This window comes from Pseudomonas sp. Je.1.5.c (genome assembly GCF_051129895.1).
Classification (GTDB): Bacteria; Pseudomonadota; Gammaproteobacteria; order Pseudomonadales; family Pseudomonadaceae; genus Aquipseudomonas; species Aquipseudomonas urmiensis.
This window is the reverse complement of the sequence record NZ_JBCPSP010000024.1, coordinates 1-55,615: the sequence shown is the minus strand read 5'-3', so window position 1 is coordinate 55,615 and position 55,615 is coordinate 1. Positions and strand designations below refer to the sequence as shown.

The window sequence follows — 55,615 nt, the reverse complement described above, 5'->3', positions numbered from 1 at the left end:
TTGATGGCATCGCCCACATCCATGCGTCTTTCAACAACACCATCGTGACCATCACCGACCGTCAGGGCAATGCTTTGTCCTGGGCGACCTCCGGTGGTTCGGGTTTCCGTGGTTCGCGCAAATCCACCCCGTTCGCAGCTCAGATCGCTGCTGAGCGTGCTGGTCAAGCTGCGCTGGAATACGGTCTGAAGAACCTCGACGTTAACGTCAAGGGTCCAGGTCCAGGTCGTGAGTCCGCCGTTCGTGCTTTGAACAGCTGCGGCTACAAGATCGCCAGCATCACCGACGTGACGCCAATCCCGCATAACGGGTGCCGTCCGCCGAAGAAGCGTCGCGTGTAATCAGGAGACAGATAAATGGCACGTTACATTGGTCCAAAATGCAAACTGTCTCGCCGTGAAGGCACTGACCTGTTCCTGAAGAGCGGCGTTCGCGCTCTGGAATCGAAGTGCAACATCGAAGCAGCCCCAGGTATCCACGGCCAGCGCCGTGGCCGTCAGTCCGACTACGGTACCCAGCTGCGCGAGAAACAAAAAGTCCGTCGTATCTACGGTGTTCTGGAGCGTCAGTTCCGCGGTTACTACCAAGCTGCTGCCTCGAAAAAAGGCGCAACTGGTGAGAACCTGCTGCAACTGCTCGAGTGCCGTCTGGATAACGTCGTTTACCGTATGGGCTTCGGCTCGACTCGTTCCGAGTCCCGTCAGCTGGTTTCGCACAAAGCGATCAGCGTCAACGGTAAGACTGTAAACATTCCATCCTACCAAGTTCGTCCGGGTGACGTGGTCTCGGTTCGTGAGAAGTCGCTGAACCAGCTGCGCATTGTTCAAGCCCTTGAACTGTGCTCTCAGCGTGGCCGCGTTGAGTGGGTAGACGTGGATGCTGCTAAAAAGTCGGGCGTTTTCAAGAACGTTCCTGCTCGCAGCGATCTGTCCGCCGACATCAACGAAAACCTGATTGTCGAGCTCTACTCCAAGTAAGGGCTAGAAAATAGGTGCATCCATGCAGATTTCGGTAAATGAGTTCCTGACGCCCCGCCACATTGATGTGCAGGTCGTCAGTCCGACCCGCGCCAAGATTACGCTCGAGCCTCTCGAGCGTGGTTTCGGCCATACCCTGGGCAACGCGCTGCGCCGCATCCTGTTGTCCTCCATGCCTGGCTGTGCAGTAGTCGAGGCCGAGATCGACGGCGTACTCCATGAGTACTCCGCGATCGAAGGTGTACAGGAAGACGTAATTGAAATCCTGTTGAACCTGAAAGGCCTGGCTATCAAGCTGCACGGTCGTGACGAAGTTACGCTGACCTTGTCGAAAAAGGGTTCGGGGGTGGTTACCGCTGCCGATATTCAGCTGGATCACGATGTCGAGATCGTCAACCCCGATCACGTAATCGCGAACTTGGCGTCCAACGGCGCCTTGAACATGAAGCTCACTGTAGCTCGTGGTCGCGGTTACGAGCCGGCCGACTCTCGTCAGACTGACGAAGATGAAAGCCGCAGCATTGGCCGTCTTCAGCTGGACGCCTCGTTCAGCCCGGTGCGTCGTATCGCCTATGTGGTCGAAAACGCCCGTGTTGAGCAGCGTACCAACCTGGACAAGCTGGTCATTGATCTGGAAACCAACGGTACTCTGGATCCTGAAGAGGCTATCCGTCGTGCCGCGACCATCCTGCAACAGCAGCTGGCCGCGTTCGTCGACCTCAAAGGTGACAGTGAGCCGGTTGTGGTCGAGCAGGAAGACGAGATCGATCCGATCCTGCTGCGTCCGGTTGACGACCTGGAACTGACTGTACGTTCGGCCAACTGCCTGAAGGCGGAGAACATCTACTACATCGGCGACCTGATTCAGCGTACCGAAGTAGAGCTGTTGAAAACTCCTAACCTCGGCAAGAAGTCCCTGACTGAAATCAAGGACGTCCTGGCTTCCCGTGGTCTGTCCCTCGGCATGCGCCTCGACAACTGGCCGCCTGCAAGTCTTAAGAAGGACGACAAGGCGACTGCCTGATCGTCGTAATCACCGAACGTAGTGTTTGGTAAGGAATGAATCATGCGTCATCGTAAAAGTGGACGTCACCTGAGCCGTACCAGCTCTCACCGCAAGGCTATGTTCCAGAACATGGCAGTGTCGTTGATCGAGCACGAGCTGATCAAAACCACCCTGCCGAAAGCCAAGGAACTGCGCCGCGTTGCCGAGCCGCTGATCACCCTGGCCAAGGAAGATAGCGTCGCCAACCGTCGTCTGGCTTTCGATCGTACCCGTTCGAAATCCGCTGTTGGCAAGCTGTTCAACGATCTGGGCAAGCGCTATGCCACCCGTCAAGGCGGCTACCTGCGTATCCTGAAGTGCGGTTTCCGCGCTGGCGACAACGCGCCTATGGCGTACGTCGAGCTGGTTGATCGTCCAGTCGGTGGTGCTGTAGAAGCTGCCGAGTAAGACGTTCTGTCTGCTACAAAGAACCGGGCCTAGTGCCCGGTTTTTTGTGTCTGTCTCTATTGTTAATTTCTATCGATCTAACTGTATCAATGAATTAGTTCTTGCAACATATCTCCCCGATACTGCTTAGCAAGCCGATTAGCCGGCCATTGAAGATCGATAAGGAGAGCCCATGAGCAAGATTCTCACCACCGCCAGCGGTGCACCTGTAGCTGATAACCAGAATTCTCGTTCGGCAGGCCCGCGTGGCCCGCTGTTGCTCGACGACTTCCACCTGATCGAGAAGCTCGCCCACTTCAACCGCGAGAACATCCCTGAGCGCCGCGTGCACGCCAAGGGCTCGGGCGCTTATGGTACCTTCACGGTCACTCGCGATATCACTCAATACACCAGTGCCAAGCTGTTCGACACAGTCGGTAAGCAGACTGAGACATTCCTGCGTTTCTCCACTGTGGGGGGCGAGCGTGGCTCAGCGGATACCGAGCGCGATCCGCGTGGCTTTGCCCTGAAGTTCTACACCGAGGAAGGCAACTGGGACATCGTCGGCAATAACACCCCGGTGTTCTTCATTCGCGATCCGCTCAAGTTCCCCGACTTTATCCACACGCAGAAACGCCATCCGCAGAGCAACCTGAAGAACGCGCAGATGATGTGGGATTTCTGGTCGCACTCACCGGAGGCGCTGCACCAGGTCACCATCCTCTTCTCCGACCGTGGCATACCTGACGGTTACCGCCACATGCATGGCTTCGGCAGCCACACTTACAGCCTGATCAACGCCAAGGGCGAGCGCACCTGGGTCAAATGGCACTACAAGACCCAACAGGGCATCAAGAATCTCTCGCCGGCTGATGCCGCACGTCTGGCAGGCACTGATCCAGATTACGCCCAGCGCGATCTGTTCGAGGCGATCGAGCGCGGTGAGTATCCACGCTGGACGGTGTGCATCCAGGTGATGAGTGAGCAAGAGGCGGCCAACCGTCAGGAGAACCCCTTCGACGTGACCAAGACCTGGTCGCAGAAGGACTATCCATTGATCGAAGTTGGCGTACTGGAGCTCAACCGCAATCCGCTCAACTACTTCGCCGAGGTCGAGCAGGCGACCTTCGGGCCAAGCAACATGGTCCCAGGTGTAGGGCTGTCGCCGGATCGCATGCTGCAAGGCCGAGTGTTCGCATATGCCGACGCTCACCGCTACCGTGTTGGCACCAATCACCAGCACTTGCCGGTGAACGCCCCTCGTAGCGCGGTCAACACCTATCAGCGTGACGGCGCCATGGCCTACGGCGCTTACGGCAGTGCGCCGAACTACGAGCCCAACAGCTATGGCGACGCACCTAAGCAATCGCCTCAGCACGCTGAGCCAGCCCTGTCACTCAACGGCGCGGCCGATCGCTACGATCATCGCGAGGACGGCGATTACTACAGCCATGCAGGTGCGCTGTTCCGTTTGATGAACGCTGAACAGCAGGCATTGTTGATCAGCAATATCGCCGGGACCATGGCGGGGGTCAGTGAGGATGTCGTGCAGCGTCAGCTGCAGCACTTCTTCAAGGCCGATCCAGCGTATGCTCAAGGCGTCGCCAAGGCATTGGGCGTGGATCTCGCCTGAGTCGGAATGATAAGTAGAACCGCCCTCATTTGGGCGGTTTTTCAATGAATATCACTACTGTTTGCCGGTTTTTTTGCATGTTATTGCGCGTTTTTCAGTGACCTCTCGACCTTCCTGGTTCACACTATGTCGTATTGATGTTTTCACAGGGAGAAGCAGGGCGATGCAAGGTCACCCGGACGTAATCGATTACCTCAACACGTTGCTGACGGGCGAACTGGCGGCGCGTGACCAATATTTCATTCACTCGCGGATGTACGAAGATTGGGGCTTGAGCAAGCTCTATGAGCGTATCAACCACGAGATGGAAGAAGAGGCGCAGCACGCTGATGCCCTGATGCGTCGGATCCTCATGCTTGAAGGCACGCCACGCATGCGTCCAGACGATCTCGATGTAGGCGCTACCGTGCCGGAGATGATCGCCGCCGACCTGCGCCTGGAGTACAAGGTACGTGCCGCCCTGTGCAAAGGCATCGAGCTGTGCGAGCTGCACAAGGACTATATCAGCCGCGATATCCTGCGCGCGCAGCTGGCCGATACCGAAGAAGATCACACCTACTGGCTGGAGAAACAGCAGGGGCTGATCAAGTCCATCGGTCTGCAGAACTACCTGCAATCGCAGATGTGAGTGTGTTCAGCTAATAAAAAACCCTGTCACTCGCGTGACAGGGTTTTTTATTGCCCGTCTTTAGGCCCGATCCCGCTCCAACAGCGGCTTGAGGTAATGCCCGGTATATGACTGCTTCATCTTCGACAGTTCTTCCGGTGTGCCCGAGGCAATGATCTGCCCCCCCTTGGAGCCACCCTCAGGCCCCAAGTCCACCAGCCAGTCAGCCGTCTTGATCACGTCCAGGTTGTGCTCGATCACCACCACGGTGTTGCCGTGGTCACGCAGGCGGTGCAGGACGTCCAGCAACTGCTGGATATCGGCAAAGTGCAGGCCGGTGGTCGGCTCATCGAGGATGTACAAGGTCTTGCCGGTATCGCGCTTGGACAGCTCGCGTGACAGCTTGACCCGCTGTGCTTCGCCACCCGAAAGGGTCGTTGCCGACTGCCCCAGCTTGATGTAGGAAAGCCCCACATCGACCAGCGTTTGCAGCTTGCGCGCCAGTGCCGGCACCGCGTCGAAGAACTCGCGGGCATCCTCGATGGTCATTTCCAGCACCTCGTGGATGTTCTTGCCCTTGTACTTGATCTCAAGGGTTTCGCGGTTGTAGCGCTTGCTCTTGCACACATCGCACGGCACATAGATGTCCGGCAGGAAGTGCATCTCGACCTTGATCAGGCCATCGCCCTGGCACGCCTCGCAGCGGCCACCCTTGACGTTGAAGGAGAAACGCCCTGGGCCATAGCCCCGCGCACGCGACTCCGGCACGCCAGCGAACAGCTCGCGCACCGGGGTGAAGATACCGGTGTAGGTTGCGGGGTTCGAGCGTGGGGTGCGGCCAATCGGGCTCTGGTCGATATCGACCACCTTGTCCAGGTGCTGCAGGCCGTCCATGCTGCTGTGCGCCGCTGCTTCATGGCTGGTCGCACCGTTGAGCGCGCTAGCCGCGAGCGGGAACAGCGTGTTGTTGATCAGCGTCGACTTGCCCGAGCCGGAAACACCGGTCACGCAGGTCAGCAGGCCAATGGGAATCTCCAAGTCGACGTTTTGCAGGTTGTTGCCACGCGCGCCCTTGAGCTTGAGCGAGAGCTTTTTGTTGCGCGGTGTGCGCTTGGCTGGGACTGCAATCTTCTTGCGGCCAGACAGATACTTGCCGGTCAGCGAGTCAGGATGGTCCATGACCTCTTGAGGCGTACCCTCGGCAACGATCTGCCCGCCATGCACGCCGGCACCCGGGCCGATGTCGACCACATAGTCGGCCAGGCGAATGGCGTCCTCGTCGTGCTCGACCACAATCACTGTGTTGCCCAGATCGCGCAGGTGATTGAGGGTGCCCAGTAGACGGTCGTTGTCGCGCTGGTGCAGGCCGATCGACGGCTCGTCGAGGATATACATCACCCCCACCAGGCCGGCGCCGATCTGGCTGGCCAGGCGGATGCGCTGGGCCTCACCGCCAGACAGGGTTTCGGCGCTGCGGTCCAGGGTCAGGTAATCCAGGCCGACGTTGACCAGGAACTGCAGGCGCTCGCAGATTTCCTTGAGGATCTTCGCCGCGATCTCCCCGCGTCGACCGGTCAGGGTCAGGTCGCTGAAATACTCACTGGCGTCACCGATCGGCAGGTTGGTAACCGCCGGCAGGGTTTTCTCGCCCACCCACACGTGCCGCGCTTCACGGCGCAGACGAGTGCCGCGGCAGTCAGGGCAGGGCTGGGTACCGAGAAACTTCGCCAGCTCCTCGCGCACAGTCGCCGACTCGGTCTCGCGGTAGCGCCGCTCAAGGTTCGGCACGATGCCTTCGAACGGGTGCGAACGCTTGACGATATCGCCACGGTCGTTGAGGTACTTGAAGTCGACGTTCTGCTTGCCGCTGCCATGCAGGATGACTTTCTGGTCGTCGGCGGACAGCTCGGCAAACGGTACTTCCAGGCTGAAGCCGTACTGCGCGGCCAGTGAACCGAGCATCTGGAAGTAGTACACGTTACGCCGGTCCCAGCCGCGGATCGCGCCCTCGGCCAGGGTCAACTCGGTGTTGACCAGGCGCTTGGTGTCGAAGTACTGCTTGACCCCCAGGCCATCGCACGTCGGGCAGGCGCCAGCCGGGTTGTTGAAGGAGAACAGCTTGGGTTCCAGCTCGCTGATGGCATGACCACAAATCGGGCAGGCAAAGCGTGCGGAGAAGATCATCTCTTCACCCGGCTCGTCGTCCATCGGCGCCACCAGGGCGATACCGTCGGCCAGCTTCAGCGCCGTCTCGAACGATTCGGCCAGGCGCTGCTGCAGGTCGCTGCGCACCTTGAAGCGGTCTACCACCACATCGATGCTGTGCTTTTTTTGCTTGTCGAGCTTGGGCAACTCATCGAGCTCGTACAGCTTGCCGTTGACCCGGGCGCGGACGAAACCCTGCGCACGCAGCTCGTCGAACACCGCCAAGTGCTCACCCTTGCGCTCGCGAATCACCGGCGCCAGCAGCATCAGCTTGCTGCCCTCTGGTTGATCGAGCACCAGGTCGACCATCTGGCTGACCGTTTGCGCCTCCAGCGGAATATCGTGATCCGGGCAGCGCGGCGTACCCACGCGGGCGTACAGCAAGCGCAGGTAGTCGTAGATTTCGGTGATGGTGCCCACCGTCGAACGCGGGTTGTGCGAGGTCGATTTCTGCTCGATGGAGATGGCCGGGGAGAGGCCCTCGATGGTGTCGACGTCAGGCTTTTCCATCATCGACAGGAATTGCCGGGCGTAAGCCGACAGCGATTCCACGTAGCGGCGCTGGCCCTCGGCGTAGAGTGTGTCGAACGCCAGGGACGACTTGCCGGAACCGGACAGGCCGGTGATCACGATCAGCTTGTCCCGAGGGAGGGTCAGGTCGATGTTCTTCAGGTTGTGGGTACGTGCCCCACGAATCAGGATCTTGTCCACTACGGCCTCGCTCGGCGGGCATAAACAAGGAAGTATACGGCGCGCTGCCATTACGCGGCAAAGCGTCGCGTATATGCCGTCAAGGCGTCGGACTGATAGAATCGCCGCCGGTTCACACGAGGTTAATCCATGCACGACACCCACAACGAGCGCATGAGTGGTAGCGAGACCCGCGCCGCCAGCGGCCTGGCCCTGGTGTTTGCCTTTCGTATGCTGGGCATGTTCATGGTCCTGCCGGTGCTTGCCACCTACGGCATGGACCTGGCCGGTGCCACGCCTGCGCTGATCGGCCTGGCCATTGGTGCCTATGGCCTGACCCAGGCGCTGCTGCAAATTCCGTTCGGGGTGATTTCCGACCGCATCGGGCGTCTTCCGGTGATCTACCTGGGGCTGGTGATCTTCGCCCTGGGCAGTGTGCTGGCCGCGCAGGCCGACTCGATCTGGGGCGTGATCGCCGGGCGGGTTCTACAAGGCGCCGGAGCGATTTCCGCGGCGGTCATGGCGCTGCTGTCCGATCTGACCCGTGAACAGCACCGGACCAAGGCCATGGCCATGATCGGCATGAGCATCGGCTTGTCGTTCGCGGTGGCCATGGTGGTCGGGCCGTTGCTGACTCGGGCATTTGGCCTGTCAGGATTGTTCCTCGCCACTGCAGGACTTGCCGTCATCGGCATCGCCCTGGTGGCCTTCGTCGTGCCTAGCGCACACAGCGCTTTGCAGCACCGCGAATCGGGCGTGGCGCGTCAGGCCCTCGGCCCGACCCTGCGCCATCCGGACCTTCTGCGCCTGGACGTAGGTATCTTCGTGCTGCACGCGATCCTCATGGCCAGCTTCGTCGCCTTGCCGCTGGCGTTCGTCGAGCGCGGCGGCTTGCCCAAGGAAGAACACTGGTGGGTGTACCTGACCGCCTTGCTGGTTTCATTTTTTGCAATGGTGCCGTTCATCATCTACGGCGAAAAAAAGCGCAAGATGAAACGCGTGTTGCTTGGCGCGGTCAGTGTCCTGCTGGTGATCGAGGTGTTCTTCTGGCAGTGGGCTGACAGTTTGCGCGGACTGGTGATCGGCACCGTGATATTCTTTACTGCCTTCAACCTGCTGGAGGCATCGTTGCCTTCGCTGGTCAGCAAGGTGTCGCCCGCCGGCGGCAAGGGAACGGCAATGGGGGTTTACTCCACCAGCCAGTTCCTCGGTGCCGCCTTGGGAGGAATCATCGGTGGCTGGTTGTTCCAGCACGGTGGCCTGGGCATGGTGTTCTTGGGCTGTGCAGTGCTGTGTGCCGTATGGCTGGTCGTTGCGTTCAGCATGAACGAGCCGCCTTATGTGACCAGCCTGCGTATGCCGCTGACGCCTGAGGCAGTCCGGGAAGCCGGGCTGACCGAGCGCCTGATGGCAGTGCCGGGTGTGACCGACGCCGTGGTGGTGGCAGAAGAAGCCGCCATCTATATCAAACTGGATACGAAAATTTTGGACCGTACGACCCTCGAGCGCCTGGTGAACCCAGCCTCTTCGGCGTGCGAAGCCTAGGAGAACGTTATGGCCCGTGGGGTTAACAAAGTCATTCTGGTCGGCACCTGCGGCCAGGATCCCGAAGTCCGCTACCTGCCCAACGGTAACGCCGTGACCAACCTGAGCCTGGCTACCAGCGAGCAGTGGACCGACAAGCAGTCCGGTCAGAAGGTCGAGCGTACCGAATGGCACCGTGTGTCGATGTTCGGCAAGGTCGCCGAGATCGCCGGCGAATACCTGCGCAAGGGTTCTCAGGTCTACATCGAGGGCAAGCTGCAGACCCGCGAGTGGGAAAAAGACGGCATCAAGCGCTACACCACTGAAATCATCGTCGACATGCAGGGCACCATGCAGCTGCTCGGCGGCCGCCCGCAGAACCAGCAGCAGGGCGGTGGTGATCAGTACAACCAAGGTGGTGGTAACAACTACAACCAAGGTGGCCAGCAGCAACAGTACAACCAGCAGGCGCCGCGTCAGCAGGCTCAACGCCCACAGCAGGCCCCGCAGCGCCCAGCGCCCCAGCAGCCCGCTCCGCAGCCGGCGGCTGACTTCGACAGCTTTGATGACGATATTCCGTTCTGAGAATCGTTGCCGTCACCGAACCCCCGCAATGCGGGGGTTTTTTGTGGGCGGCGTTCTTGGCTCGAAGAGCCCCTGACGAATATTCATGAGGGAAATGCCAGTGTTCGATGAGTTGAGCTATGGACGGTGCAATATTTCAAGAGGGAATTACATAGGTTGAGGAGGTAGTGTTGCGTGGTGTAGGACTTCAGGCGGGAGTATTGTCTGAAAGTTCCTACAGTGTTCTTTTGGTACTTGCTCTTATTTCAACGGCACTAACTAATCCGTTAATTACCTTTTTGGGTGGGCGCGCGCGCAAGACTAAGGCTGGCTATAGGGCGTCGCCCCATGCAGATGTTTGATTTTTGACATAATCCCTATTACTGTCTAGGGCGATACAGGGACCAGTCATAATAAGGAACATTACTGTGGATGTATTGATGGGGTTGCTGGCGGCGGTGTTCTGGGGGGCGACGGACTTTCTGGTCGGCGTCAACGCACGAGCGGTTGGCGTTAAGCGGGCGGTTTTTTTCGGGCAATTGCTGGGGGTTTTGTTAATGACAGTAATTATTGTCATTTCAGCCAGCCAGTGGGAAAAGTTCATATCTGCGCCTTGGGTCGCGGTTGGGCTAGGGGTAATAGCTTCCCTGTGTACCGTGGTTGGGGCATTGGCGCTTTCGAAGGCTTTTGCTGTCGGAAAAACTGCAGTTGTGGCGCCCTTAGTCACCTCGTATGGCGTATTTACCACGCTGTTGGCGTGGCTGGGTGGTGATGTCCTGTCAGCGTGGCAGGTAAGTGGCATTCTCGTTTGCTTCTTTGGCGTTCTACTGGCCAGTCGCAGTGATCATCGAGGTGACTTTGATCGCAAGGCCACCAACACGGTATCTGTAGGGTTTGCGTTGCTGGCGGCCATGCTGTACGGCATCAGCTTCTGGATCCAGGGCAAGTTCGCCTTGCCGGCGCTGGGGCCGGTGAACATGTTGGCGCTGGGTTATGCTGTGGGGGTCATGTTCCTCATTCCTGAGGCCTTCAGGTTGCTGCGGGACCACGCGACGATCAGCTTGAAGACCTTTGGCTCCCTATGCAGCGCCAGTCTTTTCAACCTGGGCGGATTCTCCGCGTTTTCCTGGGGCGCGCTCAATGGTTCGGTGTCCGTCGTTACCGTCATCAGCACCCTGTCGGGCGGCATTGCCGCGATCCTGGGGTACTTCTTTTATCGCGAGCGGCTGTCGGTCATTCAGATTGGTGGGGTCAGTCTGGTGTTGTTAGGGGCTGTGCTTCTGCATCTTTACGGGTGACGTTTTCTCGGCAATACAAACGTACAAGTATCCAAGCTTGAAAGTGCATTAGCGATTCGATTGCTGGAGCGCAGTACTCGGCAGTTGAAAGCCAATGCCGAGGGAGCTCAGGCCTATTCGCACTGCAAAGAGTTGCTTGAGTCTTCGGCCAATGTATTCAGGTTCAAAGAGCGCCTTCTCCAAAACCCGCAAGCACTTATCCGCATCGCGGTGCCCTGTTAATTGTATGGAGCGTAGCATCAACTAACTCCCGAGTTTTTCGAGTGCTACCGGGATGTCAATGTGCAACTCACTTCGAATGAGGGAGGTTTGGACTTCATCGCGGAGCATCGATATCGGTATCAGAATTACCGATGCCCCGCCCTTGGGGCTGGTAGCGCGTAAGTTGTTCTTTTTGGACTTTGTGGACTTTGTGGTCTGTGCTGCAGACAGCTACGATCCGGCACGGGGTGATCCGGAACATGGTATCGAGCCGGGTACGGCATTCAAAGACATTCCGCAGCAGTGGCGCTGTCCTGATTGCGGCCTGGGCAAGGAGGTTTTCATTCCCCAGGAGCGGTGAACGCTCGGCAGTCAAACACGGGTTACCCATTCCCTGACTTGGGGCATCGCACTTTCAGGATTCTTCGCTAGTCTTGATGATTGGCGGTCTCTGTTTGCCGCTACCGTGAAGTCTAGAGGCGCCGACTCCACAACAGGCGCCCGAACCCTGATCAGGAGTGCACGATGGATCTCAACCGTCGGCAGTTCTTCAAGGTCGCCGCCGTCGGCCTTGGAGGCTCGAGCCTCGCGGCGTTGGGCATGGCCCCAACACCGGCGTTCGCCGAGCAGGTGCGTCACTTCAAGCTGGCGCACACCAAAGAGACGCGCAATACCTGCCCCTACTGCTCGGTCGGCTGCGGCCTGATCCTGTACAGCCAGGGTGACGCAGGCAAGAACGTCAAACAGAACATCATCCACATCGAGGGCGACGCCGATCATCCGGTCAACCGCGGCACCCTGTGCCCGAAAGGCGCTGGGTTGCTGGACTTTATCCACAGCCCCAACCGCCTGAAGTATCCCGAGGTGCGCAAGCCGGGCAGTAATGAATGGACGCGGGTCAGCTGGGACGAAGCGCTCGATCGGGTGGCGGGGCTGATGAAGGCTGACCGTGACGCTAATTTCATCGAGAAGAACGCCCAGGGCCAGACCGTCAACCGCTGGCTCACCACGGGTTTTCTCGCCGCTTCCGCTGCCTCCAGCGAAGCCGGCTACCTGACCCACAAGGTCGTTCGCTCACTGGGCATGCTGGGGTTCGATAACCAAGCGCGTGTCTGACATGGCCCGACGGTGGCAAGTCTTGCCCCGACGTACGGCCGTGGCGCCATGACCAACCATTGGTCGGATATCGCCAACGCGAATCTGATCCTGGTAATGGGCGGCAACGCAGCAGAAGCCCACCCTTGTGGCTTCAAATGGGTGACCGAAGCCAAGGCGCACAACCAGGCCCGGCTGATCGTGGTCGACCCACGGTTTACCCGTACCGCCTCGGTAGCCGATTACTACGCGCCGATCCGCACCGGTAGCGATATCGCTTTCATGGGCGGGCTGATCAACTACCTGCTGAGTAACGACAAGATCCAGCACGAGTACGTGCGCAACTACACCGATGTGTCGTTCATCGTCAAAGCCAACTATGGCTTCGAGGATGGCCTGTTCAGCGGTTACGACCCCGAAAAACGGGTGTACGCCGACAAGTCCGGCTGGGGCTATGAGCTCGGCGCGGATGGCTTTGCCGTGGTCGATCCGACCCTGCAGCACCCACGTTGCGTGTACCAGCTGATGAAGCAGCACTACAGCCGCTATACCCCGGAGCTGGCCAGCATGACCTGCGGCATGCCGCAGGAGGCGATGATGAAGATCTGGGAAGAGATCGCCACCTGCTCGGTGCCGGGCAAGACCATGACCATCCTCTACGCGCTCGGCTGGACTCAGCATTCGATCGGCGCGCAGATCATCCGCAGTGCGGCCATGGTGCAGTTGCTGCTGGGCAACGTCGGCATGCCCGGTGGTGGGGTCAATGCCTTGCGCGGCCACTCCAATATCCAGGGCCTGACCGACCTGGGGCTGTTGTCCAACTCGCTGCCGGGCTACCTGACACTGGCCGGCGATGCCGAGCAGGACTACGCCGCCTTCATCGACAAACGAGCGATGAAACCGCTGCGTCCGGGGCAGTTGTCGTACTGGCAGAACTACGGCAAGTTCCACGTCAGCCTGATGAAAGCCTGGTATGGCGCCAACGCCACGCTGGAAAACAACTGGGGCTACGACTGGCTGCCCAAGCTCGACGTGGGCTCTTACGACGTGCTGCGCATGTTCGAGATGATGAGCCAGGGCAAGGTCAACGGCTACCTGTGCCAGGGCTTCAACCCGATCGCCGCGCTGCCGGACAAGAACCGCGTTACAGCCGCCTTGGCCAAGCTCAAGTGGCTGGTGATCATGGACCCGTTGGCCACCGAGACCTCGGAGTTCTGGCGCAACGCCGGGCCGTTCAACGATGTCGACACGGCCAACATCCAGACTGAGGTGATCCGCCTGCCGACCACCTGCTTTGCTGAGGAAGATGGCTCGCTGGTCAACAGTAGTCGCTGGCTGCAGTGGCACTGGAAGGGCGCCGATGGCCCTGGCGAGACGCGCACGGACGTGCAGATCATGAGCGAGCTGTTCCTGCGTCTGCGTCAGCGTTACCAGAGCGAGGGCGGCGCCTATCCTGATCCACTGCTGAACATCAGTTGGCCGTACAAGATCGCCGACGAGCCTTCGCCTGAGGAGCTGGCCAAGGAGATGAACGGCTGGGCAATCACCGATCAGACCGACGCGACCGGTACCCTGGTCAAGGCAGGCCAGCAGTTGGCCGGGTTTGGCCTGCTCAAGGATGATGGCAGCACCGCTTCTGGTTGCTGGATCTTCAGCGGTAGCTGGACCGAGCAGGGCAACCAGATGGCTCGGCGCGACAACAGTGATCCGTTCGGCATGCACCAGGCGCAAGGCTGGGCCTGGGCTTGGCCGGCCAACCGGCGGATTCTCTACAACCGCGCCTCCAGCGACCCGCAAGGCAAACCGTGGGATCCAGAGAAAAAACGCCTGGTGTGGTGGAACGGTAGTGCTTGGACTGGCACCGATGTGCCGGACTTCGCAGTCGCCTCGCCTCCAGAGGCCGGGATGAACCCGTTCATCATGAACCCTGAAGGGGTGGCGCGTTTCTTTGCCATCGACAAGATGGCCGAAGGGCCATTCCCCGAGCACTACGAACCGTTCGAGACGCCAATTGGCATCAATCCGCTGCACCCGCAAAACAAGAAGGCCACCAGCAACCCGGCCGGGCGCATCTTCGATTCGGTGTGGGACACCCTGGGTACTCATCAGGAGTTCCCGTATGCGGCGACCACCTACCGGCTGACCGAGCACTTCCACTTCTGGAGCAAGCACTGTCGGCTCAACGCCATTGCCCAGCCCGAGCAATTCGTCGAGATCGGCGAGGTGCTGGCCAATGAGAAGGGCATCAAGGCTGGCGATCGGGTGAGGGTGTCGAGCAAGCGTGGGCATATCGAGGCGGTGGCGGTGGTGACCAAGCGGATTCGTCCGCTCAAGGTCAACAACCAGACCGTGCACCAGATCGGCATCCCGTTGCACTGGGGCTTCACCGGCATCACCCGCCACGGCTACCTGACCAACACCCTGGTGCCGTTCCTCGGTGATGGCAACACCCAGACGCCGGAGTCCAAGTCGTTCCTCGTCAACGTGGAGAAAGTCTGATGGCCAGCCAAGACATCATCGCCCGCTCGGCCACCACCACCGCGCCGTCTTCGATTCGCCAGCTGGAAGAAGTCGCCAAGCTGATCGACACCACCAAGTGCATCGGCTGCAAGGCTTGCCAGGTGGCGTGTTCGGAGTGGAACGAACTGCGTGACGAGGTCGGCCACAACCACGGCACCTACGACAACCCACAAGACCTGAGCGCTGAAACCTGGACCCTGATGCGCTTCACCGAGCACGAGCGTGACGACGGCAACCTGGAGTGGCTGATCCGCAAGGATGGCTGCATGCACTGCGCCGATCCCGGCTGCCTGAAGGCCTGCCCCAGCCCGGGGGCGATCATCAAGCACGCCAACGGCATCGTCGACTTCAACCAGGAGCACTGCATCGGCTGCGGCTATTGCATCACCGGCTGCCCGTTCAACATCCCGCGCATTTCGCAGAAAGACCACAAGGCCTACAAGTGCACCTTGTGCTCGGACCGCGTCAGCGTGGGCCTCGAGCCGGCCTGTGTGAAGACCTGTCCGACTGGAGCGATCGTGTTTGGCAGCAAGGATGAGATGAAGGTGCATGCCGCCGAGCGCATCGTCGACCTCAAGTCACGTGGCTTCGACAATGCTGGGTTGTACGACCCCGATGGCGTCGGTGGCACCCATGTGATGTACGTGCTGCACCACGCCGACACGCCACGGTTGTATGCCGGCTTGCCGGACCAGCCAGTGATCAGCCCGCTGGTCGGGCTGTGGAAGGGCATCAGCAAGCCGCTGGCGCTGCTGGCCATGGGCGCGGCAGTGCTGGCGGGCTTCTTCCACTACGTGCGGGTCGGCCCGCAGCGGGTCGAGGAGGATGAACATCCTGCGCCTGTGGATAACAGCGTCCACCAGGTAGACCCGGCGGTACACGTGTATGACCCGACCAATCCCGGCGGACCAGGGGAGCAGCGGCCATGAACCAGCGTGAGCACAAACCAATCCTGCGCTACAACGCCAACGAACGGACCAACCACTGGATCGTCGCGATCCTGTTCTTCATGGCTGGGCTGTCGGGGCTGGCGCTGTTTCATCCGGCGCTGTTCTGGCTCAGTCATCTGTTCGGTGGCGGGCCGTGGACACGCATCCTGCACCCGTTCCTGGGCGTGGCGATGTTCGTGTTCTTCCTCGGCCTGGTGGTGCGCTTCTGGCGCGCTAACTTCATCACCGCCAATGACCGCCTGTGGCTGCGGCGTATCGACCGGGTGATGCTCAACAAAGAAGAAGGGGTGCCACCGATTGGCAAGTACAACGCCGGGCAGAAGCTGCTGTTCTGGACCTTGCTGCTGTGCATGCTGGTATTGCTGCTCAGTGGCGTGGTGATCTGGCGTGCGTACTTCAGCCATTTCTTCGACATTGGTGCGATTCGCCTGGCGAGCCTGGCCCATGCCTTTGCCGGTTTTGTGCTGATACTCAGCATCATCGTGCACATCTACGCCGGCATCTGGATCAAGGGCTCGGTCGGCGCCATGCTGCATGGCTGGGTCAGTCGCGCCTGGGCACGCAAGCATCATGAACTGTGGTATCGGGAGGTGACCGGCGACAAGCCGCCACCAGTGCCCGGCAGAAAAGAAGGGTGAGCGCTTGAGTACGATACTTGAACCTGGGCAGATCGAGGCGGCGGCGACCACCCCGCCGTTCATCCATCTGCCCTCTGCCGATGTCTTCAGCGTACGCGCGGCGCGCCTGGAGCAGTTGGCTGAAGGGCATGCATTGGGCGCTTACCTGCGCTTGATCGCTCGGCTGTGTCGGATTCAGCAACAGCTGCTGCTGGCTCCGCCAAGCGGCCTGCCGCTGGCCGAGGAGCGCCAGCGCCTGTGCATAAGCCATGGCCTGCCGCCGCTGGCGGCGGACAGCCTGGTGCGTGAAGGGCCTTGGCTAGTGTGGCTGCAGGCCTTGCTTGAGCGCTTCGACGAGCAGGGCAGTGGCCCGCTGGCAGATGCGTTGAAGGCGCTACGCTTGAGCGATCAGCCCAAGCTCAAAAGCTGGGGCGTTGCCTTGCTGGGTGGTCAGTACGACCTGGTGCCGGCAGCGCTGGTGCCGTTCATAGGCGCGGCGCTGCAGGCGGCATGGACGTATTGGTTGCTGAACCTGCCTAGCTATGAGCTCAAGCCCGCAGACAGCCTCGGCCAATGCCCGGCCTGTGGCTCGCCCGCGATGGCGGGTGTCGTGCGCAACCGCGGCCGGCATAACGGCCTGCGCTATCTGGCCTGCTCGCTGTGTGCTTGCGAGTGGCATGTGGTGCGGGTCAAGTGTGTGTACTGCGACTCAAGCAAGGATCTGCGCTACAGCAGCCTGGAAGATGACCGCCATGCCCCCGGCAAGGCGCCGCTGCGGGCGGAGTGCTGTCCGGGCTGCAATGTCTATTTGAAACAGTGCTACCTGGAAAATGACGCTGTTGCTGAGCCATTGGCCGATGATCTGGCCAGCCTGGCGCTGGACATGCGTCTGGATCAGGAAGGCTTCCAGCGGCTGGCGCCGAACCTGCTGCTGGCGCCGGGTTGAGGGTGAGTGTCTACACTGCAGGATCGGGTCGCCCCATTCGCGGGCAAGCCCGCTCCCACAGGGATCTGTGCTGACTTTGAATACATCAGGGTGCCCCAGGGCTTCTGCTGATTTTGAATACAGCACAGGGCCTGTAGGAGCGGGCTTGCCCCGCGATAGGGCCAGAACAGACACCGCTCAAGCAAGGTCCCCGCATGCCTGCCAGTTTCGCCGCAAACACCCTGCGCTTACCCTCCGTTGATACGCTGTTGCGCCATCCAGCCTGTCACCCGCTGCTCGACCGCCACGGCCGCGACGCCACCCTGGCCACCTTGCGCCAACTGCTCGACGACCTGCGCGAGCCCGCCCAGCTAAGCCAACTCAGCCCCGCCGAGCTGTCCGCTGAAGTGCTCCTCGGCCGCGCAGGCGAGCGTATGACTATCCAGCAACAAAGCCGGGTTCGCCGCGTGTTCAACCTCACCGGCACGGTCCTGCACACCAACCTCGGCCGCGCGCTGCTACCCGAGGAGGCCATCGAGGCCATGCAAACCGCCGCCCGCTACCCGCTCAACCTGGAATTCGACCTGGCCAGCGGCAAGCGCGGCGACCGCGACGACCTGATCGAAGGCTTGATCCGCGAGCTCACCGGCGCCGAGGCGGTCACTGTGGTCAACAACAATGCCGCCGCCGTGCTGCTGGCGCTCAACAGCCTCGGCGCGCGCAAAGAGGGGATCATTTCCCGTGGCGAGTTGATCGAGATCGGCGGTGCCTTCCGCATCCCCGATATCATGGCCCGCGCCAACGTGCGCCTGCACGAAGTCGGTACCACCAACCGCACCCACGCCCGCGACTACGAGGCGGCGATCAACCCACGCACCGGCCTGTTGATGCGCGTGCATTGCAGCAACTACAGCATCCAGGGCTTCACCACTCAGGTGCCCACCGCACAGCTGGCGCAGATCGCCCAGCAACACGGCCTGCCGCTGCTCGAAGACCTTGGCAGCGGCAGCCTGCTCGACCTGACCCGCTGGGGCCTGCCCGCCGAGCCGACCGTGCGCCAGGCGCTGGCCGATGGCGCCGATATCGTCACCTTCAGTGGCGACAAGCTGCTCGGCGGCCCGCAGGCCGGCATCATCGTCGGCCGCCAGGCGCTGATCGCCAAGATCAAGAAGAACCCGCTCAAGCGCGCCCTGCGTGTCGACAAGATCACCCTGGCAGCACTGGAAGCGGTGCTGGCGCTGTACCGCAACCCTGATCGCCTGGCCGAACGCCTGCCCAGCCTGCGCCTACTGACCCGTCCGCAGGCTGAAATCCATGCCCAAGCCGAGCGCCTGGCACCGGCACTGGCAGCTCAGTTAGGCGCGCAATGGACGGTAACTGTGCAAGCGTCGTTGGGCATGATCGGCAGTGGTAGCCAGCCTGTGGCGCGGCTGCCCAGTGCGGCGTTATGCCTGCGCCCACAAACCTCGAAGAAGCTCCGCGGACGCAGCCTGCATGCTCTTGAACGAGCCTTGCGGAGCTTGCCGGTGCCGGTGCTTGGACGCATCGACGACGACGCGCTGTGGCTCGACCTGCGCCAGTTGGACGACGAACAGCAATGGTTGGCGCAACTGCCTGCATTGCAAGGAGGGCCGCTGCAGTGATCGTCGGCACCGCCGGGCATATCGACCACGGCAAGACCGCGCTGCTTCAAGCCCTGACCGGCCAGGCGGGCGATCAGCGCCAGGAAGAGCGCGCCCGGGGCATGACCATCGACCTGGGCTACCGCTATGCGGCGTTGGCCGACGGTGCGCCACTGACCGGCTTCATCGATGTGCCGGGACATGAGCGATTTATCCACAACATGCTTGCCGGCGCCCAGGGCATCGACCTGGTGTTGCTGGTGGTCGCTGCCGACGATGGGGTCATGCCACAGACCCGCGAGCACCTGGCGATCATCGAACTGCTCGGCATTCCCCTGGCGCTGGTGGCAATTACCAAGTGCGACCGAGTCGAGCCACAGCGGGTGCATGAGGTACAGGCACAGGTGGCAGCGCTGCTGGCGCCGGGGCCTTATGCCCAAGCGCAGCAATTTGTCGTCTCCAGCATCAGCGGCGCAGGCATTGCTGAATTGCGCCAGGCCCTGCAAGCGGCGCAGGCAAGGGTCAGCCAACGCAGTATCCAGGGCGGTTTTCGCCTGGCGGTGGACCGGGCGTTCTCCATTGCCGGGGCCGGGATCGTGGTGACCGGCACGGCGCTGGCCGGGCGGGTCAGCGCGGGCGATACCCTGTTGCTCGGCAAGTCGGCCAAAGCGGTGCGGGTGCGTGGCCTGCATGCGCAGAATCAGCCCGCGTTGGTTGCCGAGGCTGGCCAGCGGGTGGCGTTGAACATCGCCGGCGAGCGTCTGGCCCTGGAGCAGATCCATCGCGGTGACTGGCTGGTGGCCGACTGGCTGCGTGCACCGAGCGTACGGGTGGATATAGAGCTTTTCCTGCTGCCGGGTGAGACGCGGCCGTTCGAGCATTTCAGCCCGGTGCATGTGCACCTCGGCACCCAGGACGTCACTGCGCGGGTGGCCTTGCTGGAGGGCGAGCAGCTACGGCCTGGGCAGCGCATGTTCGCCCAGTTACAGCTCAATGCGCCGTTGCAGGCGGTGCAGGGTGATCGTCTGGTGCTGCGCGACCAGCGTGCGCAGCGGACTTTGGGCGGGGGGCGGGTGCTCGATCCTTTCGCGCCGAGCCGGCAGCGGCGCAGTGAGCTGCGCCTGCGTCAGCTGGCGGTGTTGCGCGACGCCGAGAACTTGGAGCAAGCCTTGCCGGCACTGCTCGATGCAGCGCCCGCAGGCCTCGATCCGCAGCGGCTGGAACGCCAGTTCAATCGTCGACGTGACAGCTGGTGCTTGCCTGAGGCGGTGCAGGTGATCGCTACCCGGCAAGGGCCACTGCTGTTCGCCAAGGCCCAGTGGCAAGCATTGAAACAGCACGTGCGGGAGCAGTTGGCGCGGTTTCATGAGCAAGAGCCCGATCAACTGGGCCCCGACCGGGATCGCCTGCGCCGTTTCGTCGCCTTGCCGTTGGAGCGAGCGGCCTTCGTCAGTCTGCTCGAAGAGTTGTTGAGCGAGGGTGCCATCGCCAGCAGTGGGCCGTGGCTGCACTTGCCGGATCACCAAGTGCAACTGAGCGCGGCGGATGCGGCGTTGTGGGCGAAACTAGAGCCGCTGATGCTCAACGGTGAGTTCGATCCGCCCTGGGTCAGGACGCTCGCGCAAGCCGAGCAGCGCGAAGAGGCCGAGGTGCGCTTGCTATTGCGCAAGCTGGCGAGGTTGGGCCTGGTACATCAGGTGGTGCGCGATCTGTTCTATCCTCAGGCGACGCTGCGGCGCATGGCCGACCTGCTGTTGCAGCATTCGGCGGGGAATCCTATTGTGCAGGTGGCAGCGTTTCGCGACAGGTTGGGTATTGGTCGCAAGCGCAGTGTGCAGATACTGGAATATTTCGATCGGATTGGCCTGACCCGCCGGGTTGGCGATCAGCGTCAGATTCGTCTCGATAGCGGCTTGGCCCAGCAGCAGAACGGGCACTGAGTTCAAGGAAGGCAATCGCGCCCGGTGGCGCGGCCGGGCTTCAAACCCGGTTGGGGACGGCAGCCGTTCCCGGGCAGGTTCGACTCCCGCTGCCTTCCGCCATTTCAATTTTCCGCAGAGATTGGTGCGGGCTTGCCCGGGCCCACAGTGGCGTTGGCAAAGGCGCTATCGCGGGGCAAGCCCGCTCCCACGATAGGTTAGTACCACTTCAGGGGCTTAAGCCCGCTCCCACGATGGTTCATACCACTTCAGGTGCTCAAGCCCGCCGCCGCGATAGGTGCACGCTACTTCAGGTGCTCAAGCCCGCTCGCCGCACAGGTCCAGGGCAAACCAGTGCTCCGCCGCCTGCACATCCAAGCCGGCCCCGAGCAGCCCGAACAACTTGCCCAGCGCCGCCTCGCGGGTCATGCCGCCACCGCTGACCAAGCCGGTATCACGCAGCCGGCTTCCGGCTGCATAGGTATCGAACACCACCGAGCCAATCGGACACTGGCTGATTGCAACGATCATCACCCCGCCCTGACGTGCATCATGCAGCGCATCGAGCAACGCCTGATCATCCGAAGGCCCGGTGCCGCTGCCATAGCACTCCAGCACCAGCCCCTGCACGCCGCTGTCGAGCAGCCCCCGCAGATGCTCGGCCTGCAACCCCGGAAACACCGGCAGCACGGCCAGCTTCACCGGCTGGCGCGGCTGGCGATAATCCAGCACCGCCGGAGTCGCCTCGGCACGCTCGCCATCACGATGACGGGGCAGGGCGGCAAACGCATCGAACGCTTCGCTGCGCAGCTTGGAGGCGCGGCAGCCATGGAGCAACTGACCGTGGAAGTACAGCTGCACGCCATCTTCCAGGCCGCTTTCAAACAGCCGCAGCGCGCCGATCAGGTTGTCCCAGGCATCGCTGTCGGGAGCGCCAGCAGGCAGCATCGAGCCGGTCAGTAGCACCGGCGTGGGCAGGCCAAGCAACAAAAACGACAGCGCCGCAGCGCTATAGGCCAGGGTGTCGGTGCCATGCAGCACCAGCACGCCGTCATGGCCATTGCGCTCCACCGCTTCGACGATGGCGTCGCGCATCGCCAGCCAGTTGGCTTGCTGCATGTTGGCGCTGTCGAGCAGCGGGTTCATTTCACGCAGGGTCCACTGCAACTGCGGCGCATCGCTGCGCTGGGCCAGGTGCTCACGCATCCGCGCCTCGAAACCACCAGCCGGGGCCAGGCCCTCGGCGGTCTCGAGCATGCCGATGGTGCCACCGGTGTAGAGGACCAGAAGATTCTTGACTGCACGCATGGGAGCATTCCGTAGCGGTGAGCTGGGCAGGGGCAGCCGCCCGCGAACGGGGCGGCTGGCAGGGGAGGATATCAGTGCTGAGTCTGCGCTTGGCCGACTGCGTTGTCAGCGGTTGTTTCAGCCTGGGCGGGTACAGGCCAGGCGGCGCGATCCAGGTCCAGATCGGGGAACTTGCTGGAGTCGAACACCGGCTGCTTGATCCCGGCCTTGCGCTGGGCGTCGTAGTCGCGCATCACTCGCAGGCCGATCTTGAACAGCAGGGCCAGGGCGATCAGGTTGACGAAGGCCAGGCAGGTCATGGTGATATCGGCGAAGGCGAATACGGTCGACAAGTCCTGCATCGAACCCCACACCACCAACGCCAGAACCAGGCCGCGGAAGCCCAGCAGCACGACGCGGTTGCGGCTGAGGAACTGCAAGCTGTTCTCACCCAGGTAGTAGTTGTAGAGGATGCAGGTGAAGACGAACAGCGACAGCGCGACGCTGACGAACAGGCGGCCCCAGTCACCGACCACGGCGGCCAGCGAGTTCTGGGTCAGGACGATGCCGTCACCTTCGAAGCCTGGGGTGTAGAAGCCCGACAGCAGGATCAGCAGTGCGGTGCAGGTGCAGATCACGAAGGTGTCGAGGAACACGCTGAAGGCCTGGACCACGCCTTGCGCGCCTGGGTGCTTCACGGCAGCGACGGCCGCCACGTTAGGTGCGCTGCCCAAGCCCGCTTCGTTGGCGAATACGCCACGCTTCACGCCCATGACGATTGCGCTGCCGAGCAGGCCGGCAAACGCAGGATCAAGGCCGAAGGCGCTCTTGAAGATGGTTTCCAGCATGGCCGGCACGTGTTCGATCTGGGTGCCGATCACGTACAGGGTTACGCCGATGTAGGCCAGGGTCTTGATCGGTACCAGCAAGTCCGACACCGCGGCGATGCGCTTGATGCCGCCGATGAAGGTCAGGGCCAGCAGCACGGCGAGGACGATACCGGTGTGTTTCGGATCGAAGGCAAAGGCGTTCTGCAGCGAATGGGTCACGGTGTACGACTGCAGGCCGATGAAGGCGAAGCCGTAGGTGACCAGCAGCAGGATCGAGAACACGATGGCCATGTTCTTGCGCTTCAGGCCATGCAGGATGTAGTACGCCGGGCCGCCGCGATACAGGCCATCGCCATCGGCGCGCTTGTAGACCTGGGCCAGGGTGCACTCGAAGAAGCTGCTGGACATGCCCACCAGCGCGGTCACCCACATCCAGAACACCGCGCCGGGTCCGCCGAGGGTCACCGCGATGCCGACACCGGCGATGTTACCGGCGCCAACGCGACCGGCGAGGCTCAGCATCAGCGCCTGGAACGAGCTCAGTTGCCCAGCCTGGCCGCGCAGGGATTCCTTGAACACACCGAACATGTGGCCGAAGTGGCGGAATTGGACGAACCGCGAACGGATGGTGAAGTAGCTACCGAGCCCGACGATCAGGACGATGAGCAGTTTCCCGGACAGGAAATCGTTAAGTGCTTCGAGCATTGGCAAATGACCTCGATTCTTATTCTTCGCGTGGAAAGACACGGGCGGCAACGACGCACCGCTTTTCGTTGGGGCGCATGGTTGGCCATGACAAGAGTGGTTACAATTTCGCGGGTTGCTCTGACTTGATGCGACTTGATGCTAGACTTGCATCACTCGCATCAGCTGGAACTCGATTCATGAGCGATCATTTCGCTAACAACCTCAAATTGGCCTGCAGCCACTACCGCTCTATTTCGGAGGTTTGCCGGCAGCTGTCGATCAACCGCGCGCAGTTCAACAAGTACCTGAGTGGGCAGAGCCGTCCGACGGCTTACAACCTCAAGCGCATTGGCGATTTCTTCGGGGTTGAGGATTACGAGCTGAATTTGCCCCCCGAGCAGTTCGCCCGGCTGATCGGCGCGCGCATTCCGTCGGAGCACAGCGGCCAGCACGACCCGATCAGCGAGCTGTTCAAACCGCTGCATGAGCATGCCGGCAACCTGTCGCGGTACTGCGGCTATTACTTCGAATACTCCAACTGCATGTCGGTGCCGGGCTCGATCCTGGTTTCGCTGGTGCACCTGCGTGAAGAGCGCGGCAGCTTCTTGTTCGAGCGCCAGGAGCGCCAAGAGCGCAGCAGTGCCACTGACGTGCACGCCGAAGTACGCTGCCGCTACCTGGGGGCGGCGTTTCAACTACAGGACCGGGTATTTCTCATCGACTACGAGTCGCTGACCCTCAACGAGATGAGCCAGACCATCCTCATCCCCAGCTTCAAGAGCCGCATCACCCGCCTCAATGGGCTCAAGACCGGGGTTTCCAGTGGCGACCGACGTAACCCCGCCTGTACCCGGGTGGTGTGGGAGTTCCTCGGCGAGGAGATCAACCGCATCAACGCCTATCGCCAGGTCAAACTGTATCGCCCGGATGACCCACGGATCGATGACGACGTACGCGAGCGGCTTAGCGTCGGGCCGTTGAGCAATGGCTTATTCGAGATCGAGTGAGCGTGCTCAATCGCGGATGAACGCCGCCACCACTTCGGCGACTTGATCGGCCACCTGCGGCGCATCGCGCAGATGCGCGGCGATGCCATGGTCGCAGTCGGTCAGTAGTAGACACTCCACGTGTGGCGCCGGCACCGAGCGCACCAGCGCGTGGGTGACTTCTTCCGGGATCGGGCTGTAGCGCTGCACCCCAGACAACCAGCGGGTGCCTGCCGACGTGCCTGGGCCTTGGCCGAAGGCCTTGGAGTTGAGCCCATCGTACTCACCGATCACCAGCAGTACCCGGCCCTGGAACTGGCGCAGGAACCCATAGCTGTCGCAATCGAGGAAGGCGTAGGGCTGGCGGATCGCGGCGCTGAACGCCGGGCCGAAGGGCGCCTGGTGTGCGGCGTCCGGATACACCGCAGGACAGATCAGCACCAGTTTGCGCACCGCGGGTAGCTGCGCCGCCATCTTCAGGGCAATCGCCCCGCCCAGGCTGTGGCCAATCAAGGTGTCGCACTGCTCGGCGATATGCCGATGAAAGCGCAACGCCTCGGCCAGGTTGATGGCCAGCGAAGGTGCCAGGGCGCCTGGTTCGCTGGCCCGGCTATGGCCGGACAGATTGCCGGTCAGCGAGCCGATACCCTGCTGCTGCAAGCGGTACAGCAGCGGGTTGAGCCGGGTGAAGTCCGAGCGGGCACCCCCGACCACAAAAACTGACGGTGCCTGTTCGGCATCCGCGAGCAGCATTCGCGCCTGCTGGCGGTAGCTGTCGAATGCCTCTTCGATGAACCGTTCCGCACCGGGGGCAGGCTCGTCGTATTGCCAGCAAGCGCGTTGTTCAGCGGTGGCTGTGAGATCCATCCCTCTCTCCTACAGGTTTCAGCCGCGTACCAGCAGCGGATCTTCGTTGATTACCAGCGGTTTGGCGAACGCAGAATAGCCGAACAGCCGTACTAACAGACGGCGGCCGTCTTGTAGCGTGTTGCGCCCGTGCAGTGCGCGGCTGTTATTGACCAACAGGGCAGTATCGGCATGCAGCACGAAGGGAATTGGCAAGGCTTCGCTGACCAGCGTTTGAAGCGCCTCGAAAGCCTGCGCCGCCGCCTTGCTGGCGTACTTACTGAGGCTAAAGCGGCTAGCGTTGTAGCGCATGGCGAAGCCACCATCTGGGTCGAACTGCAGCAAGGAGGTGGCAGCCCTGGCTTCAACGTCCTGCTGCGTCTGCCCGTGGTGGCGGGTTTTTAGCTCGAAAGATGCCGATGTCAGCGCCAGGCTGTGCACGCTGCTTAGCTGTTCGATGATGCCGCGTAGCGGAATGATGTGGGTGGGTTCATCGGCGGGGTTCCAGCGCGCGGTAATAATCAGCGCGGAGGGCGCCGGGGAACTTCCCTGGCAGGCGACTACCGAACACTGATAGGGCGCGTCGGTATGCGGGTCGAGGGATACGCCTGTGTGGGCAGCCGCGCGGGGTGCTGGGCCGGTGCCCTGATGGCGCGAAGGGACGTTGGCCTGGCCAGTGAAGTTGCCGATCAGCCTGACCTGCTTGCCGTCATTGTCGCTGTCGAAGGCAAACGCTCGATAGCGCACCATCTCCAGCAACAGTTGGTTGCGCGAAGCCAGGTATAGGCAGCGGGTGCTGCGTTCCAGGGTGGATAACTCAGGGAGCCTGGACGGCAGCGGATCGCTAAAAGGGCAGGGCATCTGCGAGTACATCAACGCTGCCAACCTGCCTTGGGCAAAGCGCTTGAGTACGTTGCGCTGGCTGGGATGAAGCTGGCGTTCCAGGCGCTGTGCCCATGTGCGGGCGAGCTGGGCCACGCCAGGGGTTTGCGGTCCGCCCAGATTAGCGAGGGCTTGGCAGGCTGCGACCAAGGCCTGGGCTTGCTTGGGCTCAAAGCTTAGGTAGGCGAATTCCGAGTCCTGCATGTTGAAACATTCCTTGTTACTACTGTTGTTCGGTAATCCCACCTGTCGAGCATCAGGCAGGCTGCCTAAATACCGTCAAGGGAGAGAACTAACTATTGGGCGCTGGAAATGCTTGGCGCGGTAGTCAGCTCATTCCGCTGGGGCTATAGGGCGTTTCCTACGGTGCAAAGTGGCAAGTCCAGGGGCTTGAGTCGGCAGGGGCGATTGCGCAGTTACCGCGCTCAAGTTGGACTTCCCCTGCTGGAAACCGCAAAATGCTTTCTTTCCTTTTATCGACCTGAGCGGACCTTTAGACCCTATGCGTATGCGCCTGATGCTGTTGGGTGGTGGCAATGCCCTCGGGCAAGCGCTGATTCGTCTCGGGGCCGAGGAGGACATCGGATTCCTGGCGCCGCGCCCGCCGGAAAAAGGCTGGGATCCGGCCAGCCTGACCCTGCTGCTGGATGAGCATCGCCCCGATGTGGTGATCAACCTCGCCTATTACTTCGACTGGTTCCAGGCCGAGTCGGTCAGCGAACAGCGGCTTACCCAGCAAGAACGCGCGGTGGAGCGCCTGGCCGAGCTGTGCCAGCACCACGAGATGATCCTCGTCCAGCCTTCCAGCTATCGTGTGTTCGATGGCTCGCGGGCCACCGCCTACAGCGAAAAAGACGAGCCGGTGCCGCTGGGCACCCGTGGCCAGGCGCTGTGGCGCATCGAGCAGAGCGTGCGGGCGACCTGCCCGCAGCATGTGCTGCTGCGCTTCGGTTGGGTGCTGGACGAGAGCATCGACGGGGCCCTGGGCCGCTTCCTGACCCGCGCCGAGCAACCGCAGGAGTTGCTCCTGGCGGACGATCGCCGTGGCAATCCTACCCCGGTGGACGATGCTGCGCGGGTCATCCTCTCGGTGATCAAGCAGCTCGACTGCGATGCGCCGCTGTGGGGCACCTATCACTACGCTGGCAACGAAGCGACCACGCCGCTGGCGCTGGGGCAGGCTATCCTCAGTGAGGCGCAGCAGTGGCACAAGCTGGCCGTGCAAGCGCCGACCGCGCAGGCCCACGCGGCCCGCCCGGATGCCAGCGAAGAGCCGCAGAATGCGGTGCTGGCCTGCAAGAAAATCCTCCATACCTTTGGTATCAAGCCACGCGCCTGGCGCGCCGGCTTGCCGCCCCTACTGGACCGTTTCTACCGACATGGCTGATGCTCCCATCCTGATCACCGGCGGTGCCGGCTTCATCGGCTCGCACTTGTGCGATGCGTTGCTGGATAAAGGCTACGCCGTGCGCATTGTCGACGATCTCTCCACTGGCAAGCGCGCCAACCTACGCCTGGATCATCCCAAGCTTGAACTGATCGAAGGTGATGTGGCCGACGCTGCACTGGTTGCCCGCGCGGCCAGCGGTTGCCGTGCAGTGGTGCACCTGGCCGCCGTGGCTTCGGTGCAGGCCTCGGTCGACGACCCGGTGAAAACCCACCAGAGCAACTTCATCGGCACGCTGAACGTCTGCGAAGCGATGCGTCTGAATGGCGTGCGCCGGGTGCTGTTCGCCTCCAGCGCGGCGGTGTATGGCAACAATGGCGAAGGGCAGTCGATTGTCGAGGATACGCCCAAGGCACCGTTGACGCCCTACGCTGTGGATAAGTTGGCCAGCGAGCAATACCTGGACTTCTACCGTCGCCAGCATGGCCTGGAGCCGGTGGTGTTTCGCTTCTTCAATATCTTCGGGCCACGCCAGGATCCATCCTCGCCTTACTCGGGGGTGATCAGCATCTTCAGTGAGCGTGCCACGCAGGGTAAGCCGATTACCGTGTTCGGCGATGGCGAGCAGACTCGCGATTTCCTCTATGTCGGCGATCTGGTCCAGGTGATGGTCCAGGCGCTGGAGCAGGAGCAGGTCGAGGAGGGCGCGGTGAACATCGGGCTGAACCAGGCGACGTCGCTGAACCAGTTGTTGGCGGCGTTGAAGCAGGTGGTGGGCAGCTTGCCTGAGGTCAGTTACGGCGCGGCGCGTTCGGGTGATATCCGTCATTCGCGGGCGGATAACCAGCGGTTGTTGGCGCGATTTGCGTTTCCTGAGCCGACGCCGATCGTTGTCGGGTTGGCGCAGTTATTGGGTAAAGGCTGAGATTTCAGGGCCGCAGAGCGGCCCCAAACCTAATGCCGCACCGTGCGCCTCAGACAATCCCCAGGCGCAAGTGCCCGCCCATCCTTAGCCCGCACCTGTAACACCTCTACCGGCTGCCCCTGAGCACTGTCCACCAATTGCGATCGCACTTCCCCCGCCTCGAACAGATACCGCTCCCCCCACTGGCGCATCCCAACCACGATCGGAAACACCGAGCGGCCTTTCTCGGTCAGTACGTATTCCTTGTAGGCACTGCCATCCGAGGCCGGTTGCAACTGCAGCAATTCACTCTCCAGCAACAGTTTCAACCGTGAGGCGAGGATGTTCTTCGCCAGACCAAGGTTTTTCTGAAACTCACTGAAGCGCCGCAGGCCGTCGAAAGCATCGCGCAGAATCATCAGCGCCCATCGATCACCAATCACCTCGAGGGCTCGGGCCACCGGGCATTGTTTATTTTGTGGGTCGAGCATGAGCCAAGCCTTCTCTTCAGTTCTGGTTGCAGATTAAAACCAGAATTGCTAGAAAGCTATCGTGTGGTTTCATTTTGAAACCAGATTGGCAAGGTATTGCACATGTCTTCGATCCAGTCTGCGACCGTCGGCCAAATCCCGCTGAGCCGCTCCCTGACGCTATTGCTCGCCGCGACCTGCGCCTTGGCTGTGGCCTCGGTGTATTTCTCCCAACCATTGCTGGAGTCGATGGCTGCCAGCCTAGGCGTAGCGACAGCCCGAATCGGACTGGTGGTGGGGGCGACCCAGGCCGGTTATGCGCTGGGGCTGCTGCTGGTGGTTCCGCTGGGCGATCTATTCGACCGCAAGCGCCTGATTCTTTCGCAGTTGCTGCTCTCGGCGTTGGCCCTGCTGGCTGTTGGCATGGCGATGGCCTGGGCGCTGCTGCTGGTAGCCATGAGCATGCTCGGCCTGATGGCGGTGCTGGTGCAGGTGGTCGTGGCCCATGCCGCGACCTTGGCCACCCCCGCCGAGCAGGGACGGGCCGTGGGTACGGTCACCAGTGGCGTGGTGCTGGGGATTTTGCTAGCGCGCCTGGTTGCAGGTGTGACGGCCGATCTGGCCGGTTGGCGCAGCGTATATTTCGCCGCTGCCGGGTTGACTGTGCTGATGGCCTGCCTGCTCTGGCAAACGCTGCCTAGCGCCAAGCCGGTGACAGCGTCAGTGAGTTACTTGCAGTTGTTGGCTTCGGTGCTGCGCATGTATCGACACGACCGCCTGTTGCGTCAGCGCGGTGCGTTCGCGCTGTTGATATTCGCCGCATTCAGCGTGATGTGGAGTGCCATGGTATTGCCGCTCAGTGCTGCACCACTGGCGTTGACCCATACCCAGATCGGTCTGTTCGGCCTGGCCGGAATTGCCGGGGCACTGGCCGCATCGGGCGCTGGACGTTTGGCCGATCAAGGCCACGGTCAGCGCACCACGGGGCTGGCCCTGGCGCTGTTGACGCTGGCGTGGATCCCCAGTGGATTGCTCGAACACTCGTTGCTGGCGCTGGTGTTGGGCGTGCTGCTGCTGGATTTCGCCGTGCAGGCGGTGCATGTCACTAACCAGACGCTGCTGTTGACTGGGCGGGGAGAGATGGCCAGCCGTTTGATCGGCGCCTACATGTGCTGCTATTCGGTAGGCAGTGGCCTGGGCGCAGTGGCGGCAAGTTGGGTGTATGCCCGCTGGGGTTGGCTTGCGGTGTGTGGACTGGGGGCGGGGTTCAGTGCACTGGCTTGGGGTTATTGGCTGTATCTGCGCCTACGCGGGGAGTAGAACGACACATGGCGGCCGCAGCCGCCATGTGAGGGCGATGGATCAGAACTTGTAGCCCAGGCCCACCATGTAGACCCATGGGTCTACATCCACGTCGACCTTGGTCTTGCTGTAGCCCAGTGCGGTTGGGCCATCGACGGTGGCCTTGGTGTCGATATCGACGTACCAGACCGAGGCGTTGACCAGCAGGTTGTCGGTGATCATGTAGTCCATGCCCAACTGGCCGGCCAGGCCCACCGAGTCTTGCAGCTTGAGGTTGCTGAAGCCCTGCTGTTTACGTTCGCTGCTCAGGTCTTCATCGAAGAACATGGTGTAGTTGATGCCCACGCCCACGTACGGTTGGAACTTCGAGCTTGGCTCCATCGGGAAGTACTGCAGCGACAGGGTCGGTGGCAGTTGCTTGATGTCCGCCAGCTTGCCGTCCAGGCCGCCGCCCAGGCCCTTGACGCCAACGGTGTGCTGGAACGGGGTGGCCGCCAGCAGCTCCAGGCCGATGTGATCGGTGAGCATGTAGGCGAAGGTCAGGCCCAATTGGGTATCGCTGTCCAGAGTAGCCTTGGTGCCCGAGACCTTGTTGCCGTCGAACTTCAGGTCGCCGCTATTTTCGTTGGGTGCGGTGGTGATGGCGCCGGCACGCAGGATGAAATCGCCCGCCTGGTGGGCGTGGGCAACAGGGGCTACGAGCGCCAGGGCAACGAGCGAGGCGCCGAGCAAGGACTTGTTCATGGAAGCTCCCAAAGGACGTTATTAAATGAGTAGTCCAATGGTACGGAGGCGTCTAAACCTAATGTTTGACCCAGCTCAAAGAACTGGCTTCACGAATCGCTAGCAGTTCTCATTTCAGCTCATAAGCGTAGATTTTCTCGGCTTCCATCTGATAACCCGCGTCGGCCAGCTCGCTGCTGCTGGCTTTGACCTGCATGCGCCCTTCGATCCAATAGGGCTGATAGAGGTCTTCGACGCGTACGCCCATCTCGCTGAAAATGTGCACGATCTGGTTCGACGGGGGTGGCGGTACATGGATGCACGCGCCGTAGTAGGGCACCAGCAGAAACTCGGTGGTGCGGCCCTCTTCGCTGACTTCCAGTGGCACGATGTAGCCGGGCAGTTTGACCTGCTGCTTGTCGAGTGCCTTGACCACTGGCGCGGCGGGGGCTTGTTGGCGCGCAGCGGGGGCGGCTTCGGCAGCCAGCGCGTCGCCGATCTGCGACAGGTCGTGCAGTGGCGTGAGCTGGGGCGGGATGACCGGGGCGCCTTCCGGGATCAGCGCCGGCCAGTCCAGCTCGCGCGGCTCTGCGGCCCAGGCTAGCGGCGTCAGCGCTATCAGCACCAGCAGCAACAGGATTTGCTGTGTGGCTGCCCGCCTGTGCGCGGGCTTGTCGAACTGTCGAACCGCAGCGAACAGGTGTGTAAGGTTCTGGATCATTGCCACTACTCAGAGATGAATCGACAAACCATCGGCCAGCGACTGCCGATAGGCACGCCAGGCTGGCACGCTACCCATCAGCAATGCCGCCCCAAGGATGATAGCCAGCAGCGTCCACTCATGTGCGCTGGGCCAGGCCAGTGGCAGGTACAAACCATAGTTGGCCTGCACATAGCCCTGGGCCAGGGCGATCCCGGTGTACAGTAGCCCCAGCCCGGCGGCAATACCGGCCACCGCCAGGGCCAAGGCTTCGAGCACCAGCAGGCCGGCGATATGCCAAGGCCGGGCGCCGACCGAACGCAAGATGGCCATCTCCCGCCGCCGTTCGTTGAGGCTGGTGAGAATGGCAGTGAGCATGCCGATCAACCCAGTCAGCACGACGAACAGCGACACCACGAACAAGGCCTGCTCGGCCGTGCCCATCAGGCTCCACAACTCCTGCAAGGCCACGCCTGGCAGGATCGCCAGCAACGGCTCAGTGCGGAACTGGTTGATCTCGCGCTGCAAACTGAAGGTGGCGATCTTGTTGTTCAGGCCCAGCATGAACGCGGTAATCGCAGCAGGCTGCAGGTCCATGGTCCGCGCTTGCTCGGCGCTGATCCTGCCGGCACCGCGTGCGGGCACGCCGTTGTGCCAGTCGATATGAATGGCCTCCATACCGCCGAGGCTGATGTGCAAGGTGCGATCGACTGGCGTGCCGGTGCGCTTGAGCACACCGACCACAGTGAACGGCTTGTCATCGTGCTTGACCAGGCTGATCGCCGCCACGCCGTGGGCCAGCACCAGTTTGTCGCCAAGCCCGTAGTGCAGCGCATCCGCCACTTCGGCGCCGAGCACCACCTCGAAGGGATCATCGGCGAACGCCCGGCCCTGGCTCAGTTCCAGGTGCTGGCGCCGACCGTATTGGTAATGGCTGAAGTAATCGCCCGTGGTGCCCATTACCCGGTAGCCGCGATGAGAGTCGCCCAGGGAGATCGGGATGGCCCACTTCACCCGTGGATCCTTGGCGTAATGCTGGTAGCTGTCCCAACGGATGTTGTTGGTGGCGTTACCGATGCGAAACACCGAGTACAGCAGCAAGTTGACCGACCCGGAGCGGGCGCCGACGATCAGGTCGGTGCCGCTGATGGTGCTGGCGAAACTGGCGCGGGCCTCGGTGCGCACGCGCTCGACGGCCAGCAGCAGGCACACCGACAGGGCAATCGCGAAAGCGGTCAGAAAGGCGGTGAAACGCCGGTTGGCCAGGCTGGCCAGGGCAAGGCGGAGCAGGTACATCAGGCCTCCCGGGGCTTGGCGGCGCGATTGAGTTCGGCCAGGGACAGGTGACGGTCGAACAGCGGTGCCAGGCTTTGGTCATGGCTGACGAACAGCAGGCTGGAGCCGGCCGCCCGGCATTCGTCGAACAGCAACCGGATGAACGCCTCGCGGGTATCGGCGTCCAGCGCCGAGGTCGGTTCGTCGGCGATCACCAGTTCAGGCTGGCCGATCAGCGCGCGCGCCGCCGCCACCCGTTGTTGCTGCCCGATCGAGAGGGTGTCGGCACGTCGAGCGAGCAAGGCCGGATCGTCCAGCCCCAGGTGCGCTAGCAACACCGCAGCGGCCTGGTCGATGCTGCCGTGGCGCTGGCTGGCGCGTTCGGCGCGACTGCGTGAGAAGCGACAAGGCAACTCGACGTTCTCGCGCACCGAGAGGAATGGCAGCAGGTTGAACTGCTGGAAAATGTAGCCGGTGTGATCGACCCGGAAGCGGTCGCGGGCGCCTTGGCTCAGTTCACCGAGGGCCTGGCCAAGCAGGCGAATGCTGCCTTGGCCGGGCAGGTTCACCCCGCCCAGCAAACCGAGCAGGGTGGTCTTGCCGCTGCCGCTGGGGCCTTTGAGGAACATCGCCTCACCGCGCTCCAGGCGAAACTGGGCAATCTCCAGCAGTGGCGGCTGGCCCGGCCAGGCGAACAGCAGATCTTGCAGGTCGATCAGCGGCTGACTCATTTAGAAGGCGACCACCGCTTTGCTCGGCGTGGCCTCCACACCTTTCTGACCATTGGGGCCGATCAGCTGCAGATTGATCTTCTGCGTTGCCGGGAAGGCTTTGAACAGCGGGGTCAGGTCGAGGCTGCTGAGCTTGTCCGGCGTGGCGCAGGTCAATTGGTAGTGGGCATGGATATCGCTGTGCTGGTGCTCATGGGCGTCGCCGTCGTCATCGGCTGCAGGCTGGTCGCCGAACAGCGGGCTCTCCAGCTCTTGCGCGTCTTCGCTGCAACCGGCGGCCTTGGCCAGGCCGAACAGCTTCAAGGGTTGTTCGAGCTGCTGGCGCACGGCGGCGACTTTGGCCTTGTCGGCGTCGCTGCTGGCGGCGTGCTCGAAGCCCACCAGGTTCATCGCCGGGCTGTCCAGTTCCAGTTCCAGGGTGCTGCCGTCGAGTACCGCATTGAGCTTGGCCACACCATGTTCATGAGCGCCGAGGCTGCCGTGGGCATGGTCGTGATCATGGTCATGGTCGTCGTGGGCATGGGCCACGGCCAGGGGCAGCAAGGCGAAGGGCAGGGCGAGGAGCAGGCGGCGCATGGACGACTCCGGGAGCGTGCGGGAAGGGTTTGGTAATGTTATAACAACTTTTCTTGGCCACGCCAGCCGCTTGGCGAAGGTTTCATGTCGTGGGAGCATGGACGCCATTGATCCTGTTGGAAGGAAGGCTTCGTGAGAATACGCGGAACGATTGGTGACTGGCCGGTGGATCTGAGCATCGAGCTGGAACCGGAGGAGTGGGCGCAGTTGGGGCGTCAGCTGGAGGTGCCGGTGGCAGAGGCGGTAGTTTCCACGACGAGTGCAGCGCCACGCCAGGACGATGGCCAGTGGGCGGCGGCGCGTGAGGTGCTGCGCGCGGCTGGACAGATGAGTGGGCCAGAGTTGCTGGAACGCTTGGAAGGGCTGGCGGGCAGTACCGCGGCGGGCAAGCGCCTGCTGGTGCGCTTGCGCCATAGCAGTGAAGTGAAGGTGCAAAGCGGGGCGGATGCCCCGGTTTATCACTGGCTCGGATGAAAAGCATCGCGGGGCAAGCCCGCTCCCACGTGAGCTTAAGCTCTGTACGAAAAGCCTGAGACTTTTCATGCAGGCCTAGTGGCGAGCCACGTGAGCTTAAGCTCTGTACGAAAAGCCTGAGACTTTTCATGCAGGCCTAGTGGCGAGCCACGTGACCTTCGGCTCTGTACGAAAAGCCTAAGACTTTTCATGCAGGCCTAGTGGCGAGCCACGTGAGCTTAAGCTCTGTACGAAAAGCCTAAGACTTTTCATGCAGGCCTAGTGGCGAGCCACGTGAGCTTAAGCTCTGTACGAAAAGCCTAAGACTTTTCATGCAGGCCTAGTGGCGAGCCACGTGACCTTCGGCTCTGTACGAAAAGCCTAAGACTTTTCATGCAGTCCCTAGTGGCGAGCCTCGTGGGAGCGGGCTTGCCCCGCGATGAGCGTTGGCGCTGTTAGAACAGCGCCGCCGCCAACTTGCGACGATAGACGCTGACCAGCGGGTGATCGCTGCCGAGCAACTCGAACACCTGCAACATTGCCTTTTGCGGCAAGCCGTTCTCATAGCCGCGATTACGCTGGAACAACTTCAGCAAGCCATCGAGCGCCGCTTCGTACTGCTGACGCGCCAGTTGCTGAATGCACAGTTGATACGCGGCCTCATCGTCCTGCGGGTTTTGCGCCAGGCGGCTCTTGAGCTCGGCCGCCTCCGGCAGGCTGGCAGCCTGGCGCAGGAAGGTCAGTTGCGCCTTGGCGCCGGCCAGGGCCGCCTTGTGCTCATCGGTCTTGACCGCATCGAGCACCACTTGCGCCTCACCCAACTCACCCCGCTCGGCCAGGCAGCGCGCATACAGAATCAGCGCTTCGGCATTGCTGTTGTCTTCACCCAGCAGGGTCTTGAGCGCGGTTTCGGCATCGGCGAAGCGGCTCTCGGCGAACAGCGCCTTGGCTTCTTCGAGCGGCGAAGCAGTGGGCGCCGCCGGCATCTGCACATGCGGTTCGAGCAGGGCGCGGATGGCCGACTCAGGCTGGGCACCAGCAAAACCGTCGACTGGCTGGCCGTCCTTGAACAGCACCACGGTGGGCAGGCTGCGGATGCCGAACTGGGCAACCACCTGCTGTTCCACATCGCAGTTGATCTTGGCCAGCAGCAGTTCGCCCTGGTAACCCTCGGCGATCTTCGCCAGTAGTGGCATCAGCGCCTTGCACGGCGCGCACCACTCGGCCCAGAAGTCCACCAGCACGGGCTTGTGGAAGGAGTTTTCGATGACCAGTTGCTGGAAGTTGGCGTCGGTGGCGTCGAAAATATACGGCAGGGCGTTGCTATCTGGTGCTTGGCTCATCGCGACTCTCGCAAATCTCTGGATGGCACCACTATAAAGGCTCGCGGCTGGCGTGGTACAGGCTGACCCGGCGGAATTCGTGTGGCTCGGCCAGGTCCGGCAGGGTCAGTGCTTCAAGCACCCCCAATGGCTGGTACAACGGGTGGCTGAAGTCGCGCACCCGCGAGTCAGCGACCAGCGCCTGGCGGCCTCGGCTAAGAAACGCATCGAGCAGTGGCAGGTTGGCGCGATCGTAGAGCACGTCTGCCACCAGGATCAGGTCGAAGCGATCGGCTTCGGCAAAAAAATCGCTGCTGTAACCCAGTTCGACCTCATTGAGCGCCGCGTTCGCCTGGCAGGCTTGCAACGCCAGCGGATCGAGGTCGCAGGCCACCACTTCCAATGCCCCCGCTCGCGCGGCAGCGATCCCGGCGATGCCTGAACCGGCGCCGAAATCCAGCACGCGCTTGCCACGCACCAACTCCGGGCGCTCGGCCAGGTAGCGCGCCATGGCCAGGCCGCTGGCCCAGCAGAAGCTCCAGTACGGCGGGTCTTCGAGGATGCGTTGGGTTTCTTCGCTGCTGAAGGCGCGATTCATGTTCTGCGCATCGATCAGCCACAGCTTCAAGGCGCACTGCGGCAGCTCGCTGGCGACCAGCCGCGCTTCACCGATCAGGCCGCTCAGGGCCTGTTGCAGATGCAACGGCGCCATCTATGGCGCCTTCTCGAAGCGCAGTGGGCCAGTGGCTTGGCTCGCGGCTTGAACAATACGCTGCGGTGGCAGGTGCATGATCAGCTGGCCGGAGCGGCTGGCGCGGCCACGCAATTCGACCCTGGCCCCGGCCGGGAATGCCTCGGGATTGAAGCGCAGCTGATAGGGCAGGGCCTGGCCGGTACCGATCAGGTTGCTGCTGGCCAGCAGGCGCTGCGGCCGGTCGCGTTCATCGATCACCAGCAGCGCCAGTTCGACGTCGGCGCCTGCCGGCACCTCCAGCAAGGTGCCGCTGATTTCGCGCTGGTAGGCCGGTAGCGGCCCCAGTGCCGGCGCCTTTTTCGCGACCTTGGGAGCGGGCGCTGCAGTGGGCTGCTCGCCTTTGGGTTTATCGCTGCTGCAGGCCGTCATCAGGCCAGCGAGACAGAGCACGACGAGCGCTCGATAGTGCATGGTGGAGTCCTTCACGGGCAGAATTGATTGGATGGTAACCCCTTTGGCTTGTCTTGCCAGTCGGATGCGCTACCATGGCCCTCCCTTTTTTTGTTGCCTGCCACCATGCACTGTCCCTTTTGCGGTGCCAACGACACCAAGGTCATCGACTCGCGCCTGGTCGCCGAGGGCGAACAGGTGCGTCGCCGGCGCGAGTGCGTCGCCTGCGGCGAACGCTTCACAACCTTCGAAACCGCCGAGCTGGTGCTGCCGCGGCTGATCAAGCAAGACGGTACACGCCAACCGTTCGATGAAGACAAGCTGCGTGCCGGCATGCAGCGCGCGCTGGAAAAGCGCCCGGTCAGCGTCGAGCGGCTGGAAGCGGCGCTGGCCCACATCAAGCACAAATTGCGCGCCACTGGCGAGCGTGAGGTCAAGTCGCTGGTGGTGGGTGAACTGGTCATGGCCGCGCTGCGCGAGCTCGACGAAGTCGCCTACATCCGCTTCGCCTCGGTCTACCGGCGCTTCCAGGACCTCGACGAATTCCGCGAAGAAATCGACCGCCTGGCCCGCGAGCCGGCTAAAGAGTAAGCATGCCCAGCCAGATCGCGATTCTCGACGCCCACTACATGGCCCAAGCCCTGCAACTGGCCCGCAAGGGCCAGTACAGCACCCATCCCAACCCGCGCGTGGGGTGCGTGATCGTTCGCGACGGCGAGGTGGTGGGCCAGGGTTGGCACGTACGCGCCGGTGAGCCGCACGCCGAGGTGCACGCACTGCGCCAGGCTGGCGAACGCGCTAAAGGCGCCTGCGCCTACGTGACCCTGGAGCCGTGCAGCCACCATGGGCGTACCCCGCCGTGCGCCGAGGCACTGGTCAAGGCCGGCGTCGCCCGGGTAGTCGCGGCCATGCAGGACCCCAATCCGCAAGTGGCCGGCCAAGGCCTGCGGCGCTTGGCCGAGGCGGGTATCGAAGTCGCCAGTGGCGTGCTGGAAAGCGAAGCGCGCGCGCTCAACCCAGGTTTCCTCAAGCGTATGGAACACGGGCTGCCGTTCGTCCGGGCCAAGCTGGCGATGAGCCTGGACGGGCGCACGGCGATGGCCAGTGGCGAGAGCCAGTGGATTACCGGCCCTGCCGCGCGCGCCGCCGTGCAACGCCTGCGCGCCCGCTCCAGCGTGGTGTTGACCAGCGCCGAAAGTGTGTTGGCCGACAACGCCCGGATGACCGTGCGTGGCGAACAGTTGGGCCTTGATGCAGAAACCACGGCCCTGGCCCTGTCACGCCCACCGCTGCGCGTGTTGATCGACGGCCGCCTGCGTCTGCCGCTGACGGCGCCGTTTTTCCAGGCAGGCCCGGCGCTGGTAGTGACTGCGGCGGCGGCTGATCCGCGTTACGCCCAAGCCGGTCACGAACTGCTGTGCCTACCCGGCGCCGAAGGCCGGGTCGACCTGCCCGGGCTGCTCAGGGCCCTGGCAGCGCGTGGCGTCAATGAAATTCTCCTGGAGGCCGGCGCCGGCTTGGTGGGGGCCTTCGCCCAGCTAGGCCTGATCGACGAGTTCCAGTTGTTCGTCGCCGGCACCTTCCTCGGCTCCCAGGCCAGGCCGCTGCTGGACTGGCCGCTGGCGCGGATGAGCCAGGCGCCGCGGCTGAAAATCACTGAAATGCGCGCCGTCGGCGATGACTGGCGGGTCACGGCCATCCCCCTGCCGGCCACCGGCGTATAATGCCTGGCTAGCCCAGCGCAGCCCTATTTGCGAGGACAACCGCATGTTCACCGGCATCATCGAATCCATCGGCACCATCCGTAGCCTGACCCCCAAGGGCGGTGACGTGCGCGTCTACGTCCAGACCGGCAAGCTTGACCTGGGCGACGTCAAACTCGGCGACAGCATTGCCGTCAACGGCGTCTGCCTGACGGCCGTCGACCTGCCGGGCGACGGTTTCTGGGCTGACGTCAGCCGCGAAACCCTCGAGTGCACCGCCTTCGACGACTTGAAAAGCGGCAGCCCGGTCAACCTGGAAAAAGCCCTGACCCCGACCACCCGCCTGGGCGGTCACTTGGTCAGCGGCCACGTCGACGGCGTCGGCGAAATCATCTCGCGCAGCGATAACGCCCGCGCCATCCAGTTCCGCGTGCGTGCGCCCAGAGAGCTGGCCAAGTACATCGCCCACAAGGGCTCGATCACCGTCGACGGCACCAGCCTGACGGTCAACGTGGTCGATGGCGCCGAGTTCGAGCTGACCATCGTCCCGCACACCCTGTCCGAAACCATCATGGCCGACTACCGCCCAGGTCGTCGGGTGAACCTTGAGGTCGACCTGCTGGCCCGTTACCTGGAGCGTCTGCTGCTGGGCGACAAGGCTGCCGAACCGAGCAAGGGCAGTAGCATCACCGAAAGCTTCCTGGCCGCCAACGGCTACCTGAAATCCTGATTGAGAAGGGGGTGCCGAGTGGCGCTCAACAGCATTGAAGAGCTGGTGGAAGACATCCGCCAAGGCAAAATGGTCATCCTCATGGATGATGAAGACCGCGAGAACGAAGGCGACATCATCATGGCCGCCGAGTGCTGCCAGCCTGAGCACATCAACTTCATGGCCAAGCACGCCCGTGGCCTGATCTGCATGCCGATGAGCCGCGAACGCTGCGAAACCCTCAAGCTGCCGCTGATGGCGCCGCGCAATGGTTCGGGCTTTGGCACCAAGTTCACCGTGTCGATCGAAGCCGCCGAAGGCGTCACCACCGGCATCTCCGCTGCCGACCGTGCGCGGACCGTGCAGGCGGCCGCAGCCAAGGACGCCAAGGCCGAAGACATCGTCAGCCCCGGTCACATCTTCCCGCTGATGGCCCAGCCTGGCGGTACCCTGGCCCGCGCAGGCCACACCGAGGCCGCCTGCGACCTGGCGCGCATGGCTGGCTTCGAGCCGAGCGGGGTGATCTGCGAGGTGATGAACGACGACGGCACCATGTCGCGTCGCGCCGAGCTGGAAGTGTTCGCTGCCGAACATGGCCTGAAGATCGGCACCATTGCCGACCTGATCCACTATCGGATGATCCACGAGCGTACCGTTCAGCGGGTTTCCGAGCAGCCGCTTGACAGCGAACTGGGCCAGTTCAACCTGGTCACCTACCGCGATTCGGTCGAAGGCGATGTGCACATGGCACTGACCCTGGGCAAGATCTGCGCCGAAGAGCCGACCCTGGTGCGGGTGCACAACATGGACCCGCTGCGCGACCTGCTGATGGTCAAGCAGCCAGGCCGCTGGAGCCTGCGTGCGGCGATGAGCGCGGTGGCCGAGGCCGGCAGCGGCGTGGTCCTGCTGCTGGGCCACCCACTCGATGGCGACGTGCTCCTGGCGCATATCCGCGAAAGCGCCGGCGAAACCCAGGTCAAGACGCCGAGCACCTACAGCACGGTCGGTGCCGGTTCGCAGATCCTGCGTGATCTGGGCGTGCGCAAGATGCGCCTGATGAGCTCGCCGATGAAGTTCAACGCGATATCCGGATTTGATCTGGAAGTTGTAGAATACGTGCCCTCTGAGTGACACAGGCGCGCTAGTTGCCCTGGCGCTCGTGTCCAAACCCTCCTGCAGGCCGTCTACGGCGGCCTCGCTCTTTAAAATGAGAACACCGGAATGACCCTGAAGACCATCGAAGGTACCTTCATCGCCCCCAAAGGTCGCTATGCTTTGGTGGTTGGCCGCTTCAACAGCTTCGTCGTCGAAAGTCTGGTAAGCGGTGCCGTCGATGCCCTGGTACGCCATGGCGTCAGCGAAAGCGACATCACCATCATCCGTGCTCCTGGCGCCTTCGAAATCCCGCTGGTTGCACAGAAAGTCGCCCAACAAGGCGCTTACGACGCGATCATCGCCCTGGGCGCTGTGATCCGCGGCGGTACCCCGCACTTTGAATACGTGGCGGGCGAATGCACCAAGGGCCTGGCCCAGGTGTCCATGGAGTTCGGTGTTCCGGTGGCCTTCGGCGTGCTGACTGTCGACTCCATCGAGCAAGCCATCGAGCGTTCCGGCACCAAGGCTGGCAACAAAGGTGCTGAAGCTGCCCTGTCCGCCCTGGAAATGGTCAGCCTGCTGGCGCAGTTGGAGGCCAAGTGATTAGCGACGAAAGCGATCGTTTCAACCCGCGCGATCCAAAACCTGCGGATGCCGGCAAGCCCTCGAAGAGCGCCAAGCGCCGCGAAGCCCGCAAGCTCGCGACCCAGGCCCTCTACCAGTGGCACATGGCCCGGCACTCGCTGAACGAGGTCGAGGCGCAGTTTCGGGTCGACAACGATTTCTCCGATGTAGACGGCGCTTACTTCCGCGAGATCCTGCACGGGGTTCCGGCCAAGGTGAAGGAAATCGACGAGGCTCTGGCGCCGTGCCTGGACCTTGCCCTGGAAGAGCTCGACCCGGTTGAACTGGCCGTTCTGCGCCTGTCCACCTGGGAGTTCATCATGCGCGCCGATGTGCCGTATCGCGTGGTGATCAACGAAGGTGTGGAGCTGGCCAAAGTGTTCGGCGCCACCGACGGTCACAAGTTCGTCAACGGTGTACTGGACAAGCTCGCTCCGCGTCTGCGTGAAGCGGAAGTCAAGGCGTACAAGCGCTGATTGCGGCGCTGACCAGCCATGGGTGAGTTTGAGCTGATCCGCCATTACTTCGCTGCCGCGCCCTGTGCGCAGGGCGGCGAAGGCGTGGCGTTGGGGATTGGTGACGACTGCGCCCTGCTGGACCTGCCTGCTGCGCAGCAGCTGGCGGTGTCCACTGATACCCTGGTCGCCGGCGTGCATTTTCCTGCCGTCTGCGACCCTTCGCTGCTTGGCCAGCGGTCCTTGGCCGTGGCCGCCAGCGATCTGGCCGCGATGGGCGCCACGCCCATTGGTTTTACCCTGGCGCTGACCTTGCCCGAGGTCAGCGCGCAGTGGCTGCAGGCTTACGCCGAAGGCCTCAATCGCATGGCCCGCCGCTGCGGCCTGAGCCTGATCGGCGGCGACACCACCCGTGGTCCCCTGAGCATCACCATGACGGTGTTTGGCCGCGTTGCACGTGGGCAGGCGTTGCTGCGCAGCGGCGCCCAGGTGGGGGATCTGCTGTGTGTCGGTGGTGAACTGGGCAATGCTGCTGGCGCCTTGCCGCTGGTGCTCGGTGAACGCCAGGTCGAAGCCGACTTGGCTGGGCCCTTGCTGGCCCATTACTGGTCGCCCTCGCCACAATTCGCCCTTGGCCAGGCCCTGCTTGGCAAAGCCACGGCGGCCCTGGACATCTCCGATGGTCTGTTGGCCGACTGCGGCCATATCGCCAAGGCCTCCCGGCGGGCGCTCGAGGTGAACCTGGCACAGGTGCCGGTGTCACCTGCTCTGCAGGGCTTTCTCGGCTCTGAAGCTGCGCGCCAGGCCGCGCTGATCGGTGGCGACGACTACGTGCTGGCCTTCACCTTGCCGCCGGCACAGCTTTCATCCCTGCGCGCCGCTGGTGTGCCGGTCCATGTCGTCGGCCGCGTGCTCGATGGCGAGGGCGTGCGCCTGCTGGACGAGCAGGGCCAGGACATCACCCCGCAGCAGCGGGGCTATCAACATTTTAGGGAGACACCGTGACCGACCACCCCAACCAGGTGCCTGCGGAGTTCGTTCCGCCCTCGGTCTGGCGCAACCCGTGGCACTTCATCGCCTTCGGCTTCGGCTCTGGCACTCTACCCAAGGCTCCTGGTACCTGGGGCTCCCTGGTGGCGCTGCCGTTCATCCCGCTGTGGCAGATGCTGCCAGACTGGGGCTACTGGCTGCTGCTGGGCGTGACCATGCTGTTTGGCTTCTGGCTGTGCGGCAAAGTGGCAAACGACTTGCGCGTGCATGACCATGAAGGCATTGTCTGGGACGAAATGGTCGGCATGTGGATCACCCTGTGGCTGGTGCCGGAAGGCTGGCAGTGGCTGCTCGCAGGGTTCCTGATGTTCCGCTTCTTCGACATCCTCAAGCCGTGGCCGATTCGCTGGATCGACCGGCATGTGCATGGCGGAGTCGGGATCATGCTCGACGATGTCCTCGCCGGGGTCTTTGCCTGGCTGGGCATGCAAGTTCTGGTGTGGGCGGTGGCCTGATACTTAGGAGCGGGTGGATGGGCATAAGGACGGCGTTGCTGGCGATGTTGCTGCTGCTCAGCGGCAGCGTGTGTGCCGCTAACGTGCAGGGTCAGCACCCTGCGCAGATCCACCTGGTCAGTGAAGAATGGCTTGACTACACCAATGCCGACGGCACCGGGGTGGCCTGGGACGTACTGCGCAAAGTGTTCGAGCCGGCCGGGGTCAAAGTGCTGACCAAGAGTGCGCCTTACAGTCGCGCGGTGGGCTTGGTCAAACGTGGCGAAGCGGATGCCTGGGTCGGCTCCTACAAGGAAGAGAACGACGACAACCTCTATCCGCGTTGGCATTTCGACATGGACCATATCTATGCCTTGGGCCTTGCCAGCAAGCCGGAACCTACCCCTGAGAACATTGGCCAGTACCGGTTGGCCTGGGTGCGCGGCTATGACTACGGCAGTTACCTGCCCAATGTTCGTGAATTTCGCGAGATCCAGCGGCGTGAAGGGATCCTGCCGATGCTCGAGCACGAGCGAGTGGATTTCTACATCGATGCGCTGACTGAAGTCGACTACGTGCTGGGCCAGGCGGCGCAGCCTGAGCGCTTCCGGCGTACCCATATCGCTGAGTTGCCGCTGTATCTGGCATTTGCCAAGAACGAACAGGGTAAATCCTTGAAAGACTTGTTTGACCGGCGCATGGAGCAATTGGTGCGTAGCGGCGAGCTGAAAGCGATCTACGAAAAGTGGCAGCAGCCGTATCCATTTACTGCGGACAGTCAGCCCCATTAAGTTGGCTTCTTCGCGGGCAAGCCCGCTCCCACAGCTACCGCGCAGATCTGAGGCTTGCGCTGAGTCATGACTGACTCAATACAAATGCTCTGACCGACTTGGCCCCTATGGCAGCAGCCGTATCCTTTTACTGCGCACAGTCAGCCACATTGAGTTGGCTTCTTCGCGGGCAAGCCCGCTCCCACAGCTACCGCGCAGATCTCAAGCCAGCGGTGAGTCATGACTGACACAATAAAAGTCTCTGAGCGACTTGGCCCCCTGTGGGAGCGGGCTTGCCCGCGAAGAGGCCAGTGCTGGCACCCTGCAATGTTCAATAAGCATCGAACTTTTCGATCTTAAGCCACGGTATTCAGCCTGCGCATATGCGCCAGCCTGCTGATACAATCGGCTCACGTGAAATTCCAAGTTACTTATCAGGAGCACAACGTGCCCGTCGTCTTTGTTGCCGCCTCGAAACTCCCGACTCCCTTCGCGACCTTCACCATGCATGGCTTTCTCGACGAAGCCACTGGCCGTGAGCACGTGGTGCTCAGCCTGGGTGATATCGCTGACGGCGAGCCGGTGCTCGGGCGCCTGCATTCCGAGTGCCTGACCGGTGATGCCTTGTTCAGCCAGCGTTGCGACTGCGGCTCGCAACTCGAAGCCGCCCTGCAAGCCATCGCCCGTGAAGGCCGTGGCGTGCTGCTGTACCTGCGCCAGGAAGGTCGTGGCATTGGCCTGTTGAACAAGATCCGCGCCTATGAGCTGCAAGATGGCGGCGCCGATACCGTCGAGGCCAACGAGCGCCTGGGCTTCGCCGCTGACCAGCGCGACTATGCCATGTGCCTGCCGATGCTCGAGCACCTGGGCGTCAAGGCGCTGCGCTTGATGACCAACAACCCGCGCAAGGTCAAGGCGCTGACCAGCATGGGCATCAACGTCGCCGAGCGCGTGCCGCTGCATACCGGCCACAACCCGCACAACCGCCTGTACCTGGCGACCAAGGCTGGCAAGCTTGGCCATATGATGGGCACCGAGCACCAAGGTGAGGTGCCTCAGGCGTGACCCGCAGCGAGGTGAAGCGGCGCCTGGCGCTGGCCTGGTGGCAATACCTGGCAGTCGGGCTGTTGCCGCTGCCAGTGATGGCCTGGGCCTTCGGTGGTGGCGACGGACTGATCCCGGTGCTGGCCATGCCACTGTTCATCGCGGGAGCCGCGACCATGTTCCTCAGCCTGCCACGCTTCGGTGCCTACAAGCGGGCGTTGATTGCCACCTCCAAGGTGCTCGGTACGCCTGAAGAGCCGGCCGCCTGGATCGAGCTGGCGCGGGTGCGGCGCATGGCCATGTTGTTCGCCTGCATCCCCGCCTGGGTCGCCGCGTTGTCAGTCTTGGTCGGGCTAGAAGCGGTAGCGCAAATCCTCCTGGCGCTGTCCACCTTGGTGTTGCTGTACCTCTATCGCATTCCGCGTCAGCTGGGCTGATGCGCGTCTTTCTTTGCCTGCTGTTGCTACTGGTTGGTGGTGCTCACGCAGCGGCTGGGCCACGGGTAATCAGCCTGGCGCCGTCGATGACGGAAATCATGCTCGAGCTGCACGCCGATGACCTGCTGGTGGGGATGCTCGACGGCGGCGAACGGCCCGCAGGGTTGGCTGCGTTGCCTTCGGTGGGGCGTCACGGCCAGCTGGACATGGAGCGCCTGCTCAGCCTCAAGCCCGACTTGCTGCTGCTCTGGCCTGGCAGTGTTGCCCCGGCCCAGCGCGATCAGCTGCGCCGCCTGGGCATCGCTACCTTCAGTGATGAAGCGAAAAACCTCGACCAACTGATCGAGCAGATCGAGACCATCGGTGTGCGGGTGGGTCGCGCTGAGCAGGCTCGGCACTATACCGCGCAACTGCGTGCCCGCCTGCAAGCGCTGCGCGAGCGCTACCAACGTGATCGGCCGCTGGCGGTGTTCTATCAGGTGTGGGACAAACCGCTGTATACCTTGGGTGGCCAGCAGATCGTCAGCGATGCGCTGACTGTCTGTGGCGCGCGCAATGTCTTTGCCGACCTGACGCAGCCGGCGCCGCTGGTCAGCGTAGAGTCGGTGCTGGCGCGTGATCCAGAAGTGATCCTGGCCGCTGACAACGCGCAGCTGACGCCGTGGAAGGCCTGGCCGCAACTGCGGGCCACGGCCAATCAGCAGCTGCTGGTGGTGCCAGACAAGGGCCTGGAGCGGCCCAGCGGGCAGATGATCGAAGCGACCGCCAAGCTCTGCGCAGTGCTCGACGCTAGAGTGCCGGCGTCCAGGTAAGGCTCAGCAGCCAGGTGCGGCCTTCTTCGCGATAGCCGTAGTTGCTGTTGTCATAGCTGTACAGCGCACGGCTGTAGCCTTTGTCCAACAGGTTATCCAACTTCAGGTCGACCCTGATCTGCTGGCTGGCCGTCCAACTGCCACGCAGGCCAAGCAAGCCATAGCCTGCGAGCCGATTGAGGTTCTTCTCCTCGTTGTAGCTGCTGCTGACCGCCTGCCAACTGCCACCGACACTGAACCGTTCGAACTGCCGATCGACATCCAGGCTCAGGGTGCGACGGGCGCGGCGGGCCAGGGTGTGCCCGCTGTCGCGATCACGCGGATCGATCACCGCCAGGCCCAATTGGGCCTGCCAGGCTTGCCACTGCTGATGCAGGGTCAGCTCCACCCCGTCGATGCGCGCGCTGGCCACGTTGTAGGGCTTGGTCTGCATGTCGGGGAAGATGATCGCGTCACGCAGGTCGGTGCGGTACAGCGAGGCTTCCAGGCGGCTGCTGCTGGTCAATTGGCTGCGCCATTGCAGCTCGTAACTCTTGGAATGCTCGGGCTTGAGCTCAGGATTGCCGTACTGAGGATCGTAGAGATCATTCAGCGTTGGTGCGCGAAAGCCCTCGCTGTAGGACAGCAGCAGGTCGTTGCGCTCGTTTACCGGCAGGGTCAGGCTGGCACTCAATGTGGTTTCGCGGCCGAACTGCTGGTTGCGGTCGTGGCGCAGGCCAAGTTCGCTAGAGAACCCTTCGCCGGCATAACGATGCTGCACAAATACCGCACGGTTCCAGCGACTGCCCTCGATGAACTCGGTCGTGCCCTGGGCGCGGTCCTGATACCAATCGCCACCCAGCAACAGGCTGTGGCGTTCACCCAGGCTCAGGTCGTTCTGCCAGGTGACCTGGTCACGGTAGGTGTTGTAGACGAAGCGCTCAGCGCTGAGTTTGTCGCGCTTATCGTCGCGGTTCTCGCTGTGGCCCAGTTCCAGGCGCGAGTGCCAGGCGTCATTGAGCTGCGCGTCGAAGTAGCTGCCTACGCTGCTGACACTGAAGTCAGTGTAAGGCTTCTGGCCGAAACTCTCGAAGGTGACCGGGTCGAAGCGCCCGTAAGGGTTGTCGTATTCACTGCGACCACGGCTGTCGAGCAGGTTCAAGCCGGCTTCGAAGCGCTCGTTGAAGGTGTGGCTCAGGCTTAGGTTGAATGATTGGTTGCGATAGGCGTCATGGTCACCGTCGCTGGCAAAGGACGGGCCGGTCGAGTCGATGCCAGCGGTTTCGTCCAGGCTGGCGCCCAGACTGAAACGGGTAGCGTCGTCACCGCCAGACAGGCCCAGGCTGCGCTGCCAGGTTTGGTTGCTGCCGGCCGCCAGGCGCAGGCGCGGTTGCAGGCCAGGGCCGCTGCTGCGGCGGGTGAAGATCTGGATAACCCCGCCAATGGCGTCGCTGCCATAGACCGCCGAGCGCGAACCGCGCAGCACTTCGATGCGCTCGATCTGGTCGACGTCGAGAAACTGCAGGCCGCTGTCGCCAGAGGTGGCGTTGGCGATACGCACGCCGTCGACCAGCACCAGGCTCTGGGCGGCCTTGGTGCCGCGGATGAAGATCCCCGGTAGGCTGCCGCGACCGCCGGTGGGGGCGACCTGGACGCCGGGCACGCGGGTCAGTAGGTCGCTGACGCTGCTCGGTTGCAGGCGGTCGATGTCGCTGCGGGTGAATACGCTGTTGGCAGCGCTGGTGGTGGTGCGCGATTCAACCTGACGGCTGGCGCTGATCAGCACGTCGGGGAGTTTCAGGGCATCGTCGCGGGCCGGTTCGGCGGCCAGCAGGGTGGTCGGCAGGCAGAGCAGGGTGGTGAGGGTTGGGATTTTCACTGGCAGTTCCATCGCTATCGCGGGGCAAGCCCGCTCCCACGCAAGCGAGCAGATAGCGTCTGTCTGCGTGGGAGCAGATAGCGCCACGCCTGCGTGGGAGCGGGCTTGCCCCGCGATTGAGCCGCAAAAAATCAGAGGCCGAGCTTGGCCATCCGCGCGCGCACCGATGCTTCGATCCCCGCCGCATCCAGGCCGCATTCGGCCAGCATCTGTGCAGGCTTGGCGTGTTCGACATAGATGTCCGGCAGCCCCAGGTGCAGCAGCGGCTTGAGCAGCGCCTCGCGAGCGAGGAACTCGCCCACCGCAGCGCCCGCGCCGCCCATGATGGCGTTCTCTTCGATGGTCACCAGCAGTTCGTGGTTGGCCGCCAGCTCGCGTATCAAGGCCTCATCCAGTGGTTTGACGAAGCGCATGTCGACCACGGTCGCGTTGATCTGCTCAGCCACGTGCAGGGCCTCGGCCAATTGCACGCCGAACACCAGCAGGGCGACTTTCTCGCCCTGGCGACGGACCACGCCTTTACCAATTTCCAGCGGCTCAAGATCGCCACTGATCGGCGCATTCGGGCCAGTGCCACGCGGATAGCGTACCGCAGCCGGGCCGTTGTACAGGTGGCCGGTGCTGAGCATCTTGCGCAGCTCGTTCTCATCGCTCGGGGTCATCACCAGCATGCCGGGGATGCACCGCAGGTACGACAAGTCGTAGCTGCCAGCATGGGTCGGGCCGTCTTCACCAACCAGGCCGGCGCGGTCGATGGCGAACAGCACATCGAGGTTCTGCACCGCCACGTCGTGAATCAGCTGGTCGTAGGCACGCTGCAGGAAGGTCGAGTAGATCGCCACCACCGGCTTGGCGCCTTCGCAGGCCATGCCCGCAGCCAGGGTCACAGCGTGCTGCTCGGCAATGGCCACGTCGAAGTAGCGCTCGGGGAAGCGCTCGCTGAACGCCACCAGGTCCGAGCCTTCCTTCATCGCCGGGGTAATGCCCACCAGGCGATTGTCGGCGGCGGCCATGTCGCACAGCCATTGACCGAACACGGCGGAGTACTTAGGGCCGCTGGCTTGTTTCGGCGCGACCGGTTTGTCGGCAGGTTCGAGCTTGGTAATGGCGTGGTAGCCGATCGGGTCGACCTCGGCGGGGGCGAAGCCCTTGCCCTTTTTGGTCACCACATGCAGGAACTGCGGGCCCTTGAGGTCACGCATGTTGCGCAGGGTGGCGATCAGGGTCGGCAGGTCGTGGCCGTCGATCGGGCCGATGTAGTTCCAGCCCAGCTCTTCGAACAGGGTGCCGGGAACCAGCATGCCCTTGGCATATTCTTCAGTGCGCCGGGCGATTTCCCAGGCGCCAGGCAAGCGCGAGAGGACCTTCTTGCTGCCCTCGCGCATGCTTGCGTAGGTGCGGCTGGAGAGGATCTTGGCCAGGTAGTTGGACAACCCGCCGACGTTGCGCGAGATCGACATGTCGTTGTCGTTGAGGATCACCAGCATGTCGGCGTTGACTTCCTGGGCGTGGTTCAACGCCTCGAAGGCCATGCCCGCAGTCAGCGCGCCGTCACCGATCACCGCGATCGATTTACGCGGGCTGTTTTGCAGGCGGGCGGCAATCGCCATGCCCAGCGCGGCACTGATCGAGGTGCTGGAGTGGCCGACGCCGAAGGTGTCGTACTCACTTTCGACGCGGCGCGGGAAGGCGGCGATGCCATCCTTCTGGCGCAGGCTGAGCATGCGCTGGCGGCGGCCGGTGAGGATCTTGTGCGGGTAGGCCTGGTGACCGACGTCCCACACCAGACGATCGTCCGGGGTGTCGAAGACGTAGTGCAGGGCAACCGTCAATTCGATCACGCCCAGGCCGGCGCCGAAGTGCCCGCCAGTCTGACCAACGGTATAGAGCAACTCCTGGCGCAATTCGTCGGCCAGGTTCTCCAGGTCGGCTTCAGCCAGCCGGCGCAGGCCGGCGGGCGTATCGGCGCGGTCCAGCAACGGGGTGACCGGGCGTTCGCGGGGGATCTCTTGAAACGTCGTGGGCATCAGGCGAGTCGTTATAGGTTTGAAGACGCGGCAGTTTACCCCATTGTGTAGGAAGCTGCCCATTCACAGGGGGGCGGTCCAAGCTTGCTGAAGCAATACCGGCGGCGTGGCGAGATCTGCTTAGTTTAGTGGCGCCGCTCGACGATATAGCGGGCCAGCGCGCGCAGCGGCTCGGCGTTATCACCAAAGCCGTGCAATGCAGCCAGCGCCTGGTCGCGCAGCTCGATCGCGTAGGCCTTGGCCGCATCCAGGCCAAGCAAGGCTGGATAGGTCGGTTTGTCACGGGCTATGTCAGCGCCCTGGCGTTTGCCCAAGGTGGCGGTGTCACTCTCGACGTCGAGGATATCGTCCTGCACCTGGAAGGCCAGGCCGATGGCCTGGGCATACACCTGCAAGGCATCCAGTTGGGCCTGTTCGGCGCGCGCGCTGGCCAGGGCGCCGAGGCGCACGCTGGCTTCGATCAGGGCGCCGGTCTTGTGCCGGTGCATGTACTCCAGGGCTTGCTGGTCGAGCTTCAAACCCACCGAGCCGAGGTCGATGGCCTGCCCGCCGACCATCCCGGCAGGGCCGGCGGCCTTGGCCAGGGTCTGCACCATGTCCAGGCGGGTGGCAGCGGTTTGGCTGCTCAGGCGCGGGTCGAGCAGGGCGTCGAAAGCCAGGCTCTGCAGGCCGTCGCCAGCGAGGATCGCGCAGGCTTCGTCGAATTTTTTATGGGTGGTCGGCTGGCCACGGCGCAGGTCGTCATCGTCCATCGCCGGCAGGTCATCGTGGACCAGCGAGTAAGCGTGGATCAGTTCGACCGCACAGGCCGCGCCATTGGCGTCTTCGGCCGGCGCGCCAAAGGCTTCGCAGGCGGCATAGGCGAGCAGCGGGCGCACGCGCTTGCCGCCATTCATCACGCTGTAGCGCATGGCTTCATAGAGCCGCTGCAGCTCTGCCGACGGCGCCTGGAACAGCTGTTCGAGAGCGGCATCGACGCGTGCCTGGCAGGTGGCCTGGTAGCTATTGATCATTCTTGCGGCTCCGCGTCGAACGGCTGAGCGGCCAGCTCGCCGTCGCGCTCGAGCAGGATTTGCACTTTTTGCTCGGCCTGGGCCAGGGCGCCCTGGCAGTCACGGGTCAGGGCGATGCCTTGCTCGAAGGCGGCCAGCGACTCTTCCAGCGACAATTCACCGTTCTCCAGGCGCTCGACCAGCGCTTGCAGATCGGCGAGGGATTGTTCGAAATCGATGGAGGTTTTTTTGCGGGCCATGGCGACTGTCTCGGTGGCATTCAGAACGGCGCGACACTAGCAGAGCGGGGCAGGGGGAGCAAATTGCCGAGGCCTATCGTTCGTCGCATTTTGTTTCATTTGCCTGCGAATATTCGTATTGCAATTTCAGAGTCTGTCCGATTGTGGCGTTCAGACCCCTCTGCCATAATCCCGCGCGCTCTGCGCCGGGGCTTGCATGGCAGCCGCCGCCCCTCCCTCCACGTCACGTAACGGACTACGTTGTGAGCTTCCTTTCGATCGAATTCGGCTTGTGCTTCACGCTGTTCTTCCTGCTCTATTGGAGCCTGTGCTGGAGCGTGCGTTTGCAGAATGCGCTGCTGCTGACCGCCAGTTATGCCTTGGTGGCCAGTTTCAGCCTGCAATCGCTGTACATCCTGCTCGGCTACAGCGCACTGGTGTACCTGCTCGGGCAATTGACAGCGCGCTATCCCGGGCGCTGGTTCAACCCGGTCTTGTTACTGGCCCTGGTGCTGGGCTGCTTCTATCTATTCAAGTACCAGGAGTTCTTCGTCGCGGGTGCGCAGAGCGCGCTGGCAGCGCTGGGGCTGACGGTTTCGCTGCCGATTCTGGAGTTGCTGGTGCCGATCGGGCTGTCGTTCTATGCCTTCCACTCGGTCAGCTACCTGGTGTCGATCAATCGCCGTGAGCTTGCGCCTGTGCCCGTGCTGGATCTGGCGCTGTACCTGGCGTTCTTCCCCAGCCTGGTGGCGGGGCCGGTCAATCGTGCAGCGCACATGCTGCCGCAGATTCGCCCACAGGCCATGCGCCAGGTACTCGAGCCACAGCGTGCGCTGGGGCTGATCGCCCTGGCGGTGGTGAAGTTATTCTTCTTCAGCGCCTGGCTGGGCAGCGAGTGGGTCGATCCGGTATTCGACACCCCCGGCAGCGCCAGCCCCGAGCAGGTGCTGCTGAGCGTGTATGGCTACAGCTTCCTGATCTATTTCAACTTCAGCGGCTACACCAACCTGGTCACCGGTATCGCCCTGCTATTGGGAGTGCGCTTGCCGGACAACTTCAACGCCCCCTACGCGGCACATAACCTCAAGGAATTCTGGGCGCGTTGGCACATCAGCCTGTCGCGCTTCATCCGCGATTACGTGTACATCCCGCTGGGCGGCAACCGGCAGGGGGTGTGGCGGGGCAACCTGAACATGTTGCTGGCCATGCTGGTGTCCGGCCTGTGGCACGGCGCGAGCCTGAACTTCATTATCTGGGGCGCGCTGCATGGCGTCGGTCTGGCGATCTATAAGCTGTTCGACCAGTTGTTGCCTGGCTTTGCCCGACTGCCTGGGGCAGGGCTGCTGGCTCGCCTATTGACCTTCCATTACGTCGCCTTCGCCTGGATTTTCTTCCGCAGCCCAACCCTGGACAGCGCCCTGGAAATGCTCGGCGATATTGCCCAGGTCAGTGTCGCGGGGCTGAATTCGTCCAGCGGCCTGCTGATTCTGGCCAGCGTGCTGTTGGTGGCCAGTTATCCCCAGTGGCTGAGCTTGCTACGCCAGGGTTTCGCCGCGAGCCAGCGGTTGCCCTGGCAGCTCTATCCGATCCCGCTGGCGTTGTTCGTGTCGCTGGTGATCTTCGCTTCGCAGTCGGGTGTGCCGGGGTTCATTTATGCCAGCTTCTAATGCCACGTCGTTGTCCCAGGTGCAGCTGAGCGCGGCCAAGGCGCTGTACGCCATCGTCGTCACCACGCTGTTGTTGTTCTGGCTGAACCAGGACTCGATCAAGCTCTATTGCCAGCAGAAGTATCACCAGAGCTGTGAGCTGCCGGTCATTGGCCAACTGCCGGCCTGGCGCCTGGGCGCGGGCTTGACCATGGCATTGGGCGGGGCGCGCGACAGCTTCCTCGACAGCCTCGAGCGCCAGACCCAGCTCGCCAAGGCGCCAGAGCCGCAAGTGCTACCGCCACCAATGCCGGTGGTGACGGTCGATCTGGAGCGACCACTGCTGCCGAGCAAGCCGCCAGCTAGGGCCGTGCACACTGCGGCGGCGCCATCGGTATCAGCTGATGCTGTGACGCCGCCAGTCGCCGCCGCGCCGGCGCCCACACGTCCGTCAACTGCGCCACCGCTATTACAGCCGGGCACCGTGGCAGCCTTGGCGGCCGGTGATGAGGTATTCCTGGTCGGCGACTCACTGATGCAGGGGGTTGCGCCGCATCTGGCCAACAGCCTGCGCAAGCGCTATCAGATCAAGACCGTCAACCTCAGTCGGCAGAGTACCGGCCTGGCCTACCCAGGCTTCTTCAACTGGCCCAAGACCGTCGCCGAGACCCTTGAGCGTGAGCCGAACATTCGCCTGATGGTGGTGTTCCTTGGCCCCAACGATCCGTGGGATATGCCCCAGGGCAAGGGCAAGCCGTTCCTGCGCTTCAAGTCGCCGGAGTGGGAAGTGGCCTATCGCGCCCGCATCGATGCGATTCTCGAGCAGGCACGGGCGCATCAGGTCCAGGTGATCTGGGTCGGGCCGCCGAATATGAATCAACCGCGGCTGTCTTCGGCCATGGCCTATCTCAGTGGTCTGTACCAGCAGCAGGCAACGCTGTTCGGCCAGCACTTCGTTTCGGCCAACCCGTTCCTCGGCTATCCGGACGAGCAGTTCTCCTTTACCGTGCAGTCGCCGCAAGGCAAGCGAATCAAAGTCCGTTATGACGACGGCGTGCATTTCACCATCACCGGGCAGAAGATGATTGCGGCGCAGGTACTGTCGCTGATCAGCTTCCCGGCCCTCACCGTTACAGGACATTGACCATGCGCCAATGGCATCACCTGCTGGGCCTGGCCCTGCTGATCAGCAGCGTGCCCGGCTGCAGTGCCGGTGTGAGCGTGCCGGCCCAGCCTGCGCCCGCCAAAGTTGCCACCGCGCCCGCCACTCGCCAGGACGGCAACCTCGGCGTGTTCGCCGACAAGTTGCGCAACGCCAGGCGTGCGCCTGTCTCTATTGTCCAGCTGGGTGACTCACATACCGCCGCCGACCTGTTCAGTGGCGAGCTACGGCGTCTGCTGCAAGCGCGCTATGGCGATGGTGGTATCGGCCTGGTGCCGGCGACCTCGGTGCCGGGTATCCGCAATGATCGGGTGATCATCAACAGTGAGCGCCGCCAGTGGGAGTTGATCTCGGCGCGTAACCAGCAGAGCAGCCAGTTTCCTCTGGGCGGCTACCTGTCGTTGCCGCTCGCAGCCCGGCCTAAGGTGAACCTGCAAGCGCGCGACGCCGATGCGCAGCGTTACAAGGTGTCTGCCTTGTACCAGGCCAGCCGTAACAGCACCTTGCTCGCCAATGGCAATCAGCGGCGCATGCTGCCAGCCACCAACGGTCAGTGGCGCTTGAGCCCAGCGTTTAACAATCTTGGCCTGCCGATGCAGCTAGGCCTGGAGGGGGGCGAGGGTGTGCTGCTGGGTGGCTGGTACCTCCAGGGGCAGAAGAATGCCGGGGTGACCTATTCCTCGCTGGGCATCAATGGTGCGCGTCTGGAGGTTGTGGATAAGTGGCAGCCCGGTTGGCAAGACAGCCTCAAGCTGTTGCGACCGGACCTGGTGATCCTCGCCTACGGCACCAACGAGGCGTTCGATGACAAGCTCGACCTGGCGCTGTACCAGTCTCAGCTCGATGCGACCCTGAGCAGCTTGCGCAAGCAGTTGCCGCGGGCGGCGATCTTGTTGGTCGGGCCACCGGACTCGATCAAGCAGCGCAAGGCGCGTTCATGCGCAGCCAAGCAGCCACAGCCGTTGGCTGGGGTGGTGCGGGTGCAGCGGCAGATGGCGCAGAAACACAAGGCGTTGTTCTGGGATTGGCAGGCCTACATGGGCGGGCCATGTTCGATTGCCCGGTGGCAGGCCGGGGGGCTGGCGCGAGGGGATCTGGTGCACCTGACTGGCGAGGGTTATCGCAAGAGTGCGGCGGGGTTGTATGAGTTCTTGAAAGGGTCGCTTCGGTTGCGCTGAGGCGGCCAACGCCATCGCGGGGCAAACCCCCTTACACGCGGCATAAAAACAGCGTGGGTGCGGGCTTTCCCCGCGATAGGGTTGCACAAACACTTC

Annotated in this window: 54 protein-coding genes and 1 tRNA gene (1 of these 55 cut by a window edge); 37 read left to right on the top strand and 18 right to left on the bottom strand. The window is 62.7% G+C overall.

All coding sequences use genetic code 11. The annotated features are described in order from the left end of the window. From rpsK to bfr, 6 genes are all read left to right on the top strand, one after another. Positions 1 to 341, top strand: partial view of a 30S ribosomal protein S11 gene (gene rpsK / locus AAZU54_RS17465; RefSeq protein WP_003255454.1) — the 3' portion only. The gene continues 49 nt to the left of window position 1, outside the view; 341 of the gene's 390 nt are visible here — the last part of the coding sequence; its start codon lies off the left edge, out of view; its stop codon occupies positions 339 to 341. Between the two features lie 15 nt (positions 342 to 356). Beyond that, entirely contained in the window at positions 357 to 977 is a 621-nt protein-coding gene (gene rpsD / locus AAZU54_RS17460) for a 30S ribosomal protein S4 (RefSeq protein ID WP_101322335.1), read from the top strand. Positions 978 to 999: 22 nt separating this feature from the next. Continuing rightward, the gene (locus AAZU54_RS17455; RefSeq protein ID WP_003255452.1) at positions 1,000 to 2,001 is read left to right on the top strand and encodes a DNA-directed RNA polymerase subunit alpha; all 1,002 of its coding nucleotides are present in this window, start codon (positions 1,000 to 1,002) and stop codon (positions 1,999 to 2,001) included. Positions 2,002 to 2,043: 42 nt separating this feature from the next. Next, positions 2,044 to 2,430, top strand: a complete 387-nt coding sequence (gene rplQ / locus AAZU54_RS17450; protein WP_003255451.1) for a 50S ribosomal protein L17 — start codon at positions 2,044 to 2,046, stop codon at positions 2,428 to 2,430. Between the two features lie 172 nt (positions 2,431 to 2,602). Next, positions 2,603 to 4,042 (top strand): catalase, encoded by a 1,440-nt coding sequence (locus AAZU54_RS17445; protein ID WP_434727452.1) that lies wholly within the window; start codon positions 2,603 to 2,605, stop codon positions 4,040 to 4,042. 163 nt (positions 4,043 to 4,205) lie between these two features. After that, entirely contained in the window at positions 4,206 to 4,670 is a 465-nt protein-coding gene (gene bfr / locus AAZU54_RS17440) for a bacterioferritin (protein ID WP_264236562.1), read from the top strand. Positions 4,671 to 4,730: 60 nt separating this feature from the next. Here bfr and uvrA read toward each other — a convergent pair whose 3' ends face one another. Then, on the bottom strand, positions 4,731 to 7,565 hold the full coding sequence (gene uvrA / locus AAZU54_RS17435; RefSeq protein ID WP_312152822.1) for an excinuclease ABC subunit UvrA: 2,835 nt from the start codon (positions 7,563 to 7,565) through the stop codon (positions 4,731 to 4,733). Between the two features lie 129 nt (positions 7,566 to 7,694). Here uvrA and AAZU54_RS17430 point away from each other — a divergent pair, with 129 nt between their 5' ends. The 11 genes from AAZU54_RS17430 (at position 7,695) to AAZU54_RS17380 (ending at position 20,902) form a co-directional block, all read left to right on the top strand. Further along, positions 7,695 to 9,089 (top strand): MFS transporter, encoded by a 1,395-nt coding sequence (locus AAZU54_RS17430; RefSeq protein ID WP_186557318.1) that lies wholly within the window; start codon positions 7,695 to 7,697, stop codon positions 9,087 to 9,089. A gap of 9 nt (positions 9,090 to 9,098) precedes the next feature. Further along, positions 9,099 to 9,653: a single-stranded DNA-binding protein gene (locus tag AAZU54_RS17425; RefSeq protein ID WP_425634910.1), complete on the top strand. Its 555-nt coding sequence runs from the start codon at positions 9,099 to 9,101 to the stop codon at positions 9,651 to 9,653. Between the two features lie 407 nt (positions 9,654 to 10,060). Next, a complete protein-coding gene (locus AAZU54_RS17420) occupies positions 10,061 to 10,930 on the top strand; it encodes a DMT family transporter (protein ID WP_434727451.1) in 870 nt (289 codons plus the stop codon). A 274-nt stretch (positions 10,931 to 11,204) separates the two neighbouring features. After that, a complete protein-coding gene (locus tag AAZU54_RS17415) occupies positions 11,205 to 11,492 on the top strand; it encodes a rubredoxin (protein ID WP_434727450.1) in 288 nt (95 codons plus the stop codon). 164 nt (positions 11,493 to 11,656) lie between these two features. Beyond that, entirely contained in the window at positions 11,657 to 14,725 is a 3,069-nt protein-coding gene (gene fdnG / locus AAZU54_RS17410; protein WP_434727449.1) for a formate dehydrogenase-N subunit alpha, read from the top strand. Continuing rightward, a complete protein-coding gene (gene fdxH, locus AAZU54_RS17405) occupies positions 14,725 to 15,675 on the top strand; it encodes a formate dehydrogenase subunit beta (RefSeq protein ID WP_434727448.1) in 951 nt (316 codons plus the stop codon). The genes fdnG and fdxH overlap by 1 nt, the downstream gene beginning before the upstream one ends. Continuing rightward, a complete protein-coding gene (locus AAZU54_RS17400; protein WP_186557322.1) occupies positions 15,672 to 16,334 on the top strand; it encodes a formate dehydrogenase subunit gamma in 663 nt (220 codons plus the stop codon). The genes fdxH and AAZU54_RS17400 overlap by 4 nt, the downstream gene beginning before the upstream one ends. Positions 16,335 to 16,338: 4 nt before the next feature. Beyond that, entirely contained in the window at positions 16,339 to 17,259 is a 921-nt protein-coding gene (fdhE, locus tag AAZU54_RS17395) for a formate dehydrogenase accessory protein FdhE (protein ID WP_312153535.1), read from the top strand. 194 nt (positions 17,260 to 17,453) lie between these two features. After that, positions 17,454 to 18,881, top strand: coding sequence for an L-seryl-tRNA(Sec) selenium transferase (gene selA / locus AAZU54_RS17390; protein WP_434727447.1), 1,428 nt, complete (start codon positions 17,454 to 17,456; stop codon positions 18,879 to 18,881). Further along, on the top strand, positions 18,878 to 20,800 hold the full coding sequence (selB, locus tag AAZU54_RS17385) for a selenocysteine-specific translation elongation factor (RefSeq protein WP_434727446.1): 1,923 nt from the start codon (positions 18,878 to 18,880) through the stop codon (positions 20,798 to 20,800). The genes selA and selB overlap by 4 nt, the downstream gene beginning before the upstream one ends. 6 nt (positions 20,801 to 20,806) lie before the next feature. Further along, positions 20,807 to 20,902: transfer RNA gene (locus AAZU54_RS17380), tRNA-Sec, on the top strand. A 195-nt stretch (positions 20,903 to 21,097) separates the two neighbouring features. Here AAZU54_RS17380 and AAZU54_RS17375 read toward each other — a convergent pair. Then, a complete protein-coding gene (locus AAZU54_RS17375; RefSeq protein ID WP_434727445.1) occupies positions 21,098 to 22,087 on the bottom strand; it encodes an asparaginase in 990 nt (329 codons plus the stop codon). A gap of 71 nt (positions 22,088 to 22,158) precedes the next feature. Next, positions 22,159 to 23,601 (bottom strand): alanine/glycine:cation symporter family protein, encoded by a 1,443-nt coding sequence (locus AAZU54_RS17370; protein WP_312153765.1) that lies wholly within the window; start codon positions 23,599 to 23,601, stop codon positions 22,159 to 22,161. Positions 23,602 to 23,780: 179 nt separating this feature from the next. Here AAZU54_RS17370 and AAZU54_RS17365 point away from each other — a divergent pair, with 179 nt between their 5' ends. Next, positions 23,781 to 24,590, top strand: a complete 810-nt coding sequence (locus AAZU54_RS17365; RefSeq protein ID WP_186557328.1) for a helix-turn-helix domain-containing protein — start codon at positions 23,781 to 23,783, stop codon at positions 24,588 to 24,590. Between the two features lie 6 nt (positions 24,591 to 24,596). On the opposite strand, the gene AAZU54_RS17360 is transcribed toward AAZU54_RS17365, so the two are convergent. Continuing rightward, positions 24,597 to 25,436, bottom strand: coding sequence for an alpha/beta hydrolase (locus AAZU54_RS17360; RefSeq protein WP_186557329.1), 840 nt, complete (start codon positions 25,434 to 25,436; stop codon positions 24,597 to 24,599). An 18-nt stretch (positions 25,437 to 25,454) separates the two neighbouring features. After that, positions 25,455 to 26,501 carry a hypothetical protein gene (locus AAZU54_RS17355; protein ID WP_312153769.1) on the bottom strand — a complete coding sequence of 349 codons (1,047 nt, stop codon included), beginning with the start codon at positions 26,499 to 26,501 and terminating at the stop codon, positions 25,455 to 25,457. Between the two features lie 298 nt (positions 26,502 to 26,799). On the opposite strand from AAZU54_RS17355, the gene AAZU54_RS17350 reads away from it, so the two are divergent. Next, positions 26,800 to 27,684: a sugar nucleotide-binding protein gene (locus AAZU54_RS17350; protein WP_392466531.1), complete on the top strand. Its 885-nt coding sequence runs from the start codon at positions 26,800 to 26,802 to the stop codon at positions 27,682 to 27,684. Continuing rightward, a complete protein-coding gene (locus AAZU54_RS17345) occupies positions 27,677 to 28,609 on the top strand; it encodes an NAD-dependent epimerase/dehydratase family protein (RefSeq protein WP_312152768.1) in 933 nt (310 codons plus the stop codon). The genes AAZU54_RS17350 and AAZU54_RS17345 overlap by 8 nt, the downstream gene beginning before the upstream one ends. Before the next feature lie 29 nt (positions 28,610 to 28,638). Here the strand turns inward: AAZU54_RS17345 and AAZU54_RS17340 are convergent, their stop codons facing one another. After that, positions 28,639 to 29,079, bottom strand: coding sequence for a winged helix-turn-helix transcriptional regulator (locus AAZU54_RS17340; protein ID WP_186557333.1), 441 nt, complete (start codon positions 29,077 to 29,079; stop codon positions 28,639 to 28,641). Between the two features lie 102 nt (positions 29,080 to 29,181). On the opposite strand from AAZU54_RS17340, the gene AAZU54_RS17335 reads away from it, so the two are divergent. Next, positions 29,182 to 30,378 carry an MFS transporter gene (locus AAZU54_RS17335; protein WP_434727444.1) on the top strand — a complete coding sequence of 399 codons (1,197 nt, stop codon included), beginning with the start codon at positions 29,182 to 29,184 and terminating at the stop codon, positions 30,376 to 30,378. Positions 30,379 to 30,420: 42 nt separating this feature from the next. On the opposite strand, the gene AAZU54_RS17330 is transcribed toward AAZU54_RS17335, so the two are convergent. The 5 genes from AAZU54_RS17330 to AAZU54_RS17310 form a co-directional block, all read right to left on the bottom strand. Next, positions 30,421 to 31,104, bottom strand: a complete 684-nt coding sequence (locus AAZU54_RS17330) for an OmpW/AlkL family protein (protein ID WP_186557335.1) — start codon at positions 31,102 to 31,104, stop codon at positions 30,421 to 30,423. Between the two features lie 109 nt (positions 31,105 to 31,213). Further along, positions 31,214 to 31,804, bottom strand: a complete 591-nt coding sequence (locus AAZU54_RS17325; RefSeq protein ID WP_225915628.1) for a DUF3299 domain-containing protein — start codon at positions 31,802 to 31,804, stop codon at positions 31,214 to 31,216. A 9-nt stretch (positions 31,805 to 31,813) separates the two neighbouring features. Further along, positions 31,814 to 33,079 carry an ABC transporter permease gene (locus AAZU54_RS17320; protein ID WP_186557336.1) on the bottom strand — a complete coding sequence of 422 codons (1,266 nt, stop codon included), beginning with the start codon at positions 33,077 to 33,079 and terminating at the stop codon, positions 31,814 to 31,816. Then, positions 33,079 to 33,789: an ATP-binding cassette domain-containing protein gene (locus AAZU54_RS17315; RefSeq protein WP_186557337.1), complete on the bottom strand. Its 711-nt coding sequence runs from the start codon at positions 33,787 to 33,789 to the stop codon at positions 33,079 to 33,081. Before AAZU54_RS17315 ends, AAZU54_RS17320 begins: the two co-directional genes overlap by 1 nt. Further along, the gene (locus AAZU54_RS17310; protein ID WP_312152772.1) at positions 33,790 to 34,365 is read right to left on the bottom strand and encodes a DUF2796 domain-containing protein; all 576 of its coding nucleotides are present in this window, start codon (positions 34,363 to 34,365) and stop codon (positions 33,790 to 33,792) included. Positions 34,366 to 34,497: 132 nt separating this feature from the next. On the opposite strand from AAZU54_RS17310, the gene AAZU54_RS17305 reads away from it, so the two are divergent. Continuing rightward, a complete protein-coding gene (locus AAZU54_RS17305) occupies positions 34,498 to 34,839 on the top strand; it encodes a hypothetical protein (RefSeq protein ID WP_186557339.1) in 342 nt (113 codons plus the stop codon). Positions 34,840 to 35,273: 434 nt separating this feature from the next. On the opposite strand, the gene trxA is transcribed toward AAZU54_RS17305, so the two are convergent. From trxA to AAZU54_RS17290, 3 genes are read right to left on the bottom strand one after another with little or no spacing between them, the layout of a single operon-like run. After that, positions 35,274 to 36,161, bottom strand: a complete 888-nt coding sequence (gene trxA / locus AAZU54_RS17300) for a thioredoxin (RefSeq protein ID WP_312152774.1) — start codon at positions 36,159 to 36,161, stop codon at positions 35,274 to 35,276. Between the two features lie 31 nt (positions 36,162 to 36,192). After that, positions 36,193 to 36,852, bottom strand: coding sequence for a class I SAM-dependent methyltransferase (locus AAZU54_RS17295; RefSeq protein WP_434727443.1), 660 nt, complete (start codon positions 36,850 to 36,852; stop codon positions 36,193 to 36,195). Further along, positions 36,853 to 37,305 carry a YbaY family lipoprotein gene (locus AAZU54_RS17290; protein ID WP_186556618.1) on the bottom strand — a complete coding sequence of 151 codons (453 nt, stop codon included), beginning with the start codon at positions 37,303 to 37,305 and terminating at the stop codon, positions 36,853 to 36,855. Positions 37,306 to 37,410: 105 nt separating this feature from the next. Here AAZU54_RS17290 and nrdR point away from each other — a divergent pair, with 105 nt between their 5' ends. From nrdR to AAZU54_RS17230, 12 genes are all read left to right on the top strand, one after another. Beyond that, the gene (gene nrdR, locus AAZU54_RS17285; RefSeq protein ID WP_186556619.1) at positions 37,411 to 37,875 is read left to right on the top strand and encodes a transcriptional regulator NrdR; all 465 of its coding nucleotides are present in this window, start codon (positions 37,411 to 37,413) and stop codon (positions 37,873 to 37,875) included. Between the two features lie 2 nt (positions 37,876 to 37,877). Further along, entirely contained in the window at positions 37,878 to 39,008 is a 1,131-nt protein-coding gene (gene ribD, locus AAZU54_RS17280; RefSeq protein WP_434727442.1) for a bifunctional diaminohydroxyphosphoribosylaminopyrimidine deaminase/5-amino-6-(5-phosphoribosylamino)uracil reductase RibD, read from the top strand. A 43-nt stretch (positions 39,009 to 39,051) separates the two neighbouring features. Continuing rightward, on the top strand, positions 39,052 to 39,717 hold the full coding sequence (locus tag AAZU54_RS17275; protein ID WP_186556621.1) for a riboflavin synthase: 666 nt from the start codon (positions 39,052 to 39,054) through the stop codon (positions 39,715 to 39,717). Between the two features lie 18 nt (positions 39,718 to 39,735). Continuing rightward, positions 39,736 to 40,827 (top strand): bifunctional 3,4-dihydroxy-2-butanone-4-phosphate synthase/GTP cyclohydrolase II, encoded by a 1,092-nt coding sequence (gene ribBA / locus AAZU54_RS17270; protein WP_186556622.1) that lies wholly within the window; start codon positions 39,736 to 39,738, stop codon positions 40,825 to 40,827. 90 nt (positions 40,828 to 40,917) lie between these two features. Beyond that, the gene (gene ribH, locus AAZU54_RS17265; RefSeq protein ID WP_003255395.1) at positions 40,918 to 41,394 is read left to right on the top strand and encodes a 6,7-dimethyl-8-ribityllumazine synthase; all 477 of its coding nucleotides are present in this window, start codon (positions 40,918 to 40,920) and stop codon (positions 41,392 to 41,394) included. Then, positions 41,391 to 41,891: a transcription antitermination factor NusB gene (gene nusB, locus AAZU54_RS17260; RefSeq protein ID WP_186556623.1), complete on the top strand. Its 501-nt coding sequence runs from the start codon at positions 41,391 to 41,393 to the stop codon at positions 41,889 to 41,891. The genes ribH and nusB overlap by 4 nt, the downstream gene beginning before the upstream one ends. Before the next feature lie 18 nt (positions 41,892 to 41,909). Next, positions 41,910 to 42,875, top strand: a complete 966-nt coding sequence (thiL, locus tag AAZU54_RS17255) for a thiamine-phosphate kinase (RefSeq protein ID WP_186556624.1) — start codon at positions 41,910 to 41,912, stop codon at positions 42,873 to 42,875. Next, a complete protein-coding gene (locus AAZU54_RS17250) occupies positions 42,872 to 43,375 on the top strand; it encodes a phosphatidylglycerophosphatase A family protein (RefSeq protein WP_312151861.1) in 504 nt (167 codons plus the stop codon). The genes thiL and AAZU54_RS17250 overlap by 4 nt, the downstream gene beginning before the upstream one ends. A 17-nt stretch (positions 43,376 to 43,392) precedes the next feature. Beyond that, complete coding sequence (locus AAZU54_RS17245; RefSeq protein ID WP_434727441.1) at positions 43,393 to 44,145, top strand: substrate-binding periplasmic protein; 753 nt, start codon at positions 43,393 to 43,395, stop codon at positions 44,143 to 44,145. 426 nt (positions 44,146 to 44,571) lie between these two features. Beyond that, positions 44,572 to 45,189 carry a GTP cyclohydrolase II gene (ribA, locus tag AAZU54_RS17240; RefSeq protein ID WP_186556627.1) on the top strand — a complete coding sequence of 206 codons (618 nt, stop codon included), beginning with the start codon at positions 44,572 to 44,574 and terminating at the stop codon, positions 45,187 to 45,189. After that, on the top strand, positions 45,186 to 45,605 hold the full coding sequence (locus tag AAZU54_RS17235) for an MFS transporter (protein ID WP_186556628.1): 420 nt from the start codon (positions 45,186 to 45,188) through the stop codon (positions 45,603 to 45,605). Before ribA ends, AAZU54_RS17235 begins: the two co-directional genes overlap by 4 nt. Then, positions 45,605 to 46,417, top strand: a complete 813-nt coding sequence (locus AAZU54_RS17230) for a cobalamin-binding protein (protein ID WP_186556629.1) — start codon at positions 45,605 to 45,607, stop codon at positions 46,415 to 46,417. Before AAZU54_RS17235 ends, AAZU54_RS17230 begins: the two co-directional genes overlap by 1 nt. Here the strand turns inward: AAZU54_RS17230 and AAZU54_RS17225 are convergent. From AAZU54_RS17225 to AAZU54_RS17210, 4 genes are all read right to left on the bottom strand, one after another. Then, positions 46,395 to 48,287, bottom strand: a complete 1,893-nt coding sequence (locus AAZU54_RS17225; protein WP_434727440.1) for a TonB-dependent receptor domain-containing protein — start codon at positions 48,285 to 48,287, stop codon at positions 46,395 to 46,397. The genes AAZU54_RS17230 and AAZU54_RS17225 overlap by 23 nt on opposite strands. Before the next feature lie 119 nt (positions 48,288 to 48,406). Next, a complete protein-coding gene (dxs, locus tag AAZU54_RS17220) occupies positions 48,407 to 50,302 on the bottom strand; it encodes a 1-deoxy-D-xylulose-5-phosphate synthase (RefSeq protein ID WP_312151855.1) in 1,896 nt (631 codons plus the stop codon). Between the two features lie 125 nt (positions 50,303 to 50,427). Then, on the bottom strand, positions 50,428 to 51,315 hold the full coding sequence (gene ispA, locus AAZU54_RS17215; protein WP_312151853.1) for a (2E,6E)-farnesyl diphosphate synthase: 888 nt from the start codon (positions 51,313 to 51,315) through the stop codon (positions 50,428 to 50,430). Next, a complete protein-coding gene (locus AAZU54_RS17210; protein ID WP_186556633.1) occupies positions 51,312 to 51,554 on the bottom strand; it encodes an exodeoxyribonuclease VII small subunit in 243 nt (80 codons plus the stop codon). Before AAZU54_RS17210 ends, ispA begins: the two co-directional genes overlap by 4 nt. Positions 51,555 to 51,796: 242 nt before the next feature. Here AAZU54_RS17210 and AAZU54_RS17205 point away from each other — a divergent pair, with 242 nt between their 5' ends. From AAZU54_RS17205 to AAZU54_RS17195, 3 genes are read left to right on the top strand one after another with little or no spacing between them, the layout of a single operon-like run. Beyond that, entirely contained in the window at positions 51,797 to 53,200 is a 1,404-nt protein-coding gene (locus AAZU54_RS17205) for an MBOAT family O-acyltransferase (RefSeq protein WP_186556634.1), read from the top strand. After that, positions 53,187 to 54,323 carry an SGNH/GDSL hydrolase family protein gene (locus tag AAZU54_RS17200; RefSeq protein WP_434727439.1) on the top strand — a complete coding sequence of 379 codons (1,137 nt, stop codon included), beginning with the start codon at positions 53,187 to 53,189 and terminating at the stop codon, positions 54,321 to 54,323. Before AAZU54_RS17205 ends, AAZU54_RS17200 begins: the two co-directional genes overlap by 14 nt. A gap of 2 nt (positions 54,324 to 54,325) precedes the next feature. After that, positions 54,326 to 55,519, top strand: coding sequence for an SGNH/GDSL hydrolase family protein (locus AAZU54_RS17195; RefSeq protein ID WP_392466483.1), 1,194 nt, complete (start codon positions 54,326 to 54,328; stop codon positions 55,517 to 55,519). The last annotated feature ends 96 nt before the right edge of the window (positions 55,520 to 55,615 follow it).

What these genes read in the sequence shown, in the direction of transcription:
- AAZU54_RS17195 (WP_392466483.1), top strand. Translation starts at nt 54,326, where the DNA reads ATGCGCCAATGGCATCACCTGCTGGGCCTGGCCCTGCTGATCAGCAGC.
- AAZU54_RS17355 (WP_312153769.1), bottom strand. Translation starts at nt 26,501, where the DNA reads ATGCAGGACTCGGAATTCGCCTACCTAAGCTTTGAGCCCAAGCAAGCC.
- dxs (WP_312151855.1), bottom strand. Translation starts at nt 50,302, where the DNA reads ATGCCCACGACGTTTCAAGAGATCCCCCGCGAACGCCCGGTCACCCCG.
- AAZU54_RS17370 (WP_312153765.1), bottom strand. Translation starts at nt 23,601, where the DNA reads ATGCTCGAAGCACTTAACGATTTCCTGTCCGGGAAACTGCTCATCGTC.
- ribD (WP_434727442.1), top strand. Translation starts at nt 37,878, where the DNA reads ATGCCCAGCCAGATCGCGATTCTCGACGCCCACTACATGGCCCAAGCC.
- AAZU54_RS17430 (WP_186557318.1), top strand. Translation starts at nt 7,695, where the DNA reads ATGCACGACACCCACAACGAGCGCATGAGTGGTAGCGAGACCCGCGCC.
- AAZU54_RS17245 (WP_434727441.1), top strand. Translation starts at nt 43,393, where the DNA reads ATGGGCATAAGGACGGCGTTGCTGGCGATGTTGCTGCTGCTCAGCGGC.
- rpsD (WP_101322335.1), top strand. Translation starts at nt 357, where the DNA reads ATGGCACGTTACATTGGTCCAAAATGCAAACTGTCTCGCCGTGAAGGC.
- AAZU54_RS17445 (WP_434727452.1), top strand. Translation starts at nt 2,603, where the DNA reads ATGAGCAAGATTCTCACCACCGCCAGCGGTGCACCTGTAGCTGATAAC.
- AAZU54_RS17365 (WP_186557328.1), top strand. Translation starts at nt 23,781, where the DNA reads ATGAGCGATCATTTCGCTAACAACCTCAAATTGGCCTGCAGCCACTAC.
- AAZU54_RS17360 (WP_186557329.1), bottom strand. Translation starts at nt 25,436, where the DNA reads ATGGATCTCACAGCCACCGCTGAACAACGCGCTTGCTGGCAATACGAC.
- trxA (WP_312152774.1), bottom strand. Translation starts at nt 36,161, where the DNA reads ATGAGCCAAGCACCAGATAGCAACGCCCTGCCGTATATTTTCGACGCC.
- AAZU54_RS17330 (WP_186557335.1), bottom strand. Translation starts at nt 31,104, where the DNA reads ATGAACAAGTCCTTGCTCGGCGCCTCGCTCGTTGCCCTGGCGCTCGTA.
- AAZU54_RS17320 (WP_186557336.1), bottom strand. Translation starts at nt 33,079, where the DNA reads ATGTACCTGCTCCGCCTTGCCCTGGCCAGCCTGGCCAACCGGCGTTTC.
- AAZU54_RS17200 (WP_434727439.1), top strand. Translation starts at nt 53,187, where the DNA reads ATGCCAGCTTCTAATGCCACGTCGTTGTCCCAGGTGCAGCTGAGCGCG.
- AAZU54_RS17295 (WP_434727443.1), bottom strand. Translation starts at nt 36,852, where the DNA reads ATGGCGCCGTTGCATCTGCAACAGGCCCTGAGCGGCCTGATCGGTGAA.
- rplQ (WP_003255451.1), top strand. Translation starts at nt 2,044, where the DNA reads ATGCGTCATCGTAAAAGTGGACGTCACCTGAGCCGTACCAGCTCTCAC.
- AAZU54_RS17340 (WP_186557333.1), bottom strand. Translation starts at nt 29,079, where the DNA reads ATGCTCGACCCACAAAATAAACAATGCCCGGTGGCCCGAGCCCTCGAG.
- AAZU54_RS17315 (WP_186557337.1), bottom strand. Translation starts at nt 33,789, where the DNA reads ATGAGTCAGCCGCTGATCGACCTGCAAGATCTGCTGTTCGCCTGGCCG.
- AAZU54_RS17350 (WP_392466531.1), top strand. Translation starts at nt 26,800, where the DNA reads ATGCGTATGCGCCTGATGCTGTTGGGTGGTGGCAATGCCCTCGGGCAA.
- AAZU54_RS17375 (WP_434727445.1), bottom strand. Translation starts at nt 22,087, where the DNA reads ATGCGTGCAGTCAAGAATCTTCTGGTCCTCTACACCGGTGGCACCATC.
- AAZU54_RS17425 (WP_425634910.1), top strand. Translation starts at nt 9,099, where the DNA reads ATGGCCCGTGGGGTTAACAAAGTCATTCTGGTCGGCACCTGCGGCCAG.
- AAZU54_RS17325 (WP_225915628.1), bottom strand. Translation starts at nt 31,804, where the DNA reads ATGATCCAGAACCTTACACACCTGTTCGCTGCGGTTCGACAGTTCGAC.
- AAZU54_RS17230 (WP_186556629.1), top strand. Translation starts at nt 45,605, where the DNA reads ATGCGCGTCTTTCTTTGCCTGCTGTTGCTACTGGTTGGTGGTGCTCAC.
- AAZU54_RS17400 (WP_186557322.1), top strand. Translation starts at nt 15,672, where the DNA reads ATGAACCAGCGTGAGCACAAACCAATCCTGCGCTACAACGCCAACGAA.
- thiL (WP_186556624.1), top strand. Translation starts at nt 41,910, where the DNA reads ATGGGTGAGTTTGAGCTGATCCGCCATTACTTCGCTGCCGCGCCCTGT.
- fdxH (WP_434727448.1), top strand. Translation starts at nt 14,725, where the DNA reads ATGGCCAGCCAAGACATCATCGCCCGCTCGGCCACCACCACCGCGCCG.
- AAZU54_RS17225 (WP_434727440.1), bottom strand. Translation starts at nt 48,287, where the DNA reads ATGGAACTGCCAGTGAAAATCCCAACCCTCACCACCCTGCTCTGCCTG.
- AAZU54_RS17335 (WP_434727444.1), top strand. Translation starts at nt 29,182, where the DNA reads ATGTCTTCGATCCAGTCTGCGACCGTCGGCCAAATCCCGCTGAGCCGC.
- AAZU54_RS17290 (WP_186556618.1), bottom strand. Translation starts at nt 37,305, where the DNA reads ATGCACTATCGAGCGCTCGTCGTGCTCTGTCTCGCTGGCCTGATGACG.
- AAZU54_RS17210 (WP_186556633.1), bottom strand. Translation starts at nt 51,554, where the DNA reads ATGGCCCGCAAAAAAACCTCCATCGATTTCGAACAATCCCTCGCCGAT.
- AAZU54_RS17415 (WP_434727450.1), top strand. Translation starts at nt 11,205, where the DNA reads ATGTCAATGTGCAACTCACTTCGAATGAGGGAGGTTTGGACTTCATCG.
- ispA (WP_312151853.1), bottom strand. Translation starts at nt 51,315, where the DNA reads ATGATCAATAGCTACCAGGCCACCTGCCAGGCACGCGTCGATGCCGCT.
- AAZU54_RS17310 (WP_312152772.1), bottom strand. Translation starts at nt 34,365, where the DNA reads ATGCGCCGCCTGCTCCTCGCCCTGCCCTTCGCCTTGCTGCCCCTGGCC.
- AAZU54_RS17455 (WP_003255452.1), top strand. Translation starts at nt 1,000, where the DNA reads ATGCAGATTTCGGTAAATGAGTTCCTGACGCCCCGCCACATTGATGTG.
- ribH (WP_003255395.1), top strand. Translation starts at nt 40,918, where the DNA reads ATGACCCTGAAGACCATCGAAGGTACCTTCATCGCCCCCAAAGGTCGC.
- bfr (WP_264236562.1), top strand. Translation starts at nt 4,206, where the DNA reads ATGCAAGGTCACCCGGACGTAATCGATTACCTCAACACGTTGCTGACG.
- AAZU54_RS17275 (WP_186556621.1), top strand. Translation starts at nt 39,052, where the DNA reads ATGTTCACCGGCATCATCGAATCCATCGGCACCATCCGTAGCCTGACC.
- AAZU54_RS17345 (WP_312152768.1), top strand. Translation starts at nt 27,677, where the DNA reads ATGGCTGATGCTCCCATCCTGATCACCGGCGGTGCCGGCTTCATCGGC.
- nrdR (WP_186556619.1), top strand. Translation starts at nt 37,411, where the DNA reads ATGCACTGTCCCTTTTGCGGTGCCAACGACACCAAGGTCATCGACTCG.
- selA (WP_434727447.1), top strand. Translation starts at nt 17,454, where the DNA reads ATGCCTGCCAGTTTCGCCGCAAACACCCTGCGCTTACCCTCCGTTGAT.